The organism is Moorena sp. SIO3I8 (assembly GCF_010692325.1).
Classification (GTDB): domain Bacteria; phylum Cyanobacteriota; class Cyanobacteriia; order Cyanobacteriales; family Coleofasciculaceae; genus Moorena.
Window position 1 is genome coordinate 1 of record NZ_JAAHHW010000052.1, and the last position, 42,010, is coordinate 42,010.

Annotated in this window: 33 protein-coding genes, 1 tRNA gene and 2 pseudogenes; 22 read left to right on the top strand and 14 right to left on the bottom strand. The window is 44.2% G+C overall.

Annotation, left to right across the window (positions count from 1 at the left end):
* Positions 1-18: 18 nt before the first annotated feature.
* From F6K51_RS19680 to F6K51_RS19700, 5 genes are all read left to right on the top strand, one after another.
* Positions 19-399 (top strand): hypothetical protein, encoded by a 381-nt coding sequence (locus F6K51_RS19680; RefSeq protein ID WP_293023259.1) that lies wholly within the window; start codon positions 19-21, stop codon positions 397-399.
* A 132-nt stretch (positions 400-531) separates the two neighbouring features.
* Positions 532-1,695 carry a cysteine desulfurase family protein gene (locus tag F6K51_RS19685; protein WP_293023199.1) on the top strand — a complete coding sequence of 388 codons (1,164 nt, stop codon included), beginning with the start codon at positions 532-534 and terminating at the stop codon, positions 1,693-1,695.
* A gap of 139 nt (positions 1,696-1,834) precedes the next feature.
* The gene (locus F6K51_RS19690) at positions 1,835-2,590 is read left to right on the top strand and encodes a DUF1995 family protein (protein ID WP_293023201.1); all 756 of its coding nucleotides are present in this window, start codon (positions 1,835-1,837) and stop codon (positions 2,588-2,590) included.
* Positions 2,591-2,797: 207 nt separating this feature from the next.
* Positions 2,798-6,073, top strand: a complete 3,276-nt coding sequence (locus tag F6K51_RS19695; RefSeq protein WP_293023203.1) for a response regulator — start codon at positions 2,798-2,800, stop codon at positions 6,071-6,073.
* A 174-nt stretch (positions 6,074-6,247) separates the two neighbouring features.
* Positions 6,248-7,981 (top strand): SpoIID/LytB domain-containing protein, encoded by a 1,734-nt coding sequence (locus F6K51_RS19700; RefSeq protein ID WP_293023205.1) that lies wholly within the window; start codon positions 6,248-6,250, stop codon positions 7,979-7,981.
* Positions 7,982-8,212: 231 nt separating this feature from the next.
* Here F6K51_RS19700 and F6K51_RS19705 read toward each other — a convergent pair whose 3' ends face one another.
* Positions 8,213-8,506, bottom strand: coding sequence for a ferredoxin (locus tag F6K51_RS19705; RefSeq protein WP_293023207.1), 294 nt, complete (start codon positions 8,504-8,506; stop codon positions 8,213-8,215).
* Between the two features lie 492 nt (positions 8,507-8,998).
* On the opposite strand from F6K51_RS19705, the gene ilvC reads away from it, so the two are divergent.
* On the top strand, positions 8,999-9,994 hold the full coding sequence (gene ilvC / locus F6K51_RS19710) for a ketol-acid reductoisomerase (protein WP_075905891.1): 996 nt from the start codon (positions 8,999-9,001) through the stop codon (positions 9,992-9,994).
* 239 nt (positions 9,995-10,233) lie between these two features.
* Here the strand turns inward: ilvC and F6K51_RS19715 are convergent, their stop codons facing one another.
* Positions 10,234-11,646, bottom strand: coding sequence for an amidase (locus F6K51_RS19715; RefSeq protein WP_293023209.1), 1,413 nt, complete (start codon positions 11,644-11,646; stop codon positions 10,234-10,236).
* Positions 11,647-12,046: 400 nt separating this feature from the next.
* Between F6K51_RS19715 and F6K51_RS19720 the strand changes: the two genes are divergently transcribed.
* The 3 genes from F6K51_RS19720 (at position 12,047) to F6K51_RS19730 (ending at position 14,379) form a co-directional block, all read left to right on the top strand.
* Positions 12,047-12,841, top strand: a complete 795-nt coding sequence (locus F6K51_RS19720) for a DUF4058 family protein (RefSeq protein WP_293023211.1) — start codon at positions 12,047-12,049, stop codon at positions 12,839-12,841.
* A gap of 457 nt (positions 12,842-13,298) precedes the next feature.
* A complete protein-coding gene (locus F6K51_RS19725; protein WP_293023213.1) occupies positions 13,299-13,964 on the top strand; it encodes a hypothetical protein in 666 nt (221 codons plus the stop codon).
* 31 nt (positions 13,965-13,995) lie between these two features.
* Positions 13,996-14,379 (top strand): hypothetical protein, encoded by a 384-nt coding sequence (locus tag F6K51_RS19730; RefSeq protein ID WP_293023215.1) that lies wholly within the window; start codon positions 13,996-13,998, stop codon positions 14,377-14,379.
* Positions 14,380-14,633: 254 nt separating this feature from the next.
* Here F6K51_RS19730 and F6K51_RS19735 read toward each other — a convergent pair whose 3' ends face one another.
* A complete protein-coding gene (locus F6K51_RS19735; protein WP_293023217.1) occupies positions 14,634-15,797 on the bottom strand; it encodes a pentapeptide repeat-containing protein in 1,164 nt (387 codons plus the stop codon).
* A 256-nt stretch (positions 15,798-16,053) separates the two neighbouring features.
* Here F6K51_RS19735 and F6K51_RS19740 point away from each other — a divergent pair, with 256 nt between their 5' ends.
* Both F6K51_RS19740 and F6K51_RS19745 read left to right on the top strand, forming a co-directional pair.
* Positions 16,054-16,854, top strand: coding sequence for an MOSC N-terminal beta barrel domain-containing protein (locus F6K51_RS19740; protein WP_293023219.1), 801 nt, complete (start codon positions 16,054-16,056; stop codon positions 16,852-16,854).
* Between the two features lie 309 nt (positions 16,855-17,163).
* Entirely contained in the window at positions 17,164-17,358 is a 195-nt protein-coding gene (locus F6K51_RS19745; protein ID WP_293023221.1) for a hypothetical protein, read from the top strand.
* A 782-nt stretch (positions 17,359-18,140) separates the two neighbouring features.
* On the opposite strand, the gene F6K51_RS19750 is transcribed toward F6K51_RS19745, so the two are convergent.
* The 3 genes from F6K51_RS19750 to hisF all read right to left on the bottom strand — a co-directional run bounded on the left by F6K51_RS19750 (position 18,141) and on the right by hisF (position 19,400).
* Positions 18,141-18,213 (bottom strand) — tRNA-Ala (locus F6K51_RS19750).
* A 77-nt stretch (positions 18,214-18,290) separates the two neighbouring features.
* Positions 18,291-18,503, bottom strand: a complete 213-nt coding sequence (locus F6K51_RS19755) for a hypothetical protein (RefSeq protein WP_008183028.1) — start codon at positions 18,501-18,503, stop codon at positions 18,291-18,293.
* A gap of 126 nt (positions 18,504-18,629) precedes the next feature.
* On the bottom strand, positions 18,630-19,400 hold the full coding sequence (gene hisF / locus F6K51_RS19760; RefSeq protein ID WP_293023224.1) for an imidazole glycerol phosphate synthase subunit HisF: 771 nt from the start codon (positions 19,398-19,400) through the stop codon (positions 18,630-18,632).
* A gap of 41 nt (positions 19,401-19,441) precedes the next feature.
* Between hisF and ruvB the strand changes: the two genes are divergently transcribed.
* The 5 genes and pseudogenes from ruvB (at position 19,442) to F6K51_RS19785 (ending at position 25,421) form a co-directional block, all read left to right on the top strand.
* Positions 19,442-20,533: a Holliday junction branch migration DNA helicase RuvB gene (ruvB, locus tag F6K51_RS19765; RefSeq protein ID WP_293023226.1), complete on the top strand. Its 1,092-nt coding sequence runs from the start codon at positions 19,442-19,444 to the stop codon at positions 20,531-20,533.
* Positions 20,534-20,804: 271 nt separating this feature from the next.
* A pseudogene (locus tag F6K51_RS19770) lies at positions 20,805-21,062 on the top strand (helix-turn-helix domain-containing protein); the annotation flags it as partial.
* A 584-nt stretch (positions 21,063-21,646) separates the two neighbouring features.
* Positions 21,647-23,326, top strand: coding sequence for a group II intron reverse transcriptase/maturase (gene ltrA / locus F6K51_RS19775; protein WP_365940002.1), 1,680 nt, complete (start codon positions 21,647-21,649; stop codon positions 23,324-23,326).
* A 107-nt stretch (positions 23,327-23,433) separates the two neighbouring features.
* Positions 23,434-24,363: pseudogene (locus tag F6K51_RS19780) on the top strand (transposase); the annotation flags it as partial.
* Positions 24,364-24,599: 236 nt separating this feature from the next.
* Entirely contained in the window at positions 24,600-25,421 is an 822-nt protein-coding gene (locus F6K51_RS19785) for a tetratricopeptide repeat protein (RefSeq protein WP_293023228.1), read from the top strand.
* 333 nt (positions 25,422-25,754) lie between these two features.
* Here the strand turns inward: F6K51_RS19785 and F6K51_RS19790 are convergent, their stop codons facing one another.
* Positions 25,755-27,200 carry an MFS transporter gene (locus F6K51_RS19790; RefSeq protein ID WP_293023230.1) on the bottom strand — a complete coding sequence of 482 codons (1,446 nt, stop codon included), beginning with the start codon at positions 27,198-27,200 and terminating at the stop codon, positions 25,755-25,757.
* Between the two features lie 1,260 nt (positions 27,201-28,460).
* Between F6K51_RS19790 and F6K51_RS19795 the strand changes: the two genes are divergently transcribed.
* The 3 genes from F6K51_RS19795 to F6K51_RS19805 are packed head-to-tail and all read left to right on the top strand — an operon-like array spanning position 28,461 to position 31,549.
* The gene (locus F6K51_RS19795; RefSeq protein WP_293023232.1) at positions 28,461-29,747 is read left to right on the top strand and encodes an ABC transporter substrate-binding protein; all 1,287 of its coding nucleotides are present in this window, start codon (positions 28,461-28,463) and stop codon (positions 29,745-29,747) included.
* A 3-nt stretch (positions 29,748-29,750) separates the two neighbouring features.
* Positions 29,751-30,707, top strand: coding sequence for a sugar ABC transporter permease (locus tag F6K51_RS19800; RefSeq protein ID WP_293023234.1), 957 nt, complete (start codon positions 29,751-29,753; stop codon positions 30,705-30,707).
* Between the two features lie 14 nt (positions 30,708-30,721).
* Positions 30,722-31,549: a carbohydrate ABC transporter permease gene (locus F6K51_RS19805; RefSeq protein WP_293023236.1), complete on the top strand. Its 828-nt coding sequence runs from the start codon at positions 30,722-30,724 to the stop codon at positions 31,547-31,549.
* Positions 31,550-31,790: 241 nt separating this feature from the next.
* Here F6K51_RS19805 and F6K51_RS19810 read toward each other — a convergent pair whose 3' ends face one another.
* The gene (locus tag F6K51_RS19810) at positions 31,791-32,609 is read right to left on the bottom strand and encodes a TIGR01548 family HAD-type hydrolase (protein WP_293023263.1); all 819 of its coding nucleotides are present in this window, start codon (positions 32,607-32,609) and stop codon (positions 31,791-31,793) included.
* 174 nt (positions 32,610-32,783) lie between these two features.
* On the opposite strand from F6K51_RS19810, the gene F6K51_RS19815 reads away from it, so the two are divergent.
* Positions 32,784-33,083, top strand: coding sequence for a 30S ribosomal protein PSRP-3 (locus F6K51_RS19815; RefSeq protein ID WP_075897825.1), 300 nt, complete (start codon positions 32,784-32,786; stop codon positions 33,081-33,083).
* A 252-nt stretch (positions 33,084-33,335) separates the two neighbouring features.
* On the opposite strand, the gene atpC is transcribed toward F6K51_RS19815, so the two are convergent.
* Positions 33,336-33,746, bottom strand: a complete 411-nt coding sequence (atpC, locus tag F6K51_RS19820) for an ATP synthase F1 subunit epsilon (protein ID WP_070391911.1) — start codon at positions 33,744-33,746, stop codon at positions 33,336-33,338.
* 137 nt (positions 33,747-33,883) lie between these two features.
* On the opposite strand from atpC, the gene F6K51_RS19825 reads away from it, so the two are divergent.
* Positions 33,884-34,090, top strand: a complete 207-nt coding sequence (locus F6K51_RS19825) for a hypothetical protein (protein WP_293023243.1) — start codon at positions 33,884-33,886, stop codon at positions 34,088-34,090.
* A 117-nt stretch (positions 34,091-34,207) separates the two neighbouring features.
* Here F6K51_RS19825 and atpD read toward each other — a convergent pair whose 3' ends face one another.
* From atpD to F6K51_RS19850, 5 genes are all read right to left on the bottom strand, one after another.
* The gene (gene atpD, locus F6K51_RS19830; RefSeq protein ID WP_293023246.1) at positions 34,208-35,656 is read right to left on the bottom strand and encodes a F0F1 ATP synthase subunit beta; all 1,449 of its coding nucleotides are present in this window, start codon (positions 35,654-35,656) and stop codon (positions 34,208-34,210) included.
* Between the two features lie 318 nt (positions 35,657-35,974).
* The gene (gene minE, locus F6K51_RS19835; RefSeq protein ID WP_293023248.1) at positions 35,975-36,289 is read right to left on the bottom strand and encodes a cell division topological specificity factor MinE; all 315 of its coding nucleotides are present in this window, start codon (positions 36,287-36,289) and stop codon (positions 35,975-35,977) included.
* 91 nt (positions 36,290-36,380) lie between these two features.
* Positions 36,381-37,175 carry a septum site-determining protein MinD gene (gene minD, locus F6K51_RS19840; protein ID WP_293023251.1) on the bottom strand — a complete coding sequence of 265 codons (795 nt, stop codon included), beginning with the start codon at positions 37,173-37,175 and terminating at the stop codon, positions 36,381-36,383.
* Positions 37,172-38,092: a septum site-determining protein MinC gene (minC, locus tag F6K51_RS19845; RefSeq protein ID WP_293023253.1), complete on the bottom strand. Its 921-nt coding sequence runs from the start codon at positions 38,090-38,092 to the stop codon at positions 37,172-37,174. Before minC ends, minD begins: the two co-directional genes overlap by 4 nt.
* Positions 38,093-38,156: 64 nt before the next feature.
* Positions 38,157-39,479 carry a four-carbon acid sugar kinase family protein gene (locus tag F6K51_RS19850; RefSeq protein ID WP_293023255.1) on the bottom strand — a complete coding sequence of 441 codons (1,323 nt, stop codon included), beginning with the start codon at positions 39,477-39,479 and terminating at the stop codon, positions 38,157-38,159.
* A 518-nt stretch (positions 39,480-39,997) separates the two neighbouring features.
* Here F6K51_RS19850 and lysS point away from each other — a divergent pair.
* The gene (gene lysS, locus F6K51_RS19855) at positions 39,998-41,716 is read left to right on the top strand and encodes a lysine--tRNA ligase (RefSeq protein WP_293023257.1); all 1,719 of its coding nucleotides are present in this window, start codon (positions 39,998-40,000) and stop codon (positions 41,714-41,716) included.
* Positions 41,717-42,010 lie beyond the last annotated feature (294 nt).

Below are 42,010 nucleotides of genomic sequence, written 5' to 3' on the forward strand. Positions count from 1 at the left end.
AACCCGAACTACTGTCTTATGCCAAGACGAAAGAAAACATTCCCGTGTGGCCACAAGGGGTATGGTAAAACATGCCACCGATGTGATCAAAAAAACCGAGCACGGGAAGAGAAAAAACAGCAAAAACGGCAGTGGGAGTCTAGTTTTCAAGATGATCCCATTGACTTAAAAAACCTTCCTACCCATGTGGTGGTCAAAGCCCGTGGGATAATCGCTGGTTTGGAAAATCACCAGGATTACAGAGAATTTGGTGGCAAGCGGCTGCGCCACAACCGCTGGATCATCAGTATTCCTGTAACGCGCAACTACCGAATGATTTGTCACGACCAGGGTAGCTTATTAGTTCCTCACGCGGTTTTGTCCCACGAGGACTATAATGTTGGTAAACCAGGTGGTTAGTTATTAGTCACTACTTATTAGTTTTAAGTTATTAGTCACTACTTATTAGTCTTCAGTTATTATTCATCAGTTGGAGAGAGACCTGGAAAGGTTATATGCTGAAGGTAGAGATAGCTGGTTGCCTGAAAACCCATGCAAATTTATCTGGACTATAGCGCCAACACACCACCAAGCCCAGAAGTGATTACAACTATGCAAGAAGTGCTTACCCAGCAGTGGGGTAATCCTTCCAGCTTACACCAGTGGGGTCAGCGAGCGGCCATTGTACTGGAACGAGCTAGAATACAGGTAGCTAGGTTAATCAATGCACCAGCAGAATCGATTATATTTACCTCTGGCGGTACTGAAGCCGATAACTTGGCAGTGATGGGGGTTGCCCAAGGCTACAAAAAACCCCAGCATATGATTATTTCTAGTGTAGAGCATTCTGCGATCGCTCAACCAGTAGCCTGGTTGGAACAGTGGGGTTGGCAAGTGACTAGGCTACCAGTGGATTCACTGGGACGGGTCAATCCCAGTGATTTAAAAGCTGCCCTACAGGCAAATACAGTTTTAGTCTCCGTCATCTACGGTCAAAGTGAAGTAGGTACGCTCCAACCTATTGATGAACTCGGACAAATTGCTCGTCAACAGGGTGTCCTGTTTCATACCGATGCAGTTCAAGTAGCCGGACGGCTACCTATCGATGTTCAACAACTACCGGTGGATTTGCTGTCGATTTCCAGTCACAAAATTTATGGTCCGATGGGAGCAGGGGCACTGTATATCCGCCCTGGTGTGGAGTTAGTTCCCCTGATCTCCGGTGGTGGACAAGAATCCCGATTGAGGTCTGGAACCCAGGCGGTGCCAGTAATTGCTGGGTTTGGCATGGCAGCAGAACTAGCAGCAGCGCAAATGCTAACAGAGACACCTCGGTTAATTCGATTACGCGATCGCATGTTTGACCAACTCGCTGATACTCCCAATCTCATTCCCACTGGTTCTCGAGACTATCGCTTACCCCATCACGTTAGTTTCTGTGTGACTTCCCCTGGTGAGGGTGTCACTGGAAAAACTCTAGTGCGCCAGTTTAATCAGGCTGGTATTGGGATTAGTGCAGGTTCCGCTTGCCACAGTGGTAAACTGAGTCCGAGTCCGATCTTGTTAGCAATGGGTTACAGTGATACAGCTGCTTTGGCTGGAATTCGGTTGACACTGGGGCGAGATACCACAGAATCTGATGTAGATTGGACGGTGATGGTACTCAAGCAAATTTTAGAACGACTGATGCCACAACCAACATTATCCACGGTCTAAGTTAAAGTCTAACTTTGCTCAAAAAAGGCTCAATTGCTCCTATGGGTAGGGTTGATTGGGTGGGATTAGTGTGGCGAGACATTTATATTTGAAGCCATTAATATTAAAGTCTTTGATAAAGACACATACGGACAGACTCATGAGTGAACTTCCTTTGAGCTTAGAAGATGCGATCGCTCAAGCTAAACAAGCGACCAAAGCCGCCCTAGATGACGGTCAAACCAGGGTACAAGTGGAGTTGGTCTTTCCAGAAATTGCCCTACAAGCCCAGTCAATCGCCCAAGCATTTATTCCGATATTTGAGCAGTATGGCTCCGGACTGAAAATCTTCTTTCCTGATACCGGTGCTTCAGCCCTTGCCCATCGTGACTGGGGAGAGGTACCGTTTAAAATTACTGATGTTGGCACCAGTCGCTCCCCAGCAGAAACTAGAATTGATGATGATGACCAGCTTTTCTTGCTAGTGGGTCCGTCTGCCGTGGAAGTAGCCCAAGTGGAAAAGATTTGCAATTTGGCTGGGGATCGCCCTTGTGTGATCCTAAATCCTCAGCTCGAAGATGTCTCGATTGTAGGGATTGGCTATGCCGCACGTCAGTTACGCGATCGCTTCCTGAAAACCCTGGAGTCTTGTTATTATCTGCGACCCTTTCCAGGAGGGGCTCTATGGCGTTGTTACCCTTCTGTGTGGCAAGTATGGCTAGAAATCGATCATGAGTATCAGTTGGTGACTGAAGAACCCAGCAAACCGACAGCAGAGGCTATTGAGCAAATTATACTTAAGGCAAGTCTAGTTAACACAACTAGCCCAGAAGATTCTCAAAGTATACCATCTGCCCAAAAAAAACAGTCGTTATTCTCAGGTATCCAGAAATTCTTAAATGCTCTGAGTCGTTGAACTTACAGTTGAACTGAGATCAGAAAAACGTTATTAGAAATCTAGCTAGCGAGGCCAGAAAACCTCGTCTGTATAGATCCGGGAGTGTTAAGCTACCTCTTGGCTAGTTAGTGGGATGAAATTTTAGAACTATCATGGAGGGAACCGGCGAACTGGCCAAGGCAAAAGGTCAAAAATGTGCGCGTATGTGGAATTAATGCTTTCCGAATGTCTAACAACCTAGATGCTCAGCCACCAGAAGTAATCAAAGACGAATTTAACCTAGATAACTTCCTAGAAGATATACCTGATATAGAGGAAGTGGAAAAAGCAACTACTGATATCATCCCATACCAGACCGATGATGCTGGAGAACCGAAAGTTGGCATGGAAGAACTAAATAGCTTAGCTGATATCTTTGAAGGTCAGACCCCTGATTTGGATCAAACCTGGCAAGAAGAAGAAATTATCGCTCCAGATAACCAGCAGTTGTCTAGCCAATCAGACAATTCTATCACTACAGACGAACCACAGGATTTATCTGACCTGATTAAAGAACTTGATGAGTTGGACATTCCGGAGGCAGCAGAGTCTACCGAGGAAGATTTACTCAGTTTGTTCGATGAGGAATTTCCAGAAGAAGCAGCCTTTGAGTTACTACAGTCAAGGGAGTCAACTCGAAAGGATAGTCAACCTAACCTTACTCCAAGCCTGACAGATAAAGACCTTGAAGAATTACTTTCTTTTGGGAGTAGTGAGGGAAGCCTAACTCAAAAAACTAACCCAGCGGACGAATTAAGTAGTTTATTTGATGATACCTTTTTTGAAGAAAATAGCTCAAGCTCGGAAAGTACTCCTCCCACCAAATTAGATAGTTATGGGATGGGCAAACAGCAGCCTATCCCACCAAGCACCCCACACCCGGACCCCACCCACACCGACCTGAATGAAGATTTCAATCTGGTCAATGACTTGGAGCTGATTCCAAATCACCCCCCTGCAAACCATGAACAGCCAGCAATTAATTCCCCATCAACCACAGGGTCTCCAAAGCCCACCTCGACTTCAGATCGACCCAGTGAGCCGTCTACACCCACTCGTAGTCCAACTGTCAAAGGAAAAAATAGAAAATCCCATCCCATAAAATCAAACAAATTACCAGATTCATCACCAAAACCATTACCAACAACCCAAGATCAATGGCAGCAATTAGAGCAGCTGTTGGCAGAAGCTACCGCACATTACCAAAACGTTGATTTTGACAGTATAAAACCTCTGGATGTGACCTTACCCACTGCTGAGGTGGGATCAGAGCAGAAAAGAATATTTGATGAACTAGAACTCCTATTAAATGAAACTAGTAGCCCTGAACCTAACCACTCCCTAGACCAAGAAACCCCGAAAACCAATCAGGTGGATTCAGTAGAGGATGACTTTAAAGAAATCGAGCACTTGCTAGAGCAGGCAAATCAAAGCATCTCTGCTATCCCAGGAGGGATGAACCAGGATCTGTCTCGCCAAACAAGGCGTCCGAGGTCTAAGCTATTTGAACAAACCATGCGGGTACCGGTTAAACAACTGGACACCCTGAGCAATTTAGTGGGAGAACTGGTGGTTGGTCGCAATAGCTTAGAGCAAGATCAAGAACGGCTGCGGCAATTCTTAGATAATTTATCCCATCAGGTATCGAGCCTCAACGATGTGGGTTTGAAAATGCGGGACTTGTATGAGCGAACCCTGCTGGAAAATTCCCTATTGTCTAGTAGTAGGATTTACCGCACTACAAGCATCCAAGAACGGGAACAAGGAAACCAGAATTGCACCAGCAAAGAAGACTATCACCCCCTGGAAATGGACCGCTTTACAGGCTTCCATTTGCTATCCCAAGAGATCATTGAGCTGATTGTCCGGGTTAAGGAGTCGGCATCTGACATTGAGTTTTTGGTGGATGAAACCGACCAAGTAACTCGTACCCTCAGACAGGTAACTAATCAACTCCAAGAAGGACTGACGCGATCGCGTATGGTGCCCTTTGCCCAGGCAGCAGACCGCATGCCCCGTGCAGTCAGGGAAATTTCCTTGCAGGAAGGCAAGGAAGCCGAGCTACACGTTGAGGGGCGGGAAACCTTGATTGATAAAATGATCTTGGAACACCTCTATGATCCTATGACCCACCTGGTCAACAATGCCATTACCCACGGGATTGAGCTACCAGAGGAACGGCTGGCTGCGGGGAAGCCTAGGGCGGGTAAAATCACCCTCGGGGCATTCTACCAGGGAAATCAGACGGTGATTTCCATCTCGGATAATGGGGGGGGCATTGATCCAGATCGAATTAGAGCTAAAGCCCTTGAAAAGAATCTCATTTCCCCAACTGAGGCAAAAACCCTGAGCGACTTGGAGTTGTTCAATTTTATCTTCCACCCTGGGTTCACCACTGCTGAGAAAGTGACTGATACCAAAGGTCGAGGGGTAGGCATGGATGTGGTGCGCACCTGCTTAAGTGAAATTCGGGGAACTATTACTATCGACTCTACTCTCGGGCAAGGAACCACCTTTACCATTCGCTTACCCCTGACCCTGAGTATTTGTAAAGCCCTCTGCTGTGTAAGCGATCGCGCCAGAATTGCTTTTCCCATGGATGGGGTGGAAGACATGCAGGATGTCTCCCCTGACTGCATTCAGACCAATTCCCAAGGTCAAGCCTTTCTTCAATGGCGGGACACCCAGATCCCATTCAAGCCCCTCTCAGAGTTGCTGACCTACCATAGCCAACTCAGCCGGGCTAGTGTCTATGGCAGCCAACGGGAAGACAACCTGATTTCTGTGGTGGTACTGCGCAGTACAGGTAACATGCTCGCCGTAGAGGTTGATCAGGTATTAGGGGAGCAAGAAATTGTTATTAAGCAAATCGAAGGCCCTGCACCCAAGCCAGTAGGCATTACCGGGGCGACCGTCTTAGGGGATGGTCGAGTGATGCCCATTGCTGACGTTCTAGAACTGATTGACCTTGCTATGGGTCGGATTCGTAAAGATGGTGGTGTTGCGATCTGGCAAAGGATGGAAACTCCAACCGCCAGCGGAGCCGAGGTCAATCTGATCAAATCTGATCCCATGGTGTTGATTGTGGATGATTCAATCACAGTCCGTGAACTCCTTTCTATGACCTTCAGTAAAGCTGGTTATCGGGTAGAACAAGCCCGTGATGGTCAAGAAGCCTGGGATAAACTCCGGTCTGGTTTGCCTTGCGAGATCGTATTCTGTGACATTGAAATGCCCAGAATGGATGGTCTAGAACTGCTATCTCGCCTTCAAAAAGACCCAGATTTGTGCGAAATCCCCCTGGCCATGCTCACCTCTCGTGGTGCTGATCGACACCGGAAAGTAGCTGCTGATCTCGGTGCTAGAGGCTATTTTACCAAACCCTATCTAGAAGACGTGTTACTAGATGCTGCCCAACGAATCAGGCAAGGGGAAGTATTGTTAGCTCGAAGTAATCAATAGAGGTAATCCCAACAGGTAACTGCGGGCAGCATCTTCAACCAAATCATCCCAATGCCAAAGCAAAGACCATGACCAGACCTGGTTAGGGTAACAATACCTGTGGAGGATCGTACTTTTCGGGATCTAGAATCGGGGAATGGGAATTATGGATTGGGTACTTTAAAAACTAAGCTAATGACAATAAAAGCGTTTGACTTGAATTCGCATCAAAATACGGCATCGGGTAAGACAGGTCGGTTTCGCAATTGGATAGTGGGGTTCACGAAAAAACCGATCTCTCTCAATTCCCCAGCTTCCAATCCCCATTTCCTCATACCGTTGATGACACTATCGTTGTGGGGACTACCTATCCTATCAGGGTTAGCTGCCAAAGCCTCAGATATCCCACTAAAAGTGGGAGTTGTGCAGCGCTTTGGAGATGAACCAACTGACAAGCTCACCCTGAAAGCTGCCCCGGACGATCAGCTAACCGTCAAATTTTTAGGCGGTGATATGCAACCGAAAACCAAGCAGCTTAGCAGCCTTAAGCTGGAAATAGTCAATAAACCGTTACAGCAGCCCCAGATCGAAGAGTACGTGGTCTTGAGTAACCATGGGACCTTTGAAACTGCAGAAGATAGTGCCAATAAATGGCGGGAAAAGGGGATTGAGGTGGAAGTTGCCAAGCCTGACCGCTGGCAGGTGTGGGCAAAACGGAGTGTTTATCAAACGCCTTTATTGCGACGTCTACTGCTAGCAAGTATCAAAGCCAAAGGTGATACTACTGCCTATATTGATACTAATGTTGTCACCGAGGTGCCCCATGCTTCCTTTGTGATTGGTAACTATCGCTACCATCGACGGGAAATCGATATTACTGCTGGTAAAAATCTGATCTGGGTTAGCAAAGGAGAAAATAACCGTAGGACAAGACTTTATCCTGGTAGTCTACGCATCCAGCCCAATGCCTATGGTGACTATACTTTAGTAAATCAGGTACCTCTAGAAAGCTACTTGCGGGGTGTGGTACCTCATGAAATTGGAGCTGGAGCACGCTATTCAACCGTAGCTGCTCAGAGCATTATTGCTCGCACCTACGCCTTGCGGAACCGACGCCGATTTAATGTTGACGGTTACGAACTCTGTGCGGATACTCACTGCCAGGTTTATTTCGGAATAAATCAAACCAATCCAGTGGCTGACCGTGCGATCGCAGCCACTAAAGGTCTAGTGCTGACCTACAACAATGAGTTAGTAGATGCCCTGTATTCCGCTGCAACTGGTGGAATCAGTGCGCCTTTCAGTGATGTTTGGAATGGGTCAGAACGTCCTTACTTAAAAGCAGTGGTAGACTCCCCATACTCCCTCTGGAATTTGTCACAAAAATCCTTAGCAGACGAACAAAATTTCCGTGAGTTCATGAACTTGAAGCAAGGATTTAATGAGACTGACAATAGTTACTTATTCCGCTGGAAGTACAACAATAGCTTAAAACAAGTCACCAGCCATTTACAACGCTATCTCAAAAAAACCAAACATCCCCTTGCCAACTTCACTACCATTGAGCATATGGAAGTGGTAGAGCGTTCACCAGCAGGACGAGTGCTGAAAATGGCGGTAACAACGGATCGGGGTATCCTGGAGCTGAGTAAAAATGAAGCCCGCAGCGCCTTTGGTCCTCCCCGCAGCACCCTCTTCTACGTAGACCCGATTTATGACAAAGCCAACCAAACCCTCAAAGGCTTCGTGTTCGTAGGTGGCGGCTTTGGACATGGGGTTGGCTTCAGCCAACACGGTTCCCAAAATTTAGCTAAACTCGGTTGGTCCGCAGAAAAAATTCTCAGCTTCTATTATCCTGGTACTCAAATTCAGCCTTTGAACAATTCTATTATCTTCTGGCAAAATGCCAGCGCACTAGTAACACCCTAGTCTAATCAAGGGTAAAAGGGGGGAGAAGGGGAAGATACGGAAGAATTTCAGGAAAATTACCTCCTTCTCCTCCTTGATTTAGCAATAAGCGCGTGATTTCTCCATCACCCTATTACCTAATCATCTCATCACCCGATTTTCGGCGATGGGGAAGTAAAGAGCTCAAAGAGTAAAACACCCAACTTGTAAGCTCTGTTACTTCCCCTCTGTTATTAGTACTTATAGTAGTACTTAGTACAGTGCTTCCTCTTGATGAGTAGTGATCGTGCAATCAGAAGTGGGGTAGGCCACACAGGTCAGAACGTAGCCAGCCGCAATTTGCTCATCATCCAGGAAAGATTGGTCTGACTGATCAATAGTACCACTCTCTATTTTGCCAGCACAGGTAGAGCAGGCACCCGCACGGCAGGAATAAGGCAGATCTACACCTTGCTCCTCGGCAACGTCGAGAATGTAATCGTCCTCAGGAACGTCAAGGGTTGACTCGCCATCTGGTGTTTTCAAGGTGACTTTGTAAGTTGCCATGTTTTAGTAATCCTCTCGATTTAAAACAATAGTAGAGACGTTGTGAGTATACGGCAAAAGCCTATCCTTTGGTTCAAGGAGCTTGGCATGCTTATTTTTACTCCATCTCTGATACTACGGGAAAACTCTCAGTAGATTAAGACCGATTAAGAATGAAAGGCTTAATCCCCAATTCGATAAGTTTTACTTATATATTTTTCACAAGTATCTACACCAGAGAGTTAGCTGTAAAACCGATCCATGAAAATGCTCTAATATCTAGGTTTAACAGGTTTTTTAAAGATCCTATCTCCCTCAGATAACTTTGGCAAAATCCTTAGGAATTTATAATTAGAAATACTTATCATTACCATCCAAGACCTGTATCCACACATGGGGTAATGTGGTGATGGATTGATCGATAAAAAGGTATCTCACCTGCCAGGCTTGAGATCAGTTTTGCGGTATCATGGTAAGTTTGCAATGACCAGCAAAAAAGGAACAGAAACTGCAATGGCTCAGATGTATTACGATACCGACGCTAACCTAGACCTACTGGCGGATAAAACTATAGCTATCATCGGCTATGGTTCTCAAGGTCACGCCCACGCCCTTAATCTTAAAGAAAGTGGTATGAATGTGATCGTGGGACTGTATCCAGGTAGTAAGTCTAAGACGAAAGCTGAAGAAGCAGGCTTAACCGTCCACACAGTGGCTGATGCTGCTAAAGCGGCTGACTTGGTGATGATCCTGCTGCCCGATGAAGTGCAAAAAACCATTTATCAGGCAGAAATTGAGCCAAATCTGACCGAGGGTAATGTTATTGCCTTTGCCCACGGCTTCAATATTCATTTTGGTCAAATTGTTCCCCCAGAGTTCGTAGATGTGATCATGGTTGCTCCCAAAGGTCCAGGACATTTGGTGCGGCGCACCTATGAACAGGGAGAAGGGGTACCTTGTCTATTTGCTGTTTACCAGGATGCCACAGGCCAAGCACGCGATCGCGCCATGGCTTACGCCAAAGGAATTGGTGGTACCCGTGCCGGGATTCTTGAAACTACCTTCCGGGAAGAAACAGAAACTGACCTATTTGGTGAGCAAGTCGTATTGTGTGGCGGCTTGAGTGAATTGATTAAATCCGGATTTGAGACCCTAGTCGCTGCTGGTTATCAACCAGAATTGGCCTATTTTGAATGCCTTCATGAAGTCAAACTGATTGTTGACCTAGTGGTGGAAGGTGGTTTAGCTAACATGCGGGATAGCATCTCCAACACTGCTGAATATGGTGACTATACCCGTGGGCCAAGGATTGTTACTGATGAAACTCGCGCCGAGATGCGTAAAATCCTCAAAGAAATTCAATCAGGTCAATTCGCCCGTGAATTTGTCTTGGAAAATCAGGGAGGTAAACCGGTCTTCACTGCTATGCGCCGTCAGAATAAAGAACATCCCGTCGAGGAAGTTGGTAAAGACTTACGCGCTATGTTTAGCTGGTTGAAAAAAGTCTAAGCATTCTTGACCGTTGACGGTTTACTATTAACCTTTTAAATCAAGACCTCTTAAATCAGGACTTACTTATAATCAGGACTTACGCTATGACTCTACTTGTCGGATGGAGAAATAACTCATATGTGGCGTAAGTCCTGTAAATTCTAGATTTTATAGCAGTCGAAGTCAAGGTTCAGACATATTTCTGTTCCCTGTTCCCTATTCCCTGTTCCCTTTAAAGCAAAATAGTATGTCCTAAACTATACTTCCGTTGCTATAGTGGGAAGATTATTAATCCAAGGGTTTGCTGCTTCCAACTGAGCCGCTAATGCCAATAGTGTTGCTTCTGATGCTGGAGGTCCCACTAACTGAATTCCTACAGGTAAACCCTTGTCATCAAAACCAGCAGGAATTGCGATCGCAGGAAGTCCAGTAGCATTAAATGGTGGACACGGTCCAATCCAATTAATAATATTCTCCAAGGTTTCTTCATAACTCAAATCGTCCCATTCTCCTACCCGAATCGGTGGATGTAAATAAGTAGGCAACACTAGCACATCATAAGTGTTAAAGAATCCCACAATTTGACGGGCTATAATTTGTAGCTTAGTCACCGCTTGTAAGTATTCCCCAGCAGTACCGGATTGTTCAGCAATCCAGCGATTAATCGGACTTAAGGCTTCTAGGGGAATTCCTGCTGACGTTACCCCAGCTTGCCATACTGTCTTAAACGGTTCTACTATGTCACTGAAATCTGGACAACCCCGTTCAACCAGATGTCCCATCCCTTCCAGTCGCTGCACCGTTTCCAGCACAATCTTTTCACATACAGCTGACGCTTCTCCCATTGGTTTAATCGATGTGGCAAAACTAATCCGCAAATTATCCAGTTGTTGATGGGTAGCCTCTAGAAACGATATCTCTGGGTCAGGTAACCAGTAAGGGTCTCCAGTAATATAGCCAGACATCACATCCAGTAAAGCAGCTGCATCAGCTACCGTCCGTGCCATCGGACCAATACTAGCAATACCACTTTGAAAGTCTCCTACTGGAGCGGAAGAAATACGACCTCGTGTCGGTTTAATCGCCACCAAACCACAGCAAAAGGCTGGACCGCGTAGGGAACCGCCACCATCGGAACCTTGGGCAATGGGAGATAAGCCAGCTGCTACTGCTGCAGCTGAACCGCCACTAGACCCCCCTGGTGTGTAGTCCAGATTCCAGGGATTGCGAGCCGGTGGAAATCCTGGGGGTTCGGTATAGGGTAAGGAACCCAGTTCAGAGGTAGCGGTTTTACCTAAAATAATGAATCCAGCTTGCTTGATGCGGGTGATTACCCCATCATCATAGTTAGCAATATTGTCTTTGAGGGCAGCAACACCAAAGCTACAAGGGAGTCCTTCTACAGCCCTGAGGTCTTTAATCGCAATCGGTACACCAAAAAATGGAGGGAGTTTAGAGGTATCGGTAGTTTGGGCAAGTTGTTCGGTTTTGGCTTTAGCATCCGCAAGTGCCATCTCAGACGCCACAGTGAAGTAACTCCCTAGTTGGGGATTTAATGCTTCGATCCGTTCAAGGTAGAGTTGGACTAATTCCAGGGGTGATATCTCACCCTTGCGGATCAGTTGGGCTTGGTCTAGAGCTGGAGTAAAGGCTAGGTCAACTTGATTCATAATGGTTCTTTGCTATCAAGGGATGCTAATTTCTCAAAAAAAATGCCTAAGAGTATTGCTAGGCAAAACTTTTAGGCATTCAGATGCTAGTTAGTAAAAACTGAATTATTAAAATCTCAAAGCTATACAGAGTAAGACTTTGAGAGACTTTTTGTTAAACGTTGCTTAAATCCTAAGGATATAGCAGCTTAGGGGGTTAACCCAGACCCTAGCTGTCTTAAGATTAATTTTATTTAGACGCTATTATACCACTTAATTTTATAAATTGGTATAACACATCGTCAAATCCTGGTGATTTTCCGGAAGTTTCCGAAAAATACTGGCCAGGTTGCAGCTACCAAAGAGCCAGACTTCTTCGTTAATCTAGGAATTATACCACTTCACCGCCTCAATACACAATATGCCTTCACCCTTTCCTGGGATGAATCCCTACCTGGAAAAACCTGAATATTGGTCACAAGTCCACAAGTGGCTAATTGTCCTGATTGCCCAAAGCCTGAACCCCCAACTACGTCCGAAGTATCGGGTAGCAATTGAGGAAAGAGTCTACAACGCTACTGGTGATGATTCGATGCTAGGTAGAGTGGGCATCCTGCCCGCCCGAAAAGATCATGTAGTCGTTCAAAGTTCTCAAAGCAACCACCAAGAACCCTCAGCTCTGGTTACCGTTGCTGCTCCTAGGGTCAAACCAATGAAGATTGCTCTACCGATGACTGAAACGGTTAGGGAGTGGTATTTAGAAGTGCGAAAGGTAGAAACTGGCAAAGTAATTACTGTTATCGAAATTCTTTCTCCCAAAAACAAACGGTCTGCAGAAGGGCGCAGCACTTATGAAACCAAACGGCAAAAAATCTTAGATAGCTTAACCCATTTAGTGGAAATTGATTTACTGCGTCAAGGAAAACCGATGGCTATGAATACTCAAGCCTTCCAGAGCCACTATCGCATCGTAGTCAGCCGTTCTCAAGAACGTCCCCAAGCGGATTTATATGCCTTCAATCTCCCCCAAGCAATCCCTTCGTTTCCTTTACCTCTCCAACCAGGCGATCGAGAACCTACCGTTAATTTACAACAATTATTACATAATCTATACGACCAAGGGAGTTATGATTTAGCGATTGATTATAGTCAAGATCCGCCACCACCTTTATCGACCGCAGATGTAGCTTGGGTAAAGCAAGTCTTGATTGAATAGTAGCCTGCAGCTGGTTCTAGATTTGAGTAATATCCAGTCCGGTTAATCCCTTACGAAATAATCCCTAATCTTAAACTACCAATTACTAATTATATAGTACCCATTAGTAGGCAAAGTATAGAATAATTAGTCAACCGGACATGATATAATGTTATCATGCCACCTTAGAGGATATCTGAAAAGTTTTTTTATACTGGATTTTGCCCCCCTAGCCCCCCAACTTTGGGGGGAAAAAGAGTCAATTTTATTCTAAAAGTCCCCCAAAATTGGGGGATTTAGGGGGCTTGGATGTAGCAAATGAGACTTCTCAGACAACCTCTTAGTTATATATTATTGGTAATAGATACTAATAACTATGCAGTTTCGGACTCATAACAACTATGAAATTACTGAGCTAATAGCTCAACAACCTTCGTCGTCACCTGCACCGCAAATAAATAAAAGCACTAGAACAAACGTGCAGTCAGACGATCCTATTACCATTATCATTGCTTTATTTAGTTTACTTGTATCTATAGCTGTAGCTTATACATCAAATTTCAGGAAAGCTAACCTTAAGCTGTCTTTGGGAAGAAACATTATATTTTTTCCTACATACATTACTGTCCCAACTGGTAATAAAAATATTGTCGGATTAGGCTTCAATCTTCCCATAACTTTCTACAATTGGAGTCCTCAAGGAGGAACCATTCAACGGATTCGTTTAGTTGTTGGCAGAAAAGATAATGACAATTTTTACGACATGGCATGGACTACTTTCGTTAAAATCGAGAGTGCCGGAAATTTTCAAGATGAAAATCTAGCTCAACCGATTCCAGTACAAGCACGTTCTTCAGTAAATAAAATAGTTCGGTTCGATTGGAGTCCTGAATTAGGAGGAAAAGAATTTGATTTACAAGTTGGCAACTACGAGTTGAGGATTTATGGATGGACACAGAATACACAAAAACCTGACTTGAAGTACATGGCTTCTTTTAACCTTAAGGATCAACATTATCAACAATATAAAGACAACATAGCTGCTAACCTGACTGAATCGATCTGGGTGTCCCTAGACGAAAACGAAAAACCCAATCAGTTTGTGTCTAAACACACGATTGGTGTGCTTTACTCTAAAAAGTAAGTGTTTCATTAATCAAGGAGAACATTTTATTATGCCTGGAGATAGCAAGATATTCGGTTTCAATAATCTTAGTAAGAGTGTTTATAACGCTGGAAATATAGGAGGCATAGCTGAAAATTCTGTAACTGCTGATCTATCAATAGCCAACGAGCATAAGCAAACCCTAGTTGAAGCAGCAGAAGAAATCCAACAACTTCTAGACCAAGTCTCCCAGACTAATCCCACTACAACAAACAAAGAGAAGATTATAGTTGTAGGTGAAGTTGTTGACAAAATTGAGAATAACCCAACACTAAAAGTTAAGGTAATCAATTCCCTGAAATCTGGACGAGTAGATGCATTCAAGGAATCGATTGACCATCCGCTAGTGAATATTCTGATGGCGACTATTGAAGGGTTGGGGGAGGTAGAGTAACAGCTTAGGATTGTTGCAACACTCTACCATAGTAGACCTTAGCGGGGAATTAGGATAGGGTAGCGATCGCCTCAATAATTCCCCATTATCTCAATGAGTATTAGACAAAGTAGACTGGTCTGGTGGACAGTGATAGTATAATTAAAATTGCTTCGTATCCTGTCAGTAAGCTTCAGAATCCTTATAGTTTTTGCAAGCAAGAGGTTTACTTCAAGGTATGTCCTGATCAACCCTCAAACTTTTAGTGTTGAATCTTAATAATTATATCCTTCAGGTATATCTTCCTCTTCCTTGATTAATTTCATGCCAGCAGTTTTAGGGTCAAAACCTTCAGGAAATATGGTGGGACAAGGATAGGTAATGTAAAGTCTTTCACATGCAGCTTCCGATGTTGTTTTGTCTGAATAAAGTGCGTCTTGTAAATTAGCTGCCGATAAATCAGTTCCTTGTAAATTAGCTGCCGATAAATCAGCTTCCTTTAAATTAGTTCTAGATAAACGAGCTTGCTGTAAATTAGCTCCTGATAAATCAGCTCCTGATAAATTAGCTTTAAATAAAATAGCTTTCTGTAAGTTAGCTTCCTCTAAATAAGATTGCTGTAAATTAGTTACTAATAAACTAGCGTTATGTAAATTAGCTGCATCTAAAATAGCTTGTTGGAAATTAGCTCTATATAAACGAGCTTTCTGTAACTGAGCTTCAGATAAACTAGCTCCCTGTAAATTAGCTCTATATAGACGAGCGTCTTGTAAATTAGCTTTAGATAAATAAGCTTTCTGTAAATTAGCTTTATATAAATAAGCTTTCTGTAAATTAGCTTCAGATAAATTAGCGTCTTGTAAAATAGCGTTAGCTAGGTTTGCACCAGAGAGCTTGACTCCTCTCAAATAAGCCTTTGGAGCCTCTAAACCCTCTAAGCTCTGTCTCCGCCAGGTCAACCAAAACCAGGGAATACGCCTTGGTCTTGAGTTTAGGAATTCCAAAGCTTCTATTCTGCCGCCACTGCCAGCTTGGTCATAGGCTGCTGTAACTACTTGCCATGCCTGATAAACTTCAGCATTTCGTCTATCCTGCTCACCACCAATAAAGACAATCACACCAACAAGTAGAGATAGATTACCAATTAGTCCTAAAATTTCTAGCAATGCTAATCTATTCAGATAATCCAGAACAGGCTCTAAAAACTTTTTTTCTATGCTGATGAAAGTTTGATGGCACTTGAACAAGGCTAACGTCAAAGGATTTTTAACAATTTGCTCAGCTTTATCCCAGTCTTGCTCCGCATCCCCTTCCCCTTTTACGAGTAGGCGATTTTGGTAAAGTTTATAGGCTATTTCTTCAACCTTTTGGTAATGATTTTTAGTTGACGAAGGGGTTAGAGAGACTTTGATTTGATTAAGAATTTGATTCAGCTTCATGATTGCCAACTCGGGGAAAACCCTATATATTTGGCTTATTCGTGGGCTTCTAAATCAACCCAATTGTCTGCTCCACAAATTACTAGACAAAGCGTAATGCTAATAATAGCAAGCACTAACAGTATTTTGGTTCGGTTTATTTTATCCCGTTTCCTAGTAAGCGTGAAGCACACTTCAATTTTATTCCCTGCTCCCTACTCCCTGCTCCCTAAAACCCACTCCTACTGAGTACCTCATCCAATTCAGAACTGCTATCATGACACAACCTTACCTTAAAGCTATCTATATCTACCCGATTAAATCCCTAGATCGGATTGAACTCGAAACCGCCACTCTTCTCAAAAGTGGTGCCCTAAACCATGACCGGGAATTTGCCCTATTCGATCAGCAAGGTAAATTTGTCAATGGTAAGCGCAATGCCAAAGTCCACTTGCTGCGGTCGGTCTTCGATATCCAATCCCAATTGCTATCGCTACAGATTCAGGGCACAAACCAAAACATTACCTTTCATATTGATCACGGGCGAACTGCTCTGGAAGCTTGGTTAAAGGATTACTTCGATTTTCCAGTTAAAGTAGTGCAGAACACCAGCACTGGTTTCCCAGACGATACCAATGCTCTTGGTCCTACTATTATTAGTAGCGCTACCATTGAAACCGTTGCTTCTTGGTTTCCTCAGATAAGTCCTGAAGACATACGACGTCGGGTTCGAGCCAATCTAGAAATTGGAGGAGTTCCCGCTTTCTGGGAAGACCAATTGTTTACCGAATCAGGAAAATCTATTCAGTTTAAAGTAGGGGAGGCTTTGATAGAAGGAATTAATCCCTGTCAACGTTGTATTGTTTTAGCACGAGACCCTCAGACCGGAGAAGCTACTGGTAATTTCCAAAAGACTTTCATGGCGAGACGCAAGGAAACCCTACCATCCTGGACAACCAGCGCTCGTTTCAATCATTTCTACAAATTAAGCGTGAATACAAACGTGCCTGTTTCAGAAGCCGGTAAAGTGTTGCACCAAGGGGATCCCATCGAAATCCTGAAGGTTAGTCAAGGTTGACTAGGCTTTTTGCAGAAGTCAGTAGAATTGACGCAAACGGTGTCTTGATGCAGCGCTATAATCCCAAATTGGGTTCAAATCCCAAAAAGCGATCGCTTATAAACAAAGTGGTTAACCTAAAGTGATATCAACTGTCAACCCTAAACCGTGAACTTTCAACACCAATCAATATGGGAAATTTTATTAAATAAAACTTTTTGACTTTTTTGCGGATTCGTCGCTCTGGAATTGAAGTAGAGATTTAGGTACATCTGAACAAACAGAAGCCAGACAAAACCTCTACCTACCAAATGTTTAAACCTCAGAGCAATGAATCATCAGTGGAACAATGTATTTGTGAAAGTCAGCACCTGGCTAGTGGCTGAGATCATCCTAAATTTGATTGGTCTAGATGACCTCGCCGATTACAGCGAATTCGTCTTCGATAAAGAGGTTTTAATCTCAACATCTCACCATCAAGTCTCACGGGTTTTCCCCCCTCGTCACTCCCAAGGCTTGTTTTAAGAGTTTCCCCTCAACCGTCAAGCGTCAACAAATTCTAACCTTATAGCACTACCCATTAAAGTTAGGACATTAAAGTTAGGACATTGATACAAGCTTAAACGCTAATGCACGTAAACTTTTGCCTCTTGTCTCTTGCCTCTTGCCCTTGCGCGTAGGGCTATATTACTGAAGACTGATCGCCAAGCAACCCTACGGCAACCCCTCAGGCTAAAAGACTTCAGCCTGTGAAGTACCCCAACCTGCTTGACCTTTGGTCACGCTACGCGAACGCTGAGGTTGGGGCTTCCAATTCTCAGGTCAACTCAGGGACGGTTTTATTCGTCTTTTGGGCTTCCCGCGCGCGTCCCCGACGCCTCAACCAGAGGCGCGCGCCTGCTGGAATTGGTCTTACTCAGCGTCCACAGGCAGACATCCGCCTTCTATCGACGTATAACTTTTACGACAGACTCACCTTGGAATTACAGCACTATGGCCAACCAGCCGGGGTTTGTCTCTTCCCGGAGACGAAACCTTAGTAGAGTGGAGCCTTTATGGTTGGTCGGCTATGCATAAAAGGGTTAAAACTGTTTGATTAAGGCTCCACTCTACTTACGGTAACTTCAAACCCTGAGCTCTGAAGCGTACTTTTACACCTTGAAGGTAGCCTTTTAGTCAGTCAGGCGGGTCATCGACCAACATTATTTTAGCACGAATCGTCATAAGTTGTCGTCTCGCTATCCATCCCCACCGTGAAAGACGGTGGGGATGGATAGCGAGTTTTGTTAATCAATATTTAATCATTATGGAGCTAAGCGGATTCGAACCGCTGACCCCCTCAATGCCATTGAGGTGCTCTACCAACTGAGCTATAACCCCGCAATTTTATAGTCCATCAACTAGTATACCTTGATAGCTCAGCTAAGTCAAGTGGTTTGAGAATGAAATTATCTCGATCAGTAGAATACGCTGGGAGACTGAGCCATTTGGGTAATATACCCCATACAGCTGTTCATCAGAAAATAAACTACTAACATAGCTGCTGCTGACATGGCTACTAAGGTACCAGCCAGCATCAGAGAGAACTCTTGGGTATCAAAGGCTTCCTGCATCAGGTGCAGTGACCAAGCCACCAAGGCGACATCAAATATTAGAATTATCACCAGCATTTTTTACAAAAATTAATATTGCATCCATATTTAGTTTAGCAGCTATAAAAATCGCTGCAAACCATTAAACTACTTAATACTACACAACAAAACTTAAATATTTCGGAAGAATAATCGATTAAGCTACTATGGCAATCGCACCGGAACTTGGTGCTGGTTCAAATAGGTTTTAATTTCAGATACACTCAGTTGCCCGTAATGCAACAGGGAAGCTAGTAACGCTGCTTCGGCTTTGCCCTCAGTCAGAGCCTGATAAATATGATCGCAGTTGCCAGCACCACCGGAGGCAATCACAGGAATTTCCACCTGTTCAGCCATAGTGCGGGTTAGCTCTAAGTCATACCCAGCCTGGGTTCCATCCGCATCCATACTAGTAACCAGAAGTTCCCCAGCTCCCCGTTGTGCCACCTCTTTTGCCCATGCGATCGCATCAATACCAGTGTTCTCACGCCCTCCTCGCACGTAAACATTCCAACCAGGATTATCAGGATCTTCCCGACGACGAGCATCAATAGCAACTACAATGCACTGATTACCAAAGCGATCGCTGGCTTGATTAATAAAGTCTCGATTGCGTACAGCAGCCGAATTAATACTCACTTTATCGGCTCCTGCTCTTAATAATAATTTAATATTTTCTAGGGATTGGATCCCACCCCCCACCGTCAAGGGAATAAACACTTGTTCAGCTGTACGGTAGACTACATCAATAATAATGTCTCGGTCTTCATGGGTAGCAGTTATATCCAAAAACACCAGCTCATCTGCACCAGCATCATTGTAAACTTGTGCTAATTCCACTGGATCACCAGCGTCCTTAAGATTAACAAAGTTGACCCCTTTAACAACTCGCCCAGCTTTTACATCCAGGCACGGTAAGATTCTCTTAGCCAGCATAAGTAAACTAAGTATGAAGTATGAAGGATGAAGTATGACCCATGGCCATAACGTCTTTTAGACAACAGTACCAAAACCCAGATAGAGAACCCAAATCTAGCAAGAAGCGAAAAGGTCGCAGTAAACCCCGTCAGACGCAAAGCGATGGAGACCTACTGCTAGCAACGGCTACCGCTGAGGAAATTGGTCATCAGGAAGAGAGTATTAGACCGCAACGCTTAGCCGACTACATCGGACAAAAAGAACTCAAAGGAGTTTTGGAAATTGGCATTCAAGCCGCCAAAGCCAGAAATGAGGCCATGGATCACCTGCTGTTGTATGGACCACCAGGATTAGGGAAAACAACCATGTCGCTAATTTTGGCAACTGAGATGGAGGTGAATTGTAAAATTACTGCTGCACCTGCCTTAGAGCGTCCACGAGATATTGTGGGGCTTCTGGTTAATCTCAAGCCTGGGGATATCTTATTTATAGACGAAATCCATCGTTTATCGCGCATGACAGAGGAATTACTATATCCAGCCATGGAAGACTATCGATTGGATATCACTATTGGTAAGGGTCAGAGTGCCAAAACCCGTAGTATTCCTCTGCCGCAGTTTACCTTAGTGGGGGCAACCACCAGAGTAGGTTCCTTAACCTCACCCCTACGCGATCGCTTTGGTATGATCCAACGCTTACGCTTCTATGAGATCGATGAATTGAGTTTAATTGTAACGAGGACAGCTCAACTGCTCAAGGCAGCAGTAACGGAAGATGGTGCTGAGGAAATTGCCCGTCGGTCTCGTGGCACACCTCGAATTGCTAACCGACTCCTGAGGCGAGTGCGAGACTATGCTCAAGTCAAAGGCATTGAGCAAATTAACCAGGATGTAGCAGCTCAAGCCATGGAAATCTTTAATGTAGACCCGATGGGCTTAGATTGGACAGACCGACTGGTGCTCAAGGTAATGATTGAACAGTTCAATGGTGGACCAGTTGGTTTAGAAGCAGTGGCAGCCTCTACTGGAGAAGATGCTCAAACCATTGAAGAGGTTTATGAACCTTATCTGTTACAAATTGGTTTCCTGCACCGCACGCCTCGGGGTCGTGTCGCCACATCAGCGGCTCGGAAACATTTGGGCTATGAGTAGTTGTTAGTAGTTAGTAATTAGCTTCCGGCAAAAGAAGCCCCACAACGAACATGCGCAGCATGAGTGTGGGATGAATTTTGCACAGGGTCTCTTGGATTCGGCAAAGCCGACGCGGGGCGCGTTCGGGGAAACGAGCTATCAAGCTGTCTTAAAACTCAGACGAGGTCATCCCTCTTCGATTGGCATCTTGCTCCAGTTGTCTTTTTTCAAAATCGGTAATCCTAACATATAGTATAATATTACTAGGTCGATATACGAGAGGACAAGTCAAATGAGAATCGCGTATCAGTACAGGCTAAAACCGACAAGAGATCAGCAAACCAAGATTGATCATTGGTTGTCAATGTTGTGTGCTCAATATAACTATTTGCTGGCCGATCGGTTCAGGTGGTATGAAGAAAATCGCTGTTCAATTAATACTTGTCCGCTTGTATGTTACCTCCCGGAATTAAGGGATAATCCCGATTACTACAGTCAAAAAAAGACTCTTCCAAGTTTAAAAAAGACTCGCCCATGGTATAAAGACATCCGTGCGATTCGTTGGCTAGAAATCATACCTAAATAAGGTTTGGGGGATTAGCCGCTTGGTCTACTGAACCATGACAACTTGATAACCATGATGGTGTAAATCCATCCCTCGCGAAATCCGAGTGAAAGCCCTACCCTGATTTATGGACATAACAAACCCATGGATTGATGCAAGGGTTGAACAGCGAAGCATCCTTAACCTGACCGATGTTAGTAGCAGGCAGAGAACTCATGGGTACGAGAGAAAGGTATGTTTGAATCATCGTCATTGTAGTGTAGCGAAAGAAGGTTTGATACGCTACAGACAAAAAAGTCAACGGAGTTAGGATTACAAAGTTGGATGTCCTTGTAACGATTTCCCACATAACTCCCGGTGAATAGTACCACCCTAAAAGTTCACAGAATGGTTATCAGGAACGAAGTAACCTCACATGCACTCTCAGTAAGGTCGATTATTGAGTAGGTAGTTAGCCGCAAGTCATGTGTAGGAAAGATAGAGTCAAAAGCTAACGTCTAGGGTAATGCCTAGGATATGCTGACAGACTCACGTTACAGGAAGAGATATAGTTGCCAGTAGTAATGAATATGTCTAAAACTCGGGGGTTCGCCCCACAGTCGGAATGGAAGAAAGTCAACTGGCGTAAGCTAGAAATGACTGTCTTTAAGTTACAAAAACGAATATATCGAGCCTCAAGCCGTGGTGATGTCCGCGTGGTGCGAAAGCTGCAAAAAACCCTGATGAAATCCTGGTCAGCTAAAATGATTGCGGTTAGAAGGGTAACCCAACAGAACAAAGGCAAAAAGACTGCCGGAATAGACGGGGTTAAATCCCTAACACCAAAACAACGCCTCGCCTTAGTAGCCAGCCTTAAAGTTCAAAGAAAGGCCAAACCAACCAGAAGGGTATGGATTCCCAAACCTGGACGAACGGAAAAACGCCCATTGGGGATTCCCACCATGTATGACCGCGCCTTACAAGCACTTGCGTGCGCGGCTCTAGAACCGGAATGGGAAGCAAAATTTGAACCCAATTCCTACGGATTTAGACCAGGACGCTCATGTCACGATGCAATCGAAGCAATATTTAAAAGTATCAAGCAAAAACCCAAATGGGTACTAGATGCCGATATAGCAAAATGTTTCGACAAAATCAACCATGATGCACTTCTGACAAAATTAAATACATATCCGTCACTAAGACGATTAATCAAATCATGGTTAAAAGCCGGTGTGATAGATAACGGAACATTCTCATCTATAAAAGAGGGTACTCCCCAAGGTGGAGTTATATCCCCACTCTTGGCAAATATAGCCCTTCACGGAATGGAGGAACGAATCAAACAATATGCCAAATCTATGAAAGGAGATAAAAAAAGAAACAAAAAGGCATTAAATTTGATTCGATATGCTGATGACTTTGTCATCCTGCATAAAGAACAAACTGTGGTAGAAGAATGTCAAAGAATCATCAACGAATGGTTGAATGACATGGGATTGGAATTAAAACCAAGTAAGACCAAAATTACCCACACTCTTGACGGATTTGATTTCTTAGGATTTACTATCCGTCAATACCAAGTAGGTAAACACCAGTCAAAACAAGGTTTTAAAACCATCATCAAACCATCTAAGGAAAAAGTTCAAGAGCATTATAGGCAGCTCTCAAAATCTATCGACAAACACAGAGCTGCCCCTCAGGAGGCACTAATACGCCACCTAAAACCAATTATACGTGGATGGTGTAATTACTACAAGAGTGTTTGTAGTCAAGAAACTTTCGACGAATTAGGAAACATGCTTTGGAATAAACTCCAAAGATGGGGATACAGGAGACATCCAAAGAAATCAAAAACCTGGGTAAACGATAAATACTGGGGAACCATCGAAGGTGATAACTGGACATTTATGACAGGGAAAGATAATTATCTCCCCAAACATGCCAAAACAAAAATTGTAAGGCACACAAAAATCCAGGATACCAGAAGTCCCTATGATGGAGACCTAATCTATTGGAATACCAGAATGAGAAAGCATCCTGAGATGACCACTCAGAAGGGAAAACTTTTAGAACGGCAAGAAGGGAAATGCACTCATTGTGGTCTTACCTTTAGGGATGGAGATTTAATGGAAAAACATCACATAATACCACGCGCACTAGGGGGAAATAATTCAGACAAAAATCTCGAATTATTACACCTACATTGTCACGATGTCAAACACGGAAAGAGAATCAACTCCAATGAGTTAGATGAAAACCCGTTCTAGAGGAGCCACTGTCAAGGATTGTACTGTAATGAGGAGCCGTATGATATGAAAGTGTCACGTACGGTTTTGGAGACGAGTCGGTGAGGCGACTCACCGGCTTAGTTTAATATTCTCAGGTACTTCAGGATACAGTAAAGAGAGTAAAGCTAGCTTTTGACAGGTTTATCAAAGGAGATAGTAGCGGAAAACGAAGTGGACGACCTAGGTTCAAAAAGCTACACCGCTACCGTACCTTTACCTATCCCCAAATGAAAGAAGGGTGTCTGGAAAGAAATTTGATCAACCTTCCAAAAATAGGCAAAGTTAAGGTTGTACTCCATCGGACTATTCCTTCTGGATTTAATATCAAGACAGCTTCTATCACCAAAAAATGTGATGGCTATTATTTGGTTTTATCTCTAGAGGACAAGACCATTCCTGAAATTAAGCCCAATATTAATCCAGATTCAATAGTTGGGATTGATGTTGGTCTTAAAGATTTTTTTACTACCTCTGAGGGTGAAGTCGTTGAAATTCCTCAGTATTATCGAAAAGCTCAAAAACGTTTAAGAGTGATTCAAAAGCGAGTATCCCGGAGAAAGAAAGGGGGTAATAACAGGCTAAAGGCGATCAAGCAGCTCGGAAAACAGCATAAAAAGGGATCAGACAAAAGAAAAGATTTTCATTTCAAAACAGCAAACCACCTACTATCAAAGTATGATGTAATCGCTCATGAAAAACTAAATGTTAAAGGACTGGCTAAGTCCCGATTGGCTAAATCTGTGTTGGATGCGGGATGGTCAAGCTTCTTGACAATCCTAGCAAGCAAAGCCGTTCGCGTAGCGTGGCCTACGGCCTTGAATGCTGGCTTGTTAACGGTTCCAGTAAGCCCCAAAAATACTTCACAGAATTGCTCCAATTGTGGCAATAAAGTCCCCAAGAAGTTGCATGTCCGGTGGCATGATTGTCCCCATTGTGGATGCAGTCTTGACCGCGATCATAATGCAGCTATCAATATACGAAATAGAGCGGCAGGGTTTGAAGTTACCGTAAGATAGTGGAGCCTTAATCAAAAAGTTTTAACCCTTTTATGCATAGCCGACTAACAATAAAGGCTCCACTATCTAAGGTTTCGTCTCTCGGCAGTCCGTTCTTAAAGCCCAGCGCCTCCTAAGGGATGCCCGGATTGGCGCTTGTTGCCTACACTGAACCTGTAAGGTCAGTGTAGGAGCTGTCACTAGTTAATAGTCAGTAGCAAGGAATATCAAGATTGCGGTGTGAGTTGAAATAATATATGAAACGCTTGATTCGAATTTTACTGATTTTACTGCTTGTCGTTGTATCGGCTCCTACGATCATCACACCCCCAGCAATGGCGCAAACCCAATTCCCAGAATTGACTAAGGCTCAGATCAAACAAATTAACCAGTTAAGGAAAAAGGCATTTGCTGCTACGAATCAGGGGAAATTCCCCACTGCTGAAAATTACTGGACTCAGCTAATTGAGCTGTTGCCAGATAATCCCGTGGGTTGGAGTAATCGGGGTAACCTTAGAGTCAGCCAGAATAAATTAGAAGATGCGATCGCAGACTTTACTCACGCCATTGAGTTAGCACCAGAAGCCACTGACCCTTATCTAAATCGCGGTGCTGCCTATGAAGGACAAGGGCGATGGCAAGATGCCATTGCTGACTATGAGCGATTGCTAAAACTTGATCCCAATGATGCCATGGCTTACAACAACTTAGGGAATGCCAAGGCAGGACTAGGCCAATGGACAGAAGCGATCGCAAATTACCAAAAATCCATCGAGTTAGCGCCCAAGTTTGCCTTTGCCTATGCTAACTATGCTCTGGCCCTATATCAAATTGGTGAAACCAAAGAAGCCATGGGCATCATGCGCAATACCATCCGAAAATACTCCCAATTTGCCGATCTGCGAGCTGCTTTAACAGCCGTTTTGTGGGCTAACGGAAAACGGGGGGAAGCTGAGAGTAACTGGGTGGCAGCCGTTGGTCTCGACAAGCGCTACCAAGACTTGGACTGGGTAGAGCATGTCCGCCGTTGGCCACCAATGATGGTTGAGGCGTTAGCAAATTTCTTAAACCTTAAGTGAAATTAACGTAAGGATTCAGCCGTCAGCCGTCAGCCGTCAGCCGTCAGCTAAAAGCTCACGCTACTTGAGGTGCCGCCAGCCGTCAGTCATTCGCTACTTGAGGTGCTGACGTAACAGAGATTAAACCAATTTTTACCTATTTTATTAAAAAGCTGATAACTGATAACTGATAGCTGAATGCTTACAAATTAACTTAAGTGAAATTAACCTGATCAACCTTAGCTTTTCTCAAGAGTCAATACTTTAGGAGTTACCCAATAACGTTAAGTCTTAACCTACGTTTAGGGTGCGTTCGCACCCTAAACTCATAACTCTTGACTAAACTATTGATTCTCAAGCACGCTTACCAACAAGCAGTTGTTTGAGGTTCCGACCCCGTGGCTCCTGGACAAATACCAAAGGTAAAAGGGTAGCCAATCGCAGGGCTGCTGAGAGGGCAAATAATGTTGGCAAACCACCGAAGTGAGGTAACTCGGCTAAAAAGCCACCAAATGTACTACCTATAGCACCACCTAATCCAGCTGATGCTGCAGCCGCCGCAAAATATGTGGAGGGTTTGTGGACTGGTGAGATCTCCACTTGGATGTTATTGGCACACAGGTCAATGGCTGCCACAGATGAACCTGTCGCGAAGAATAAAAGGGGTAGCCAAACCCAAAGAGCGAGAGTTGTTGGGCTGCTGATGCCAAGCCAAAGTAAGGGAATCACAGATAGCATGATCACAACAATCATTAGTACTGGGCGATTCCCGATCAGGTCAGACAACTTACCCCAGTACATCAGTGTCAATAAACTTGCTCCAGCCATCAGACTCGTATAGAGGGTTACCCAACCAACATCTAAGCCCAAATTGTCGAGCAGATAAACATTGAAAAACGGATTGCTGAGGGTGAAGGAAAAAACCCACAATCCAAAGAAGAGTACAAAGATTAGGAAGTTTGTATCTTTCAATAAGGCAACATAATCAGAAGGTGTGGGTTGATCCTCAGACTCTAAGGTTTCACCAGTAGTCTCATCAGTCTTCGCAGTCTTTTTTGAAGGTATCTGAGGAGTGACATCTACCATGAAGAACTGAAAAAGTAAACTGAGTATTCCAGCTATGATAGCCAAAATCAAGATTACGCCGTAGCCTTGAACTTGGCCACCTCCCCAGGTAGAAACAATATATCCGAGTAGGGGAACACACAGTAGGTTGGTTAAATGATTAAAGCTATTGCGCAGTGCAAAATATCGCCCTCGCAGGCGAACAGGAACTAACACCGCCATCCAGCTAGCCCAAGAGGGACTACCCAAAGCTCCAAAAATGTGAGTGATCAGGTTAATCGCCAGTGTACACAACACCAGATGATGAGCTGGAGCCAGACCAGTGCAGAACATCCCAATTCCTGCTAGGACAAATAACCACAGTAGTCGTGAAGGAACGAAGGTTTTCAGGATAAACCAGTGGCGACTGTAGGATCGATCAGATAAATAAGCACCAATAGGCTGTAGAAAATTCGCGAGTAGAGGTATTCCTGTGAGAATACCGATTTCAAAGTTGCTAGCCCCCAGTTGCAGCAAGAAGTTAGTCAGCAAAACCTCAGCCGTGACACAGCCAAAGAAGGTGGAAAACACACCGTCAATGTTGGCAGCCCTTAAGCTAGAGCGAATCTCTCCCTTGGGAATTTTTTCAGTAGGGCTAAGCGGCGGTCGTGCTTCCTTGTTTAGGGACTTGAGCAAATCTGGCAATCGCGGCAAAGACGGAGCTTCTGGGGCGACATCGGATATGAGTCTGAGCATAGCGGTTCAGGTAGCTAGATAGAGAGGACTTAAATGGCGAAATGGAGACGAGTAAATCGTATTGGTTCAGGTAGCACCTGTACTGGATCGGCAGGCAGGTCGAAACTCCTATGCCATATCCTCCCTACAGCATCCCCCTTCTTGATGGGCGTAGCGTGCCCATAGCGTAACCCTCTTGGCTTGCTCTTAAATCCCCCCTATACCCTCTTTTAAAACCCCCTTCGGCTAAAAGGGGTTTTAAAAGAGGAGTCTATGCCATTTAAATCACGAGGGAAGTAAGACTTGCTTACTCTCGCAGAAGACCTACCATAGCCTTCCGTACTCTTGGTAGAGTCCGGCAAGGTCTAGCTCCTGCGACATCTGCTATACACTCCGGTAACCCTTACTTTTCGAGAAGGGCTACCTTTCAATAACACTTATTCTCTAGCCTTCACCCAACCCCTTAGAAATACGAAAAGTATTACTCTTCGAGCATCCCTAAGGGTTACTTCCTAAGGGCTATGCCCTACGGGGAGAGCTATGGTCATGACGGGGTATAGCAGCGGAGGCTACGCTATTCAATTAACGGGGGAGCAAGGGGGCTAGACATGGATCATGAGGAAAAATCACGCCAATGCCTTATTCCCTTGTTTAGGAATCCCGATGTAGCCAGAATCGATATCTACATATCAATATCTACATATCAATATCTACATATCAATACTGACCGAGGTACAGCTGTTGCCTTTTTTATCCCTGGGGCAACAGGGTACCTTATACATAATATCTCAAAAAAATTAAAATATTGCAACAAAAATACAATTAAGTATATTGACGGAAATCTTTCATCTGACAGATCGTGCGCAAGAGCTCCCACTACCTTGCTACGGACAAAAAAAAGGCGGGATCGCCTTCATAGTCTTGATCTCCGGTTTGCGTAGTTGAGTCAGTCAAGAGTGTAGCCCTGATGGGGATCATGGTTAATCATAATTAAAGCTAAAGATAAGTGGTGGTATAATAAGGATAAGCAATAATAAAGTTGGCTACTAACAGCTAGCTTTACCCCAATAAATATGGCTAGTAACAGCTTTACACCTTAAGAAATAAGGACACCTTAAGAAATAAGCTGTAGAAAGCCATCTTGGACACCTTAAGAAATAAGCTGTAGAAAGCCATCTTGGATGTCGAGTTATCTCAAGAACCATATCTTCATCTGTATTTACTAAATATTTCTAGGTATATAGCCACCTCCTCAGACGGGAAATAAGTTTTCCAGGGGAGGTGCCCTTGCCGTCCTTACTTATCATGAAGCAAATCCTTTCGAGATGTCTAATTTTACTATCTCTAATTCTGTTCCTAACTGGCTGTAGCCGCAGTATCGCCAGTGACATTTCTACTGTGACCCTCAGCGGCTGGCAGAGCAGCCCGAAGGAAAAACAGCTCCTTGAGCAGGTACTGAGGGAGTTTGAAGCATCACATCCTGGCAGAAAAGTCAAGTTTGAAGTGATCACTGACCAATATATGGATGTCATTAAGACTCGGTTGATTGGTGATGCTGCTCCTGATGTCTTCTATGTAGACGCCCTAGATGCTCCCTTACTCATGACTCATGGCGTTTTGGAGCCTCTTGATGATTACATCACTGAGGACCAGGACCTAGATTTAGATGACTTGGCTCCCCATCTCTCGGAAGCCTTCCAATCCGATGGCAAAACCTACGGATTGCCTAAGGATTTTACAACCCTTGCCCTTTTCTACAATCAAAAATATTTCGATCAACTCAGTATAAGCAACCCTCCCCAAACCTGGGAAGAGTTAGAGGACTATGCCAAAAAATTGACCAGGGATACAACTCACAATGGCAGGGTTGACATATATGGATTAGGGATCACGCCAGAACTCTCTCGTCACTACTTCATGATCAAAGCCTTTGGCGGTGAGTTAGTTGACCAAAAAGGCGAGGCTGTCTTCGCGACTCGGCAAAGTCTATCAGGTCTAACACCTTTGATGGATATGTATCGAGAAAACCATTCTGCTGCCATACCGTCAGACGTTGGAGCTAGTTCTGGGAGCGAAATGTTTGGCCAAGGGAAGGCAGCAATGGTTATTGAAGGTAGCTATGCGATTCCTTACCTACAACAGACATTTCCCAAAATTGAGTTTGCCACTGCGGAAGTTCCCAGTATTGGTAACCACAAAGGCAGCATGGTTTATACCGTTGCTTATGTCATGAACAAGCAAGCTAAAAATAAAGAGGCTGCCTGGGAACTGATTTCTTATTTGACTGGCAAGGAAGGAATGAAAGCTTGGGCGAACGGAGGATTGGCAATCCCGGCTCGGAAATCAGTCATATCAGAACTTGGCTATGAACAAAATCCTCTTTACACCCCCTTTATTGCTGGTGCTGACTACGCCACGATTTGGCAAGAGGATGAAAAATTGCCAATATTTATGACCCATTTCGACAATCAGTTTCTTAGTGCTTTACTGGGTGAGCAATCCTTGAAGTCAGCCATGAAAAAAGCACAACAAACTGCTAACAAAGAAATTCAAGCGAGTAACTACTAACAAATGTCACTAGCTAAAGCTAAACTTGGAGTTGACCAAAACGTCAAATCGAGGGATGTCATATTGAAGAGATTTTGGCAGAAAGCCAAAGTTAGGGAAGCTATATCTGGCTACCTCTTCATGGCTCCTACTATTCTAGTTTTAGGAACCTTTTTGATTGCACCAATTATCTATGCAATCTTCCTTTCATTCCATAAGGTTGAAATTTTAGGAGGGCTGAGTTATCGATTTGTTGAGTTAAAAAATTTCCTTCGTACCTTTGACGATGAGCGAGTTTGGATTGCGCTAAAAAATACAATTGAGTATGTCATTATTGTTGTTCCTTGTCAAACAATCCTGGCTCTGGTTTTAGCTCTAGTCCTAAATAAAGAAATTAAAGGAAAAAAATGGTTTAGGATTATTTTCTTTCTCCCCACTGTCACTTCTTCAGCAGTTTTAACCCTAATATTTATCTGGATTTATAATTCTAATGGTCTACTTAATGGATTACTAGACTTTTTTGGTTTACCAACCTACAACTGGCTAGGAGACCCAAGCGTGGCTCTCAAATCCATTATGATTATGAATATTTGGTCTACAGCACCGTTTTTCATGGTGATTTACCTGGCTGCGCTACAAGATATACCTAGATCCGTTTATGAGGCGGCAAAACTCGATGGTGCCAATGAGTTCGATCAGTTCATAAATATTACCGTGCCTTTACTCAAACCAGTTACATTTTTCGTTATGGTTATGGGTATCATTGGCACGTTTCAGTTATTCGACCAGTCTTACATCTTCTCGGGTGGCACCGGTGGTCCAAACAACTCAACCCTGACGGTTGTGCTTCTGATCTACCAGTATGCGTTTAGAAGTCTGGATATGGGTTACGCCGCTGCACTGGCATTAATGTTAGCTGGTGTAATTCTAGTGACAACACTGATTCAACGCGGCTTCTTTAGAGAAGAAAAAGCGAATTAGGAGATCAAAGAAGAGTGAATAATTTTCGTTGGATCAGAGGGATATTTTATGGCATTCTTATCCTCTATGCCATTATTACGTTTTTACCTTTTGCTTGGGCTTTATCAGCCTCCTTTAAACCCCTTGAGGAAATTATCGCTGGCGGGTTGAATTTTATACCCCATGATTTTACCTTCGATAACTACCGCAATATTTTCATTGAATCCCCTTTGTTTGGGCGCTGGTTTTTAAACAGTGTCTTGGTTGGTGTTTGTGTAACAGGCTTGAATATTATATTTAACTCAATGGCAGGTTATGCCTTAGCCAGAGTTAAGTTTCCAGGTAATTCATTATTGTTGGGAATAATCTTGGCAGTTTTGATGATTCCTGGACAAGTCACCCTAATTCCTGGTTATTTAATCTTAAAGTCTTTGGGATGGCTGAATACCTACCAAGGATTGATTGTACCGAGTGCAGTGAATGCCACCTTTATTTTTATGATGCGGCAGTTCTTTATCAATTTTCCTAAGGAACTTGAAGAGGCTGCTGCCTTGGATGGATTAAGTCGCTGGGAAACCTTTTGGCAGGTTGTCCTGCCTTTAGCCAAGCCAGCTTTGGCAGCACAAGCGATCTTTATTTTTATGGGGTCTTGGAATAATTTCTTAATGCCCCTAATGATTACCTCTGACCCAGGAATGTTTACGCTTCCCTTAGGTTTAAATACCTTTAAGGGGCAATACATTAGTTATTGGAACTACATTATGGCAGCCTCAATGGTCTTTACTATACCGGCTTTGGGGATTTACGCCTTCTTCAATCGTTACTTTATCTCTGGGGTAACATTTACTGGCTCTAAAGGATGAGCTGGTGAAAGGGTAAAGGGTCAAGTCCCACTACACACAGAGAAACGGATATGCCAATGGCAAGGTCAAGAGCTTCCCGCTTTTAATGCAGCGAGGTCTTGGGGGTAACCCCAAGACCTCGCTTTTGTTTTCGTCAACCTGTGAATTTTTGGAAGATTGACTATTGACTTTGACTTTTAACCTCAAGGACTCTCAACCTTGGCCTTTTGGCCACGGGTGCGCGTTCAACTATTAACAACCATTAACCCTGATGTAGTATTTCCTGAATCTGTTCAGGAGTCAGCTGCTCAACATTATCAAAAACCACTGTTGCACCAGCAGCTTTTAGCCTCTCTCCATAAGCCTCCCGGTGTTGTGGTATCTCCTGCACATGAGGGGGTAAAATACCTACCCCAACCCAAACTCGTTCTGGATGAGAGTCTCTGGCTTTTTCAACAGTGTACATGTCAGCAACTGTGTCACCAACGTAGATAACTGGCAATTCCACCTTAACTTGATGCTCCTGTTCTAGCTGTAGAACTACGGCAAACAGTCCTGTAGGGTCAGGCTTACCAGGGGCATCCTCCATCGCAATTAGGACAGGCCGTTCGAGACCGAGTCGTCCTTCTAGGGCATAGTTCGCTTCCTGTCGTGTTGCGCCACTGAAAAAACCCCAAGGAATCCCTGCTGTGGTCAAACTCTCTAAATAACTGGGTTGTAACAATAACGGTTCGTCACAAATGTACCCAGTCCAATGGTTGGGATCTGTTCCTCGATAGCGAGAATTGAAAAAATCAACAAGGGCTTCATAGTCGAGAGAAAAATGGGATCTCGTTTTTCCTTGAGCCTCAAAGTACCGATAAATTAATTCTCGCGATGCCTCCCAGTCGTTATTCCATAGCCCTTCTGATTTGAGTTGGTCAATCTCTACCATCGTGGGTCGATAGGCACCACCAGTGTAATGGTCTACCGTATCTGCGATCGCTCTACGGTAAGAACCACTAACGTCACGCACCACGCCGTCAATGTCGAACACCACTATGGCATTAAAGTTAGGAATAAATGTTTCTGAACTAGGCATCATGCACGCTTGGGCTAGTTGAGCCAATATTGCTGATCAGCACCAATACTACCAACTATTTAACTACAAACCTATCCCTGAATCTTGATCAAGAACAGTCTTCTTGCGCTAAAATCATCAATTGTACAATAGATTATAGTTAAAGATAACCTGGGATATCTGAGGGAGGCCTGATTGTCAAAATTTCTATTAAAAGTTCTCTGGCTAGATGAGAATGTAGCCCTGGCAGTTGATCAAATTGTCGGCAAAGGCACCAGCCCATTAACTTGTTACTTTTTCTGGCCCCGGAACGATGCCTGGGAACAGCTCAAGGATGAGATGGAAGCCAAACACTGGATTACTGAAGCTGATCGCATTGAAATCCTCAACAAAGCCACTGAAGTAATTAACTACTGGCAAGAGGAAGGTAGGCGTAGACCTATGTCTGAGGCTCAGGCTAAGTTCCCGGAAGTCGTTTTTACTGGTAGTGCTTAATCCAGCCTTGCTGATTAATCTAATGATTGAGGGGAATTGGTAACTGACCAATCATCTGACCTTAGTTGAGATGATTCCTTAGTTGAAGAACGTCCTTAATTCAACCCCCTTAATCCAAGTAACAGACTGACCGTGACCAACTCCAGAAGCTCCCCTACCCCCCTGTTTCGGGGGGTGTGGAGAGCGCGGAGCTTATAGGGTTTAAATCCCTTGCTTACTTCGTTTACGGGGTTAGAAGTTACCGTTGCGTTACTACACCATGCCACCAGCAGCTTGAAAGCGAGCACGGGCTTTCTTATAGGCTTGAGTTGCTTGGATTTTTTCTTGGGTATTCTCCTCGTTTTGAAGTTCTTCTAGACGAGCTTTTGCTTCGTTGAACTCAACACCTGCAGCATCCTTGTCAATTTCATCTTTGGACTCAGCACCATTGACAAGAATCGTCACTTCATTATCTTCAACTTCCACAAATCCACCCATAAGAGCAATTGGTATCCACTCTTTGTCTGAACGAATTCGCATCACACCAGTATCCAGCGCTGATAACAGAGGAGCATGATCACTCAATATCCCAAGCTGACCGGTGGTGCTGGGTAAAATTATTTCCTGTGCTTGGTCATCCCAGACGGTTTTGTCGGGAGCAATAATACGAACAGTTAAAGCCATCAGCAGAATCAATTGTGTTTGTTGGACTTTGGCAGTTTAGCAGGTTGAAAGTTACAGGTTACAGGTTAACTGGTTGAAGGTTAATTGTTACAGGTTAATTGTTACAGGTTAATTGTTACAGGTTACAGGTTAACTGGTTGAAGGTTACTAGGTTGCTGGTTACTGGTTACTGGTTACTGGTTACTGGTTACTGGTTACTAGGTTGCTGTTTAAATACCAAACCTTGGCCTTTCGGCCACGCTACGCGAACAACCTTGATAACCTTGGCCTTTCGGCCACGCTACGCGAACAACCTTGATAACCTTCAACCTTCAACCTTGATAACCTTCAACCTTCAACCTTGATAACCTTCAACCTTCAACCTTGATAACCTTCAACCTTCAACCTTGATAACCTTCAACCTTCAACCTTGATAACCTTCAACCTTCAACCTTGATAACCTTATTAGCATCAAACCTGACTTAACTCTTCAGTTTTTCAGCTTTAGCGATCGCTTGATCAATACTGCCCACCATGTAGAAGGCTTGCTCAGGAAGGTCATCCAATTCCCCCTTCAGAATCATTTGGAAGCCTTTGATAGTATCGTCCAAGCTAACATACTGACCAGGAGAACCAGTGAAGACCTCAGCTACAAAAAACGGTTGAGACAAGAAGCGCTCAATCTTGCGGGCGCGAGCCACGGTTAGTCTGTCATCCTCGGACAATTCATCCAAGCCCAAAATCGCGATAATGTCTTGGAGTTCCTTGTAACGCTGTAGAGTTGCCTGCACAGAACGAGCTGTTCCGTAGTGGTCTTCTCCCACAATGCTCGGTTGCAGCATAGTTGAATTAGAATCGAGGGGGTCCACAGCCGGGTAAATTCCCTTAGATGCTAGGCCACGGGACAACACTGTTGTACCATCTAAGTGAGCAAATGTAGTTGCTGGGGCTGGGTCGGTCAAGTCGTCAGCTGGCACATATACTGCCTGAATGGAGGTAATTGAACCCTCGTTAGTGGAGGTAATCCGTTCTTGCAGAGCACCTACGTCTGTTCCCAAAGTTGGTTGATATCCTACAGCAGAAGGCATTCTTCCCAAAAGAGCAGACACTTCCGAACCGGCTTGTACAAATCGGAAGATGTTATCGATAAACAGCAACACGTCCTGCTTGTTCACATCCCGGAAGTACTCAGCCATGGTCAAAGCTGACAGACCCACCCGCATTCTCGCACCGGGGGGTTCGTTCATCTGACCATAAACTAGGGCAATTTTCGACTCGTTTAGATCATCCGGGTTGATTACCTTGGATTCCATCATTTCGTTGTAGAGGTCGTTCCCTTCACGGGTACGCTCTCCTACACCGCCAAATACTGATACTCCACCGTGTTTCGTGGCGATGTTGTTGATCAACTCCATCATGATCACAGTTTTGCCGACTCCAGCGCCGCCAAAAAGACCAATCTTACCACCGCGTCGATAGGGAGTCAGCAGGTCGATTACTTTAATACCCGTTTCGAATACTGAGGGCTTGGTTTCCAGCTCGGTTAACTTGGGAGCAGGGCGGTGAATTGGGAAGCGCTCCTCAGATTCTGCCGGTCCTCTGTTATCTACTGGTTCACCCAAGACATTGAAAATCCGTCCTAAGGTAGCCTTGCCGACGGGTACACTAATGGGGGCACCAGTATCAATAACTTCCATACCCCGCACCAGACCGTCTGTACCACTCATGGCAACAGAGCGCACTTGGTTATCCCCGAGAAGCTGCTGCACTTCGCAGGTCACAGCAACATCTTGTCCAGCTTCATTTTTGCCTTCAATTCTCAAGGCATTGTAAATCTGCGGCATTTTGCCGCTGGGAAACTCTACGTCAACAACCGGACCGATAATTTGGGCAATAGCGCCCGTGTTTGTTTGTTCTGCGGTGCCTACCATATTGCGCTTATTTAGTCAAGCTATTGTTACAGATTTTGGAAAACAGTCTTAACATTTAGTAATGCCACTCTCAAGATTACCATTGTTAGGGTTCAACCGTATCGGAAGTTGATCCCAAATTAAATATAAACACGACTCTAGCTTCCATCCCTTAGGGGTGACCATAGGAGGAGACCTTGGTTCATAATCACCTTCAAAGGTGATCCGATAATTGTTCAGCCAAGTAATAGCCTCAATTTAGCTAGACACCCCAAACCGGTTTACCCCACAACCGGCCTACTTTTGAAGTAGCTTGTCACCCCTTCAGCTACTAGAAACTTACTCTTCTTCGTCTTGAGTGAAGCGTTGGTATTCTTCCTTTAGTAGTTTTTCCTTAACTCGTCGGATGGGTAGATTAGCAATTAGTGCTGTTGCCCGTTGGTTGCTTTCTAAGGAAAACTCTGACCCATCGGGATCAATCTCAACGTAGCGAGAGACCACCTCCAGGATGTCTTGCCGCATCGACTCCACCATTTTAGGACTCAGGTCAGAGCGATCGTGGGCAATTACCAGTTGGAGGCGGCGCTTAGCCTCCTCACGGCTGCTTTGAGCACTCCTCCAGGAAAAAAGTTGTTCTAGAATTTCGATAATCATGGGGCTTTTTGGAGTAGTGAATAATCACACAGGGGGAGAAGGAAGAGGCTCTTTGGCAAAACTAGTTGTTGGCAATTCACAATGTAAAACCTTATCTGAACAGGCGGCGTAAGCGGCTGATTAGGTTGTCGTGTTCTGCCATCAGGTCGAGGAAGGAAATATTTGCACCTTCTAAGCGTGCAGCAATGTTTTCAATGGCAATTCCAGGCAGGGTTTTCTTTTCTGATAAGATCAAGGGTTCTCCCTGATTACTGGAGACAATCACCCGTTCGTCATCAGGGATAACACCAATTAGGGGAATAGCAAGAATTTCTTGGACATCTTGAACTGACATCATTTGATCCGCTTTTACCATTGTGGCTTTCAGGCGGTTGACAATTAAGCGGGTCTGCTTGATTCCTTCCGCTTCCAGTAAGCCAATAACTCGGTCAGCATCCCGCACTGAGGTAATCTCTGGTGTAGCAACGATTAGGGCTTCAGTAGCTGCCGTAACTGCATTTTTAAACCCACTTTCGATTCCTGCTGGAGAGTCCACCAAGATGTACTCGTAATTCTTGGCTAACACCCCCAACAACTTTTTCATTTGGTTGGGGTTAACGGCTTCTTTGTTACGACTTTGGGCTGCCGGTAACAGGACTAGTCCTTCCTGCCGTTTGTCTTTGACCAAAGCCTGGTCTAAGCGGCACTGACCTGTTAATACTTCAATAGCCGTGTAGACTACGCGATTTTCTAGTCCCAACAGCAGGTCTAAGTTTCTCAAACCAAAATCTGCATCCACTAAGGCAACTCGACGACCCAGACGAGCTAGGGCTAAACCTAGATTGGCGGTAATGGTAGTTTTACCCACCCCTCCTTTGCCAGAGGTGACAACAATAATTCGACTCATGAATTCAACGACAAGTGGGTTTTAGCAACATCAGCAGCTCTAGCAATACGAATTCCAAGGGAAGTCACGTAAGCTACTTCAGGATAGTACTGAAGTGGCGGTGTCTCCGGTGCCCTAGCTACAGCATCAGCAATCCGCAACTGGGTGGGTTCCATTTTTAATGCCATAATCCGACATTTTCGATTACCATTCGCACCGGCGTGGGCAATGCCTCGTAGATGCCCCCAAACTAAGATATCCCCAGCTGCAATCAATGCACCACCAGGGTTCAAGTCTCCTATTATAACAATAGTGCCAGGGTGACGAATCTCTATACCAGAACGCACGGTCATTTGTAAGTACAGAGGTTCTGCGAGTAATTCAGTAGGTTGATCAATCTTTTGATTCAAAGAGTACTTAGGGGTTTCTTGTTCTACTGAGTACCCAGCAGCTGCAGCAGCCACAGCAGTTTGTCGGCGCGTGGTGTAGACTCGCTTTAGCCTTAACTGGACTTCCCCAAGGGCATCAGCGATCGCTTGTAGCTTCATCCCATCCAGCAATTGATCCCCAGCCATCATATGGACACTGGATTCAGGCTGCCAAAAGCGCTCTCCAGCATTGAGGCGATGCTTGAATTGTTCCCATAGGTCCGACCAATTGGCAGTACTAGGGTTTTTAGTGGCTGGTGGCAAGATCAACAACAGCCGTTTCCCCTCACTTTTTAAGCGAACTTGCCCTTGGCAGTTAACTACCGAGTTGCGGTCGTCGGAAACCGTTGAAACTGGTGATGGTTGGGCAGAATCAGAAGTCATGCAACAAGGAGCTAGATTAGTTAACGCACCGAAGATAGATTCTTCCGTGATCATACCTTCTTCAGCAAGTTCTGCTGGATAACTGTTGAGAATTTTAGCTAATGGTGGTGTAGGGCAAAAGGGCAAGATACTTAAATAGTGCTATTGCTCTGTCACCCCAGACCCACACTCGATATCCTGTCAAGCATTATTACTCTCCACTCAATCGACGGTAAACCGTGACCAAGCCATTCACATCTCCCACATTGCCAGGAAATAGCACTACAGGTAAATTAGGAAACTGGGGATGGTCAGCAGAGGTTCGCACCATTGAGCATCCAGGAAGGATCTGACCCAATAGTCGTGCTGACCTCAAAGCCAGACCAGTACTTAAGACATCATTGGAGGTAATACCCCCTTTACTGATTAAAAACCCAATATCTTTAGGTAATCCCCTCACGATATCCATCAATAAGCCTGAAACTACTGCTCCAAAGGCCAGCCGTTTCTGCACATCCTCAAAAACCAATTCCTGACGAGAGGTATAAACTACCGGTGTCTTACCAGCACTGTGAATTTCCTGAACCCGCTCGAGAATACTTGCCAAAAGTTTTGCCCGTTGCTGTTCGGATTCATCTAGTAAATTGGCAACATTTACCTCAATCCCCCCAATCCCAGATGCTCCCAATAGCTGCTCCAGCTGCTGGGTAGTCTTTTTAACGTGGGAACCCACAATCACAACTCCTGGTTTCCCCTCTCGGACATACTGAGCCATATCCATAGCGGCCACGGGTTGGGGGCCAAGACTAGCAAGGGAGGTTAAAATACTAGCAGCAGAGCGAAACAGAAAGCGTTTCCCTTGGGCAGCAGCCTTCAGGACATCTGCCGCAAATTGATCTAAATCCCCTTGGGTTTCCCCATCCACAACGCCACACTGGTTATTGGTAAGTTTGAGAAGGCGCTCCAAGCTACCGTTACGAATATCTGCTAGTAAAAACCGCTCGACCGCATCAGCCTTGATCTGACCTTTGGTCTTTTCTTGGACATAGTCGGGTAAATAACTATGGCGATATCCAAATACCGAGTCACGGGCAAACTCGGTCTCATGCACTGGGGTTCTAATACCATCAATGATTAGGTAATGGACACTATCGATAGTGACTCGTCCGCCCTCAAAGAATGCAGGGACTAAGAAATGGGCATCAAATGGTCCGACTTCCTGGGCGATTACATCAGTTTCCACAGGATAATGCCCCCGCAAGGTGGAGTCAGAGCGACTGACTACCATAAAATCTTTAATTCCTTCAGCGTCTATGGCAATTTTGAGGTTATGGCAAACTTCCCGAGTCACAGTTGCTGCTTGCTCTGGGTTAAGAGCTCTGGTATTAGTAAGAATAAAAAAGATTGGGGAGTTATCCCTTAGTCCCAGCCGCAATGTATCCACATCCCAGTGCATCAGCAACAAGCAGCTGTGAACAGTCTGGGAGCCAGTCGGGTCATCATCGAGGACAATAATTTTTGGTTTTTTGGTCATTTCCCAAGCTTGTCATTAAAGTCAGTTATTTACCATAGTAATCGGGAAGGGGTAATCGGGAATGGGTAATTGGTGATTGTTATAGCAAGGCTCATAATTATTATAACATAAAATTAAATTGATAGGGAGCTTGATAGCAGATAATCTATAACAATAATATCCCCAATCAAGTCAGTAAATTTTAGAGCATGTAATCGGAAGCATTAATGGAATCATCGTTATGATAACTGACAGATTAATTATGATGATAAACTACTAATTATTAAAATTATCTATAAAAATAGTTATATTTGATCAGGTTTAAAAAATCAGCTATAATTATAGTTATAGAGCAGTGCTAACTGATTATTGATAACTTCTTGATAACTAGTTATACTTCCCTTATGTTCCCCGTTACCTATGTTAACGAGGATGTTAACGTTTAACTTATAAATTGCTATATAATAAGGGGTCACCAGGCAGCACTAACTTACAGTTTATCCACTATTTGTCCACTAGCTAGATTGTCGCTATAAATTATGTCAGACCAATCCCGTCCAGAACCACAAAGCACTTCAACTCTAGAAGAAATTCGCACCACACGGCTTGAAAAAGTTGAACAACTCAAAGCAGAAGGATTAATCCCCTATGCCTATAATTGGGAATCTACAGCTCAGGCTGCCGAATTGCAGCAAAACTATGCTGACCTAGGCAATGGCGAAGAAGTAGATGTCGAAGTTGCTGTTGCTGGTCGGATTATAGCTCGTCGTGTCTTTGGTAAATTAGCTTTCTTCAACATTCAGGATGAGACCGGTACAATTCAGCTTTACCTGGATAAAAAGAGAATCACTGCTAAAATGGCAGACCTTCCTAATGCTTTCAATATTCTCAAAAAACTCACTGATACTGGAGATATTATTGGGGCAAAAGGAACCATCAAGCGCACGGAGAAAGGGGAACTCTCGATCTATGTCAAGGAGTATGATATCCTGACCAAATCTCTGTTACCTTTACCAGATAAGTGGCATGGTTTGACGGATACAGAAAAGCGCTATCGTCAACGTTATGTTGACCTAATTGTTAATCCTGATGTCCGGGAAACCTTTCGTCGTCGTGCCAAAATCACTGCTTCTATTCGGCACTATTTAAACCAACAGGATTTTATTGAAATTGAAACTCCGGTACTTCAGAGTGAGGCTGGTGGTGCAGATGCCCGTCCTTTTATTACCTACCACAACACCTTACAAATGGACTTGTATCTGCGTATTGCTACCGAGTTACATCTGAAGCGACTAATTGTTGGTGGTTTTGAAAAGGTGTATGAGTTGGGGCGTGTCTTCCGCAATGAAGGAATTTCGACTCGTCACAATCCGGAATTCACCATGATTGAAATCTATCAGGCTTACGCCGATTATAATCAGATGATGGTGTTGACGGAAAATCTAATCAGTAATGCTGCTAAGGAAGTGTTAGGTACACTAACTATTAACTACCAAGGTGAAGTAATTGATCTAACTCCCCCTTGGCGTAAAGTAACGATGCACGAGTTAGTCAAAGACCAAACTGGTTTAGATTTTGATAAATTCACCAACATTGAGCAGGCAAAAGCAGCAGCAAAAGATGCTGGTGTGGAGGTTCCCAATGATTGCTATTCTATTGGCAAATTGCTCAATGAAGCCTTTGAGCAGAAGGTAGAAGAAACGTTAATCCAACCGACTTTTGTTCTGGATTATCCTGTGGAAATCTCTCCCCTTACTAAACCCCATCGCTCAAAATCAGGTTTAGTGGAACGGTTTGAATTGTTTATAGTGGGAAGAGAAACAGCAAACAGTTATTCTGAGTTAACTGATCCTATAGATCAACGGCAACGACTAGAAGCACAAGCAGCCAAGAAAGCAGCAGGAGATTTGGAAGCTCAAGATGTTGATGAAGACTTTCTCGCTGCCCTGGAGTATGGTATGCCTCCCACTGGTGGTTTAGGTATTGGTATTGACCGTTTAGTGATGCTACTGACTAATTCACCGAGTATTCGGGATGTGATTGCTTTCCCATTGCTGAAAAGTACCAGTGCTGTGATTAAATCCTTCGACTACGATGTAGACAAAAAAATTCTTCGGCTTGAATTTAATAATGGTAGTATCTACAAGTATCGAGATGTACCAGAGGAGATCTACAATGGTTTGAAAGATAATCCTTCTATCGGTCAGTATTTTAATACCCATATCCGCGAAAAATATGGCTTCGACCGAGAAATTTAGTGTCAGGATTCAGCCCAAGGCTCATTAGCTATAACCTAGTGACTTGCTGTTGGATTATAAGTTTAGCGGTCAGATGAAAATTTAGTTCTTAATCAGCGATTAGCTAACCCTGTGCAAAGCTAATCGCTTGTAGGTTAGATAGATTAAAGTAAAGCATTGACAAATAAACCCACATTCCGCAGGTGTGATTCCAAAATCCGGTATTTTTAAAAGATGAGTAAAATTGAAGCGTCTAATATCAGAGTACAGGATCTTGACCACTGTGGAATAGTGGCTGGAATTTGTGATGAAATC

Excerpts from the sequence above, each read along its gene's own strand:
- F6K51_RS19680 (WP_293023259.1), top strand. The coding sequence starts at position 19 with ATGCCAAGACGAAAGAAAACATTCCCGTGTGGCCACAAGGGGTATGGT.
- F6K51_RS19685 (WP_293023199.1), top strand. The coding sequence starts at position 532 with ATGCAAATTTATCTGGACTATAGCGCCAACACACCACCAAGCCCAGAA.
- F6K51_RS19690 (WP_293023201.1), top strand. The coding sequence starts at position 1,835 with ATGAGTGAACTTCCTTTGAGCTTAGAAGATGCGATCGCTCAAGCTAAA.
- F6K51_RS19695 (WP_293023203.1), top strand. The coding sequence starts at position 2,798 with ATGTCTAACAACCTAGATGCTCAGCCACCAGAAGTAATCAAAGACGAA.
- F6K51_RS19700 (WP_293023205.1), top strand. The coding sequence starts at position 6,248 with ATGACAATAAAAGCGTTTGACTTGAATTCGCATCAAAATACGGCATCG.
- F6K51_RS19705 (WP_293023207.1), bottom strand. The coding sequence starts at position 8,506 with ATGGCAACTTACAAAGTCACCTTGAAAACACCAGATGGCGAGTCAACC.
- ilvC (WP_075905891.1), top strand. The coding sequence starts at position 8,999 with ATGGCTCAGATGTATTACGATACCGACGCTAACCTAGACCTACTGGCG.
- F6K51_RS19715 (WP_293023209.1), bottom strand. The coding sequence starts at position 11,646 with ATGAATCAAGTTGACCTAGCCTTTACTCCAGCTCTAGACCAAGCCCAA.
- F6K51_RS19720 (WP_293023211.1), top strand. The coding sequence starts at position 12,047 with ATGCCTTCACCCTTTCCTGGGATGAATCCCTACCTGGAAAAACCTGAA.
- F6K51_RS19730 (WP_293023215.1), top strand. The coding sequence starts at position 13,996 with ATGCCTGGAGATAGCAAGATATTCGGTTTCAATAATCTTAGTAAGAGT.
- F6K51_RS19735 (WP_293023217.1), bottom strand. The coding sequence starts at position 15,797 with ATGAAGCTGAATCAAATTCTTAATCAAATCAAAGTCTCTCTAACCCCT.
- F6K51_RS19740 (WP_293023219.1), top strand. The coding sequence starts at position 16,054 with ATGACACAACCTTACCTTAAAGCTATCTATATCTACCCGATTAAATCC.
- F6K51_RS19745 (WP_293023221.1), top strand. The coding sequence starts at position 17,164 with ATGAATCATCAGTGGAACAATGTATTTGTGAAAGTCAGCACCTGGCTA.
- F6K51_RS19755 (WP_008183028.1), bottom strand. The coding sequence starts at position 18,503 with ATGCTGGTGATAATTCTAATATTTGATGTCGCCTTGGTGGCTTGGTCA.
- hisF (WP_293023224.1), bottom strand. The coding sequence starts at position 19,400 with ATGCTGGCTAAGAGAATCTTACCGTGCCTGGATGTAAAAGCTGGGCGA.
- ruvB (WP_293023226.1), top strand. The coding sequence starts at position 19,442 with ATGGCCATAACGTCTTTTAGACAACAGTACCAAAACCCAGATAGAGAA.
- ltrA (WP_365940002.1), top strand. The coding sequence starts at position 21,647 with ATGTCTAAAACTCGGGGGTTCGCCCCACAGTCGGAATGGAAGAAAGTC.
- F6K51_RS19785 (WP_293023228.1), top strand. The coding sequence starts at position 24,600 with ATGAAACGCTTGATTCGAATTTTACTGATTTTACTGCTTGTCGTTGTA.
- F6K51_RS19790 (WP_293023230.1), bottom strand. The coding sequence starts at position 27,200 with ATGCTCAGACTCATATCCGATGTCGCCCCAGAAGCTCCGTCTTTGCCG.
- F6K51_RS19800 (WP_293023234.1), top strand. The coding sequence starts at position 29,751 with ATGTCACTAGCTAAAGCTAAACTTGGAGTTGACCAAAACGTCAAATCG.
- F6K51_RS19810 (WP_293023263.1), bottom strand. The coding sequence starts at position 32,609 with ATGCCTAGTTCAGAAACATTTATTCCTAACTTTAATGCCATAGTGGTG.
- atpC (WP_070391911.1), bottom strand. The coding sequence starts at position 33,746 with ATGGCTTTAACTGTTCGTATTATTGCTCCCGACAAAACCGTCTGGGAT.
- atpD (WP_293023246.1), bottom strand. The coding sequence starts at position 35,656 with ATGGTAGGCACCGCAGAACAAACAAACACGGGCGCTATTGCCCAAATT.
- minE (WP_293023248.1), bottom strand. The coding sequence starts at position 36,289 with ATGATTATCGAAATTCTAGAACAACTTTTTTCCTGGAGGAGTGCTCAA.
- minD (WP_293023251.1), bottom strand. The coding sequence starts at position 37,175 with ATGAGTCGAATTATTGTTGTCACCTCTGGCAAAGGAGGGGTGGGTAAA.
- F6K51_RS19850 (WP_293023255.1), bottom strand. The coding sequence starts at position 39,479 with ATGACCAAAAAACCAAAAATTATTGTCCTCGATGATGACCCGACTGGC.
- lysS (WP_293023257.1), top strand. The coding sequence starts at position 39,998 with ATGTCAGACCAATCCCGTCCAGAACCACAAAGCACTTCAACTCTAGAA.